Annotated in this window: 61 protein-coding genes (1 of these 61 only partly in view); 23 read left to right on the forward strand and 38 right to left on the reverse strand. The window is 69.1% G+C overall.

Annotated elements, in window-relative coordinates; translation table 11 throughout:
• The 4 genes in view from HYZ11_17075 to HYZ11_17090 are tightly spaced (at most 42 nt apart) and all read right to left on the reverse strand, a layout consistent with a single transcriptional unit that may run on beyond the window.
• A protein-coding gene (locus HYZ11_17075) for a cyclic nucleotide-binding domain-containing protein (protein MBI3129324.1) crosses the window boundary here: on the reverse strand, positions 1–169 show its beginning. The gene continues 314 nt to the left of window position 1, outside the view; the window shows 169 of its 483 coding nt (coding positions 1–169); it begins with the start codon at positions 167–169; its stop codon lies beyond the left edge, outside the window.
• Between the two features lie 19 nt (positions 170–188).
• Positions 189–713: a cob(I)yrinic acid a,c-diamide adenosyltransferase gene (locus HYZ11_17080; protein MBI3129325.1), complete on the reverse strand. Its 525-nt coding sequence runs from the start codon at positions 711–713 to the stop codon at positions 189–191.
• Positions 714–755: 42 nt separating this feature from the next.
• Complete coding sequence (locus HYZ11_17085; protein MBI3129326.1) at positions 756–1,817, reverse strand: tartrate dehydrogenase; 1,062 nt, start codon at positions 1,815–1,817, stop codon at positions 756–758.
• A 34-nt stretch (positions 1,818–1,851) separates the two neighbouring features.
• A complete protein-coding gene (locus tag HYZ11_17090) occupies positions 1,852–3,423 on the reverse strand; it encodes a fused MFS/spermidine synthase (protein MBI3129327.1) in 1,572 nt (523 codons plus the stop codon).
• Between the two features lie 234 nt (positions 3,424–3,657).
• Between HYZ11_17090 and HYZ11_17095 the strand changes: the two genes are divergently transcribed.
• From HYZ11_17095 to HYZ11_17125, 7 genes are all read left to right on the forward strand, one after another.
• Positions 3,658–5,247 (forward strand): ABC transporter substrate-binding protein, encoded by a 1,590-nt coding sequence (locus tag HYZ11_17095; GenBank protein ID MBI3129328.1) that lies wholly within the window; start codon positions 3,658–3,660, stop codon positions 5,245–5,247.
• A 157-nt stretch (positions 5,248–5,404) separates the two neighbouring features.
• Complete coding sequence (locus HYZ11_17100) at positions 5,405–6,097, forward strand: 3-oxoacid CoA-transferase subunit A (GenBank protein ID MBI3129329.1); 693 nt, start codon at positions 5,405–5,407, stop codon at positions 6,095–6,097.
• Complete coding sequence (locus HYZ11_17105) at positions 6,075–6,770, forward strand: 3-oxoacid CoA-transferase subunit B (protein ID MBI3129330.1); 696 nt, start codon at positions 6,075–6,077, stop codon at positions 6,768–6,770. The genes HYZ11_17100 and HYZ11_17105 overlap by 23 nt, the downstream gene beginning before the upstream one ends.
• Positions 6,767–7,993 (forward strand): FIST C-terminal domain-containing protein, encoded by a 1,227-nt coding sequence (locus HYZ11_17110; GenBank protein ID MBI3129331.1) that lies wholly within the window; start codon positions 6,767–6,769, stop codon positions 7,991–7,993. The genes HYZ11_17105 and HYZ11_17110 overlap by 4 nt, the downstream gene beginning before the upstream one ends.
• 207 nt (positions 7,994–8,200) lie before the next feature.
• Positions 8,201–8,629, forward strand: a complete 429-nt coding sequence (locus tag HYZ11_17115) for a hypothetical protein (protein MBI3129332.1) — start codon at positions 8,201–8,203, stop codon at positions 8,627–8,629.
• Positions 8,630–8,659: 30 nt separating this feature from the next.
• A complete protein-coding gene (locus HYZ11_17120) occupies positions 8,660–9,229 on the forward strand; it encodes an RNA polymerase sigma factor (protein ID MBI3129333.1) in 570 nt (189 codons plus the stop codon).
• A 149-nt stretch (positions 9,230–9,378) separates the two neighbouring features.
• Positions 9,379–9,642 carry a carboxymuconolactone decarboxylase family protein gene (locus HYZ11_17125; GenBank protein ID MBI3129334.1) on the forward strand — a complete coding sequence of 88 codons (264 nt, stop codon included), beginning with the start codon at positions 9,379–9,381 and terminating at the stop codon, positions 9,640–9,642.
• Positions 9,643–9,899: 257 nt separating this feature from the next.
• Here HYZ11_17125 and HYZ11_17130 read toward each other — a convergent pair whose 3' ends face one another.
• Positions 9,900–10,283: a VOC family protein gene (locus tag HYZ11_17130; GenBank protein ID MBI3129335.1), complete on the reverse strand. Its 384-nt coding sequence runs from the start codon at positions 10,281–10,283 to the stop codon at positions 9,900–9,902.
• Between the two features lie 60 nt (positions 10,284–10,343).
• Entirely contained in the window at positions 10,344–11,585 is a 1,242-nt protein-coding gene (gene bioF / locus HYZ11_17135; protein ID MBI3129336.1) for an 8-amino-7-oxononanoate synthase, read from the reverse strand.
• Between the two features lie 321 nt (positions 11,586–11,906).
• On the opposite strand from bioF, the gene HYZ11_17140 reads away from it, so the two are divergent.
• Positions 11,907–13,088, forward strand: coding sequence for a cation:proton antiporter (locus HYZ11_17140; protein ID MBI3129337.1), 1,182 nt, complete (start codon positions 11,907–11,909; stop codon positions 13,086–13,088).
• Between the two features lie 116 nt (positions 13,089–13,204).
• On the opposite strand, the gene HYZ11_17145 is transcribed toward HYZ11_17140, so the two are convergent.
• On the reverse strand, positions 13,205–13,417 hold the full coding sequence (locus tag HYZ11_17145; GenBank protein ID MBI3129338.1) for a hypothetical protein: 213 nt from the start codon (positions 13,415–13,417) through the stop codon (positions 13,205–13,207).
• Between the two features lie 354 nt (positions 13,418–13,771).
• Between HYZ11_17145 and HYZ11_17150 the strand changes: the two genes are divergently transcribed.
• Positions 13,772–13,915, forward strand: coding sequence for a hypothetical protein (locus tag HYZ11_17150; GenBank protein MBI3129339.1), 144 nt, complete (start codon positions 13,772–13,774; stop codon positions 13,913–13,915).
• Between the two features lie 66 nt (positions 13,916–13,981).
• Here the strand turns inward: HYZ11_17150 and HYZ11_17155 are convergent, their stop codons facing one another.
• The 7 genes from HYZ11_17155 to HYZ11_17185 form a co-directional block, all read right to left on the reverse strand.
• Positions 13,982–14,284: a type II toxin-antitoxin system RelE/ParE family toxin gene (locus tag HYZ11_17155; GenBank protein ID MBI3129340.1), complete on the reverse strand. Its 303-nt coding sequence runs from the start codon at positions 14,282–14,284 to the stop codon at positions 13,982–13,984.
• Complete coding sequence (locus HYZ11_17160) at positions 14,281–14,523, reverse strand: addiction module protein (GenBank protein ID MBI3129341.1); 243 nt, start codon at positions 14,521–14,523, stop codon at positions 14,281–14,283. The genes HYZ11_17155 and HYZ11_17160 overlap by 4 nt, the downstream gene beginning before the upstream one ends.
• Positions 14,524–14,642: 119 nt before the next feature.
• Positions 14,643–15,296, reverse strand: a complete 654-nt coding sequence (locus HYZ11_17165; GenBank protein ID MBI3129342.1) for an MgtC/SapB family protein — start codon at positions 15,294–15,296, stop codon at positions 14,643–14,645.
• Between the two features lie 2 nt (positions 15,297–15,298).
• Entirely contained in the window at positions 15,299–15,904 is a 606-nt protein-coding gene (locus HYZ11_17170) for a DNA-binding protein (protein MBI3129343.1), read from the reverse strand.
• Between the two features lie 122 nt (positions 15,905–16,026).
• The gene (locus HYZ11_17175; GenBank protein ID MBI3129344.1) at positions 16,027–17,340 is read right to left on the reverse strand and encodes an amidohydrolase family protein; all 1,314 of its coding nucleotides are present in this window, start codon (positions 17,338–17,340) and stop codon (positions 16,027–16,029) included.
• A gap of 34 nt (positions 17,341–17,374) precedes the next feature.
• The gene (mqnC, locus tag HYZ11_17180) at positions 17,375–18,454 is read right to left on the reverse strand and encodes a dehypoxanthine futalosine cyclase (protein ID MBI3129345.1); all 1,080 of its coding nucleotides are present in this window, start codon (positions 18,452–18,454) and stop codon (positions 17,375–17,377) included.
• Positions 18,455–18,551: 97 nt separating this feature from the next.
• Positions 18,552–19,331 (reverse strand): hypothetical protein, encoded by a 780-nt coding sequence (locus tag HYZ11_17185; protein ID MBI3129346.1) that lies wholly within the window; start codon positions 19,329–19,331, stop codon positions 18,552–18,554.
• Between the two features lie 194 nt (positions 19,332–19,525).
• Between HYZ11_17185 and HYZ11_17190 the strand changes: the two genes are divergently transcribed.
• Entirely contained in the window at positions 19,526–21,916 is a 2,391-nt protein-coding gene (locus tag HYZ11_17190; GenBank protein MBI3129347.1) for a molybdopterin-dependent oxidoreductase, read from the forward strand.
• A 12-nt stretch (positions 21,917–21,928) separates the two neighbouring features.
• On the opposite strand, the gene HYZ11_17195 is transcribed toward HYZ11_17190, so the two are convergent.
• The 4 genes from HYZ11_17195 to HYZ11_17210 form a co-directional block, all read right to left on the reverse strand.
• Entirely contained in the window at positions 21,929–22,666 is a 738-nt protein-coding gene (locus tag HYZ11_17195; protein ID MBI3129348.1) for a hypothetical protein, read from the reverse strand.
• A gap of 165 nt (positions 22,667–22,831) precedes the next feature.
• A complete protein-coding gene (locus HYZ11_17200) occupies positions 22,832–23,665 on the reverse strand; it encodes a carbohydrate ABC transporter permease (protein ID MBI3129349.1) in 834 nt (277 codons plus the stop codon).
• Positions 23,662–24,621 (reverse strand): sugar ABC transporter permease, encoded by a 960-nt coding sequence (locus HYZ11_17205; GenBank protein MBI3129350.1) that lies wholly within the window; start codon positions 24,619–24,621, stop codon positions 23,662–23,664. Before HYZ11_17205 ends, HYZ11_17200 begins: the two co-directional genes overlap by 4 nt.
• A 13-nt stretch (positions 24,622–24,634) precedes the next feature.
• Positions 24,635–25,915, reverse strand: a complete 1,281-nt coding sequence (locus tag HYZ11_17210) for an extracellular solute-binding protein (protein MBI3129351.1) — start codon at positions 25,913–25,915, stop codon at positions 24,635–24,637.
• A gap of 373 nt (positions 25,916–26,288) precedes the next feature.
• On the opposite strand from HYZ11_17210, the gene ugpC reads away from it, so the two are divergent.
• A complete protein-coding gene (gene ugpC, locus HYZ11_17215) occupies positions 26,289–27,386 on the forward strand; it encodes a sn-glycerol-3-phosphate ABC transporter ATP-binding protein UgpC (protein MBI3129352.1) in 1,098 nt (365 codons plus the stop codon).
• A gap of 162 nt (positions 27,387–27,548) precedes the next feature.
• Here ugpC and gatA read toward each other — a convergent pair whose 3' ends face one another.
• From gatA to HYZ11_17245, 6 genes are all read right to left on the reverse strand, one after another.
• Positions 27,549–29,828 (reverse strand): Asp-tRNA(Asn)/Glu-tRNA(Gln) amidotransferase subunit GatA, encoded by a 2,280-nt coding sequence (gatA, locus tag HYZ11_17220; GenBank protein MBI3129353.1) that lies wholly within the window; start codon positions 29,826–29,828, stop codon positions 27,549–27,551.
• A 25-nt stretch (positions 29,829–29,853) separates the two neighbouring features.
• The gene (gene mqnE / locus HYZ11_17225) at positions 29,854–30,978 is read right to left on the reverse strand and encodes an aminofutalosine synthase MqnE (GenBank protein MBI3129354.1); all 1,125 of its coding nucleotides are present in this window, start codon (positions 30,976–30,978) and stop codon (positions 29,854–29,856) included.
• Between the two features lie 96 nt (positions 30,979–31,074).
• Entirely contained in the window at positions 31,075–31,350 is a 276-nt protein-coding gene (locus tag HYZ11_17230) for a hypothetical protein (protein MBI3129355.1), read from the reverse strand.
• The gene (locus HYZ11_17235; protein ID MBI3129356.1) at positions 31,347–31,496 is read right to left on the reverse strand and encodes a hypothetical protein; all 150 of its coding nucleotides are present in this window, start codon (positions 31,494–31,496) and stop codon (positions 31,347–31,349) included. Before HYZ11_17235 ends, HYZ11_17230 begins: the two co-directional genes overlap by 4 nt.
• The gene (locus tag HYZ11_17240; protein ID MBI3129357.1) at positions 31,493–32,323 is read right to left on the reverse strand and encodes a hypothetical protein; all 831 of its coding nucleotides are present in this window, start codon (positions 32,321–32,323) and stop codon (positions 31,493–31,495) included. The genes HYZ11_17235 and HYZ11_17240 overlap by 4 nt, the downstream gene beginning before the upstream one ends.
• Positions 32,324–32,441: 118 nt before the next feature.
• Positions 32,442–33,515 (reverse strand): MBL fold metallo-hydrolase, encoded by a 1,074-nt coding sequence (locus tag HYZ11_17245; protein ID MBI3129358.1) that lies wholly within the window; start codon positions 33,513–33,515, stop codon positions 32,442–32,444.
• A gap of 175 nt (positions 33,516–33,690) precedes the next feature.
• Here HYZ11_17245 and HYZ11_17250 point away from each other — a divergent pair, with 175 nt between their 5' ends.
• Positions 33,691–34,842: a DUF1207 domain-containing protein gene (locus tag HYZ11_17250; protein MBI3129359.1), complete on the forward strand. Its 1,152-nt coding sequence runs from the start codon at positions 33,691–33,693 to the stop codon at positions 34,840–34,842.
• A 189-nt stretch (positions 34,843–35,031) separates the two neighbouring features.
• On the opposite strand, the gene HYZ11_17255 is transcribed toward HYZ11_17250, so the two are convergent.
• From HYZ11_17255 to HYZ11_17290, 8 genes are all read right to left on the reverse strand, one after another.
• Positions 35,032–36,075, reverse strand: coding sequence for an NADP-dependent oxidoreductase (locus HYZ11_17255; GenBank protein ID MBI3129360.1), 1,044 nt, complete (start codon positions 36,073–36,075; stop codon positions 35,032–35,034).
• Between the two features lie 11 nt (positions 36,076–36,086).
• On the reverse strand, positions 36,087–36,515 hold the full coding sequence (locus HYZ11_17260; protein MBI3129361.1) for a PIN domain-containing protein: 429 nt from the start codon (positions 36,513–36,515) through the stop codon (positions 36,087–36,089).
• Positions 36,516–36,530: 15 nt separating this feature from the next.
• Complete coding sequence (locus HYZ11_17265) at positions 36,531–36,902, reverse strand: hypothetical protein (protein MBI3129362.1); 372 nt, start codon at positions 36,900–36,902, stop codon at positions 36,531–36,533.
• Positions 36,902–37,657: a TIGR04255 family protein gene (locus HYZ11_17270; protein MBI3129363.1), complete on the reverse strand. Its 756-nt coding sequence runs from the start codon at positions 37,655–37,657 to the stop codon at positions 36,902–36,904. The genes HYZ11_17265 and HYZ11_17270 overlap by 1 nt, the downstream gene beginning before the upstream one ends.
• A gap of 98 nt (positions 37,658–37,755) precedes the next feature.
• Positions 37,756–38,538 (reverse strand): SDR family oxidoreductase, encoded by a 783-nt coding sequence (locus HYZ11_17275; protein MBI3129364.1) that lies wholly within the window; start codon positions 38,536–38,538, stop codon positions 37,756–37,758.
• A 488-nt stretch (positions 38,539–39,026) separates the two neighbouring features.
• Positions 39,027–39,821, reverse strand: a complete 795-nt coding sequence (gene znuB, locus HYZ11_17280) for a zinc ABC transporter permease subunit ZnuB (protein MBI3129365.1) — start codon at positions 39,819–39,821, stop codon at positions 39,027–39,029.
• Between the two features lie 334 nt (positions 39,822–40,155).
• The gene (locus HYZ11_17285) at positions 40,156–41,022 is read right to left on the reverse strand and encodes a metal ABC transporter ATP-binding protein (GenBank protein ID MBI3129366.1); all 867 of its coding nucleotides are present in this window, start codon (positions 41,020–41,022) and stop codon (positions 40,156–40,158) included.
• Entirely contained in the window at positions 41,012–41,521 is a 510-nt protein-coding gene (locus tag HYZ11_17290) for a transcriptional repressor (GenBank protein ID MBI3129367.1), read from the reverse strand. The genes HYZ11_17285 and HYZ11_17290 overlap by 11 nt, the downstream gene beginning before the upstream one ends.
• Before the next feature lie 88 nt (positions 41,522–41,609).
• Here HYZ11_17290 and HYZ11_17295 point away from each other — a divergent pair, with 88 nt between their 5' ends.
• The 5 genes from HYZ11_17295 (at position 41,610) to HYZ11_17315 (ending at position 45,570) form a co-directional block, all read left to right on the forward strand.
• Complete coding sequence (locus HYZ11_17295; protein ID MBI3129368.1) at positions 41,610–42,614, forward strand: zinc ABC transporter substrate-binding protein; 1,005 nt, start codon at positions 41,610–41,612, stop codon at positions 42,612–42,614.
• A gap of 120 nt (positions 42,615–42,734) precedes the next feature.
• The gene (locus tag HYZ11_17300; protein MBI3129369.1) at positions 42,735–43,328 is read left to right on the forward strand and encodes a DUF1007 family protein; all 594 of its coding nucleotides are present in this window, start codon (positions 42,735–42,737) and stop codon (positions 43,326–43,328) included.
• Positions 43,325–44,290, forward strand: coding sequence for a hypothetical protein (locus HYZ11_17305; protein ID MBI3129370.1), 966 nt, complete (start codon positions 43,325–43,327; stop codon positions 44,288–44,290). The genes HYZ11_17300 and HYZ11_17305 overlap by 4 nt, the downstream gene beginning before the upstream one ends.
• A gap of 107 nt (positions 44,291–44,397) precedes the next feature.
• On the forward strand, positions 44,398–44,832 hold the full coding sequence (locus tag HYZ11_17310) for a VOC family protein (protein ID MBI3129371.1): 435 nt from the start codon (positions 44,398–44,400) through the stop codon (positions 44,830–44,832).
• Positions 44,833–44,955: 123 nt separating this feature from the next.
• A complete protein-coding gene (locus HYZ11_17315) occupies positions 44,956–45,570 on the forward strand; it encodes a DedA family protein (protein MBI3129372.1) in 615 nt (204 codons plus the stop codon).
• Here HYZ11_17315 and HYZ11_17320 read toward each other — a convergent pair.
• Genes HYZ11_17320 through HYZ11_17340 form a run of 5 tightly spaced genes read right to left on the reverse strand, consistent with a single transcriptional unit; the run spans position 45,567 to position 48,922 of the window.
• Entirely contained in the window at positions 45,567–46,514 is a 948-nt protein-coding gene (locus tag HYZ11_17320) for a homoserine kinase (GenBank protein MBI3129373.1), read from the reverse strand. The genes HYZ11_17315 and HYZ11_17320 overlap by 4 nt on opposite strands.
• A 25-nt stretch (positions 46,515–46,539) precedes the next feature.
• Positions 46,540–47,118 carry a nicotinamidase gene (locus HYZ11_17325; GenBank protein MBI3129374.1) on the reverse strand — a complete coding sequence of 193 codons (579 nt, stop codon included), beginning with the start codon at positions 47,116–47,118 and terminating at the stop codon, positions 46,540–46,542.
• Positions 47,119–47,137: 19 nt separating this feature from the next.
• Entirely contained in the window at positions 47,138–47,599 is a 462-nt protein-coding gene (locus tag HYZ11_17330) for a low molecular weight protein arginine phosphatase (protein ID MBI3129375.1), read from the reverse strand.
• Positions 47,596–48,429 (reverse strand): bifunctional nuclease family protein, encoded by an 834-nt coding sequence (locus HYZ11_17335; GenBank protein ID MBI3129376.1) that lies wholly within the window; start codon positions 48,427–48,429, stop codon positions 47,596–47,598. Before HYZ11_17335 ends, HYZ11_17330 begins: the two co-directional genes overlap by 4 nt.
• 37 nt (positions 48,430–48,466) lie before the next feature.
• Positions 48,467–48,922 (reverse strand): hypothetical protein, encoded by a 456-nt coding sequence (locus HYZ11_17340; GenBank protein MBI3129377.1) that lies wholly within the window; start codon positions 48,920–48,922, stop codon positions 48,467–48,469.
• 241 nt (positions 48,923–49,163) lie between these two features.
• On the opposite strand from HYZ11_17340, the gene HYZ11_17345 reads away from it, so the two are divergent.
• The 3 genes from HYZ11_17345 to HYZ11_17355 all read left to right on the forward strand — a co-directional run bounded on the left by HYZ11_17345 (position 49,164) and on the right by HYZ11_17355 (position 51,221).
• Positions 49,164–49,535, forward strand: coding sequence for a hypothetical protein (locus HYZ11_17345; GenBank protein MBI3129378.1), 372 nt, complete (start codon positions 49,164–49,166; stop codon positions 49,533–49,535).
• 9 nt (positions 49,536–49,544) lie between these two features.
• On the forward strand, positions 49,545–50,384 hold the full coding sequence (locus HYZ11_17350; protein MBI3129379.1) for an HDOD domain-containing protein: 840 nt from the start codon (positions 49,545–49,547) through the stop codon (positions 50,382–50,384).
• Positions 50,385–50,450: 66 nt separating this feature from the next.
• Entirely contained in the window at positions 50,451–51,221 is a 771-nt protein-coding gene (locus HYZ11_17355; protein ID MBI3129380.1) for an MBL fold metallo-hydrolase, read from the forward strand.
• A 156-nt stretch (positions 51,222–51,377) separates the two neighbouring features.
• Here HYZ11_17355 and HYZ11_17360 read toward each other — a convergent pair whose 3' ends face one another.
• A complete protein-coding gene (locus tag HYZ11_17360; protein MBI3129381.1) occupies positions 51,378–51,695 on the reverse strand; it encodes an antibiotic biosynthesis monooxygenase in 318 nt (105 codons plus the stop codon).
• A gap of 82 nt (positions 51,696–51,777) precedes the next feature.
• On the opposite strand from HYZ11_17360, the gene HYZ11_17365 reads away from it, so the two are divergent.
• The 3 genes from HYZ11_17365 to HYZ11_17375 all read left to right on the forward strand — a co-directional run bounded on the left by HYZ11_17365 (position 51,778) and on the right by HYZ11_17375 (position 53,859).
• Positions 51,778–52,191: a YjbQ family protein gene (locus HYZ11_17365; GenBank protein MBI3129382.1), complete on the forward strand. Its 414-nt coding sequence runs from the start codon at positions 51,778–51,780 to the stop codon at positions 52,189–52,191.
• Positions 52,192–52,283: 92 nt separating this feature from the next.
• On the forward strand, positions 52,284–52,637 hold the full coding sequence (locus HYZ11_17370) for a cupin domain-containing protein (GenBank protein ID MBI3129383.1): 354 nt from the start codon (positions 52,284–52,286) through the stop codon (positions 52,635–52,637).
• Positions 52,638–52,647: 10 nt separating this feature from the next.
• Positions 52,648–53,859, forward strand: a complete 1,212-nt coding sequence (locus tag HYZ11_17375) for an MFS transporter (protein MBI3129384.1) — start codon at positions 52,648–52,650, stop codon at positions 53,857–53,859.
• Positions 53,860–54,015: the final 156 nt, after the last annotated feature.

Below are 54,015 nucleotides of genomic sequence, written 5' to 3' on the forward strand. Positions count from 1 at the left end.
CCTTCTCGAACGCCACTTGCTTGCACAGCCGGAGGAAGGCGGCGATCTCCTCTCCGGTCATTTCGGAAAAAAAGTGATAGTTCATTTGGAGCTTCTGGACGAGGTGGCGCTGGACGTCCGTCAGTTCGTGGGGCTGCATGTCCCAATGCCCGGGAACGCCCATGCCCATCCAACCCTCCGCCGAAACGCTAACTCGGCACCTCCACCCCCCGGTCCACCGCCCGCGCCATCAGGAACAGGAGGTCCGAGAGCCGGTTGAGGTAGATGAGGAGGTCCGGGTTCTCGAGGTAGCCCTCGTCCCGCAGGCGCACCGCCCAGCGCTCGGCGCGGCGGAGGATGGTGAGGCCCAGGTCCAGCGCGGCCCCGCCCGCGGATTCCCCCGAGATGTACCAGTCCGTGAGCTTGATCGCCTCCTCGTAGCGGGCGATCTCGGCCTCCGCCCAGGCCACGAGGGCGGGCCCCACCCGCTCCTTCAGGCGGGGCGCCTTGCCCCGCTGGGTGGCGAGCTCGCTGCTGGCCACAAAAAGGTCCTTCTGGATCTTGAGGATGGCGGGCTTGAGCCACTCGGGGGCGAGGGCGCGCCCGAGGCCGAGCGCCGCCTGGGCCTCGTAGACGGCGCCGTAGGCCTCGACCTGGGGGTGGTACTTGGGGACGCGGTCGGCGAACCAGAGGTCGGTGTTGCCGTCGTCGCCGCGCTTGGTGACGAGGGACATGGGCGGGTTCCTCCTGGGCGGCCCCCGCGGGCGCCGGAGCGCCTACAGCCGCCGGATGATGTCGGCGGTGGCCTCCTTGGTGGTGGCCGTGCCGCCGAGGTCCCGGGTGCGGTTGCCCTGGGCCAGGTGGCCGCGCACGGCCCGCTCGAGGCGCCGGGCGGCGCGCTCCTCGCCGAGGTAGTCCAGCATCAGCCCGGCCGAGAGGACGGCCGCGACGGGGTTGGCGATGCCCTTCCCCATGATGTCGGGGGCGGAGCCGTGGACGGGCTCGAACATGCCGGGGGCGGTGCGGGCGGGGTTGGTGTTGGCGCTGGCGGCGACGCCCAGGCCCCCCACGATGGCCGCGCCCAGGTCGGTGAGGATGTCGGCGAAGAGGTTGGTCGAGACCACCACGTCGAAGCGGCCGGGGCGGCGGACGAACTCCAGCGCGGCGGCGTCCACGAGGTACTTGGCGGTCTTCACCTTCTTGTAGCGCGGGCGCGCGGCCACCTCGGCGAACACCTCGTCCCAGAGCACCAGGGTGTGGCCCTGGGCGTTGGACTTGGTGACGTTGGTGACGTGCTTCCCGCGCTTGAGGGAGGCCTCGAAGGCGGCGGCGATGATGCGCTCGCAGCCCCGCCGGGTGAACAGCGCCACCTGGGCGGCCACCTCCCCGGGGAAGCCCTGGTAGTGGCGGCCGCCGATGGGGCTGTACTCGCCCTCGGTGTTCTCGCGGAAGAAGAGCATGTCGATGTCGCCCGGGCCGCAGCCCTTGAGGGGGGACTCGAGCCCCTCGTAGAGGACGATGGGCCGGGCGTTGATGTAGAGGTCGAAACCCCGGCGGATGGGCAGGAGGAGCTGGTTCAGGGTGATGTGGTCGGGGATGTCGGGCCGGCCCACGGCGCCGAGCAGGATGGCGTCGAAGGGGCGGAGGCGCTCGAGATAGTCCTCCGGGCACATGCGGCCCTTGGCGTGGTAGTAGTCGCTCCCCCACGGGAAGGACGCGAAGCCGAACGAGAGCCCCCGCTCGCTCCGGGCGAGCGAGCGCAGGACGCGCACCGCCTCGCCCACGACCTCGGGCCCGATTCCGTCTCCGGGTACCAGCGCGATCCGATGCTTGGCCATGCCACCTCCGAGGATGCCCGCCGGGGGGCGGGGATCAGAAACCCTGCGACACCAGGTACTCCACCGGATTGTAGTCGTCGGTGAGGACGGGCCCGTAGGCGCCCGGCAGGGGAGGCGCCACCCGCGAGCCCGCGATGAAGGCGAGCTGCGGATCGGCCTCGAGCCGGCCCATGAGGGAGAGGAAGCGGCCTTCCTCCCGGTCGCGGAAGGCGAAGAAGAGCACGTTCTGCGCCGCGCCGGGCAGGGCCGGATCGGTGCTGAACACCCAGACGTCCGGGAAGACCGAGGCGAGGGTGCGGTAGACCGATGCGTAGAGCACCCCGCCGGGGCCGGAGCGGTGGGCGATGAGATTCATCAGGAAGGCGCCGCCCGGCGCCAGCTTGCCCCGCACCTCCTCGAAGAACTCCCGGGTCACCAGATGGGGCGGGATGTTCCTGAGCCCCCGGTAGGCGTCTCCCACGATGAAGTCCCATTGGCCGCCGGTCTCGCGCAGCACGCGCCGGCCGTCCCCCGGGAGGACGCGGACCTTGGGATAACGGTCCAGGTGGAAGAACCTGCGCCCCGCCTGGATCACGTCGGGGTCGAGCTCGGCCACGGTGATGTCGACTGCGGGGCGCGAGAGATGGAGGGCCTTGGGCATGGTGAACCCCCCGCCCCCCAGGAAGAAGGCGCTCCGCATCTCCGGCAGCGCGACCCTCCCCAGGGCGAGGAACCGGGAATAGCGGAAGTGCAGGGCGCGGTCGTCGCCCGCCACCATCGCGGCCTCCGGCTGGGAGTCGAGGTAGAGCTCGAACACCTGGCGCCCGCCGTCCTCCCAGTTCTGGATGCGGATGGTGTGGTACATGTTCTCCTGGAAGTGGATGGTCTGCGGCAGCCTGCCGGGCGGCCGCCCCGCCCAGGCGGCTCCGGCCGCGAGGCAGACGGCGGCCAGCAGGGCGGCTCCCTGCACCGCCTTGAGGCCCGGGCCGGCGCCGTGCCCGCGGGTCAGCCAGAGCCCGGCCCCTCCCGCCAGGGCCAGGGCCACCGAAGTCGCCAGAAAGATCGAGTTCAGCCCAAAGGCCGGGATGAAGAAGAAGCCGGTGGCGAAGGTGCCCGCGATGCTCCCCACCGTGGACCAGGTGAAGAGATCCCCCGTCACCGTGCCGATGAGGCGCTCGTCGCTCGCCTTGAGCTTGACGGCGTAGGGGGTGAGGATGGCCAGGATGAAGCTCGGGGCCACGAAGAGGAGGATGCCCGCGAAGATGGGGCCCGAGCGCAGGCTCAGCCCCCGCTCGAGGACGGGCATGAGGACCGCCCGCAGGAAGGGCACCAGCGCCACCAGGGCCGCGCCGATGATCATGAGGAGGAAGAACATGCGGAACGAGGGGGCGCGGTCGGCCAGGCGCCCCCCGGCCGAGTAGCCCAGGCTCAGGGCGGCGAGGATGATGCCGATCATGCTCGTCCAGGTGAAGAGCGTGTTGCCGAAATGGGGGGCCAGCACCCGGCCCGCCGCGATCTCAAGAATGAGGATGGAGCCTCCCGAGAGGAACACGCAGATGTAGAGATACCATGTTTCCCATCCGGCCGCCGCGTCCTCGCGGGCCGCGGCGGGCGCTCGCCTGGCCATTCGGACCTCCCCGGGTAAGAGACGCCCCTCACTCTAGGTCAGCGCAACCGGGGGGGCAACCGCCGCGGCGCGGCGGGCGGGTTTCGTTGACCCCCTCCCGGCCATCTCCTATACTCACCCCAATTCAAGACCCAAGAGACGGGTCCGCGCCGGAATCGGTTCCGGGAGGACCCACGCCTTATGAGGGGCGGCCGCCACGCGGAGGCCCCGGGAAATCCTGTCATGGAGGGAATCATGCGACGGATCTTTTTCTCCATAGCCGTATGCGCCGTACTCGTGTCGGCCCTGGGCGCCCCGCCCCGCGCCGGAGCCGCCAAGAAGGGGGGGACGCTCCGCATCGCCATGGAGGGAAACATCCCCCACATGGACGGGACCGTGGTGCTCGGCCTGCCGATCAAGTTCTACCGCGAGATCTCAGGCTCGAGCCTCGTCATGGTCAACGAGAAGTACGAGATCGTGGGCGACCTGGCCCACAAGTGGGAGTTCTCGGACGAAGGGCGGGTTATCACCTTCCATCTGAGGCCCGGGGCGAAGTTCCACGACGGCACCCCGCTCGACGCCGAGGCCGTGAAGTGGAACTTCGACCTCATCAACGGCCGGCTCGAGACGGACTGGATGAAGGAGGAGAAGAAGAAGAACCCCAAGTTCAAGTTCAACTCGAGCTATAACCTCTATCTTTACCAGGTGAAGAAGGTGGAGGTGGTGGACAAGCACACCGTGCGGCTCCACCAGCAGGACCTGGGCAAGGGCATGACGCTCCCCGCCCTCGCCGGCTACTTCACCCGCATAACCTTCGTTTCGCCCACGGCCTACAACCGCGACTACGACAAGTTCAAGCGGCTGCCGGTCTACAGCGGGCCCTTCAAGATCACCGAGTACAAACACAACCAGCTCGTGGTGATGGAGCGGTTCAAGGACTATTACATCAAGGATCGCCCCCATCTCGACCGCATCGAGATCTACTACATGCCGGACGCCAACCAGCGCCTGAACGCCCTGCGCGCCGGCCAGATCGACATGATCTTCAGCGTGCCCCTCTCCCTGGTGGCCACCCTCGAGAAGACCCCCGGCGTGAAGCTCCACACCGGCCGGACGGCGACCACCATGGGGATCCCCATCAACAACCAGCGCGGCCCCTTCAAGGACGTCCGCGTGCGCAAGGCGCTCGGCTGCCACGGCATCGACCGCGCCCTCATCGTGCGCACCGCCCTCCGCGGGCTGTCTGAGCCGTGGGCCTCCTTCTCCGGCCCGGGCGCCCGGGACGCCATCGACCTGACGGCGGAGTGCCGCTTCGACCCGGCGAAGGTCAAGTCCCTCCTCGCCGAGGCGGGCTACGGCCCCCAGAAACCCTTCAAGTTCCAGATGCCCATCATCAACTCCGACCCCACCTACGCCGAGATCGCCCAGATCATGAAGACCACCTACGGACAGATGGGGATCCAGATGGACATCCAGGTCCTCGATCGGGCCACGTGGGTGAACCTCTTCGTCCTGCGGCGGGTGGCCGACATGACCATCCAGGACACTTTGCCCACCTTCGACTTCAACTCGGCCAGCCACACCTTCTACTCCAAGACCTTCCTCGACTACTACATGATGAAGGACCCGAAGGTGGACGCCATGGTCGAGGAATGGCGCTCCACCATCGATCCGAAGAAGCAGATCGAGATCAGCCACCGCCTCCAGCGCTACATCGTGGATCAGGGCTACTACCCCTCGGTGGCGGGCTCCCCCTTCATCCAGGCGACCCGGGACTACGTGAAGGACTTCGCCTTCCGCAACAAGATCATCTTCACCCTCAGGGACACCTGGCTGGACAAATAGGAAGGCCTACGGCATCACGCCCCCACCCCCTTGGCAAGGGGGGTGGGGGCGTGAATTTTCCCCGCGATGGCCCCGCCGGCCGCGCCCCGCGCCCGCCTGGATTTTTCGGCTCCGATCCCGCATAAATCCCGGAGGAGCCCCCTTCGAGGAGCCCGCCGTGCCCGCGCCCCCAAAGGTTTACTCCTCCTCCGCCGAGGCCGTGGCGGACATCCCCGACGGCGCCGTCATCCTCCTCGGCGGCTTCGGCGGGGTGGGCGTGCCCGAGAACCTCCTCGCCGCCATGGCGGACCACCCGGCGCGTGAGCTGACCGTCGTCTCGAACCACGCCGGGTTCGGGGAGCGGGGCCTGGGCCGCCTCCTGCGCCAGGGCAAGGTGCGCAAGATGATCTGCACCTACGCCTTCCACAAGAGCGCCTTCATCTTCCGGGAGCTCTACATGGCCGGGAAAATCGAGCTCGAGCAAATCCCCCAAGGCACCCTGGCCGAGCGCCTCAGGGCCGCCGGGGCGGGCATCCCCGCCTTCTACACCCCCACGGGCGCGGGCACGCTCGCCGCCGAGGGGAAGGAAATCCGCTCCTTCAACGGCCGCGAGGCCCTGCTGGAGTACGCCCTGCCCGGGGACTTCGCCCTCATCAAGGCCCACACGGCCGACCGGCTGGGGAACCTCGTCTACCGGGGAACGGCCGGGAACTTCAACCCCGTCATGGCGGCGGCGGCGCGGGTGGCCATCGCCGAGGTGGAGCGCATCGTGGAGACGGGAGGCATCCCGCCCGAGCAGGTCCACACGCCCTCCGTGTACGTGGGCCGCGTCGTCCGGGGAGAGAACCTTGACTTTCGCTCGGAGGCTTGAGGCGGCCGCGCTCGGCCCGGACGATATCGCCCGCCGCGTGGCGCGCGAGGTGCCGGACGGCGCGGTGGTGAACCTGGGGATCGGCATCCCCACCCGGGTGGCGAACTTCGTCCCCCCGGAGCGGGGCATCCTCTTCATGGCCGAGAACGGCATCCTGGGCGTGGGGCCCCGGCCGCCCAAGGGCCGGGAGGACCGCGACCTCGTGAACGCCTCACGAGAGCCCATCACCGCGCTGCCGGGCGCGGCCATCTTCGGCCACGCGGACTCCTTCGCCATGATCCGGGGCGGCCACGTGGACATCGCCGTGCTGGGCGCGCTCCAGGTTTCGGCCGGGGGCGACCTCGCCAACTGGACGGTGCCGGGCGCGGGCAAGGGCGGCATCGGCGGCGCGATGGACCTCGCCACCGGCGCGCGCGCCGTCTACGCCATCATGACCCACCTCACCAAGGAGGGGGAGCTGAAGCTCCTGGAGGAGTGCACCTATCCCCTCACCGCGCGCCGGGTGGTGACCAAGCTCTTCACCGACATCGCCTTCATCGAGTTCACGCCCGAGGGGCCCCTCCTCCGGGAAGTGGCGCAGGGCCTCACCGCCGAGGACGTGCAGCGGGCCAGCGCGCCCCGGCTGCGCGTCGCCGAGCCCCTCGGGGCGCTGGCGCGGGAGGAGGGGCCGTGATCCGCGCCGGCGCCGGGCTCTCGGACCTCGCCGCCTCGGGCGAGGCCGTCCGGCGGGCGGTGGCGGAGGCGGCCGGGGAGGCGCGGCTGGACCGGGCGGACCTGCTCTTCCTCTTCGTGACGTCGGATCACCTGCCCCAGTTCCCCGAGGTGGCGCGCGCGGCGGCCCAGGCCTCGGGCGGGGCTCGCATAGTGGGCTGCACCGGCTACGGCGTCCTCACCTCCGAGGGAGAGATCGAGGGCGGCCCCGGCGTCGCCGCCCTCGCCCTGGGCGGGGACGGCGTCGCGGCCGCGCCCTTCCTCTCGGAGGGGCTGAGCGCCGCCCCGCGCGAGTGCGGCCGGGCCATCGGCCGGCAGGCGCGCGGGACGCTGGGCGCGAAGCTGGAGGAGGGCTCGCCGCCCCTGGTCATCCTCCTCCCGGACACCTACAACCTCCGCCCGCGCGAGCTCTTCGAGGGCATCCACGAGGGGCTGGGCCGGCGCGCCGTCATCGTGGGAGGCGGGGCGTCGGAGAACGGCTCGCTCGGCCGCACCTTCCAGTTCCTGGACGGCCGGGTGCACAACAACGCCGTGGCGGGCGCCGTCCTGGCGGGCGGGCAGGCGCGCTTCATCGGCATCTCCCAGGCCTACCAGCCGGTGGGCGACCCCTGGCTGGTGACCCGGGCGAAGGACAACCTCATCTTCGAGATCTCGGGCCGGCCCGCCTTCGAGGTCTTCGCCGAGGCGGCCGGCCCCGAGCTGATGGAGAACCTGCGCGCCGCCGCCTCCCAGGTCTTCGTCGGGATCCCCGGGGACCCGGACCAGGTCTCCCTCGACCACGGCAACTACATCGTGCGGCCCATCGTGGGGGTGGAGCCGGCCAAGGGCATCCTCGCCCTGGCCGAGCCCATCCCCGTGGGCCAGGCGATCACCTTCGCCCGGCGGGACGGCGGGCGCGCCCTGGACGACTTCGAGGCCATGCTCCAGAAAGGGGTGGACCGCTTCGGGCGGGGGAACTTCGACGACGCGGCCGCCTTCGGCCTCTACTTCAACTGCGCCGGGCGGGGCAGCGCCCTCTACGGCTCGCGCGGGGTGGACGCCGCCGCCATCCGCCGGGCGATGTTCGGCCTGCCGGTGGCGGGCTTCTTCACCGGGGCCGAGATCGGCCCGATCGGGGGCCACGACCACCTGCACCAGTTCTCGGGCGTGCTGGTGCTCCTGGGCGAGAACCCGGGGGTGAGATAGGGTAAAAGGAAGGGATGCGAGACGAAGAATTTCCCTCTCCCCTTGGGAGAGGGGAGGGTGAGGGTGCCTTGCCCGTCCGCTTCCCTCACCCCAGCCCTCTCCCGGAGGGAGAGGGAGCGCCCCGCAGGGGCGGCGGCGGAACGCCCCTGCTTATGCATCCGGCGCCGCATCACATTATCCACGATGGGTCATTCACCGGGAGACCTCATGGGCTACAGCACCGGCAACATCATCGTGACGACCGTGCACGTCCTCTCGGCCATCCTCGCGGTCGGGGGCGTGGCCTTCCTGCGCTTCGTGGCGCTGCCCTTCGCCGAGGGGCTGCCCGGGCAGGAGCGCGCCCGCTTCCAGGAGACCCTGCGCAGGCGCTTCACCCCGATCCTGCACGGCTCCTTCACCCTGCTTCTCCTGACCGGCATCCACCACATCACCCGCATCATCCGCTCGGGGCTGGCTTTTTCGCCGGAGCTCATCGCGAAAATTGTCCTCGCCCTCGCCATCATCTTCATCGGGGTGGCCCTCACCCTGCCCTCGGGCATGGAGGGGATGAAGGCCCGGCGCAAGCAGTGGCTCAGCGTGAACCTCGCCCTCGCGCTGATCGTGGTCTTCCTCGGAATCCTGGTGACGCACCGGTAGGGCGCGAAGATGGAAGATGGGGAGCTCGGCGTGGCCATCCGCGAGAACGGCGGGAGAATCCGCGCCTACATCGCGCGGATGATCGGCGCGGACGATGAGGCGGACGACCTCCTCCAGGAAACCTTCGCCCGCGCCCTGGCGGCGAAGGATTCGTTCCAGGGCGAATCGAAGATCTCGACCTGGCTCTACTCCATCGCGACCCACGCCTGCCTGGATTACCTGAAGAGCGCGCGGCGCCGCCGGGTCGATCTCGTCCCCCCCGAGACGCTCATCCGGGTGACGGCGGACGAGGAGGAATCCCCCCACCTCTCCGCCGCCCTCCTCATCGACCAAGCCCGGATGGGCGAGTGCGTCCGGGGCCTCATCGGCGAGCTTCCCCCGGACCAGCGCATGGCGCTCCTCCTGCACGACATCGAGGGAATGAACCTCGCGGGCCTCGCGGATGCTCTCGGCTGTACCGCCGCAACGGCCAAGGTACGGATTCACCGGGCCCGGAAGAGGCTTCGCGCCGTCCTCGAAGAAAACTGCGCCTTCGGCTGCGACGGCCGGGGCGTCTTCGTCTGCGAGCCCAAATCTCCGGATAAAAAACCTCTCGCCTGAGCCGGCCCTCCGACTTTCTTACCCTCCGGTGTAACCCATCCTCCCCCTGCCTCGTCTCAGGGAGCGAGGGGGAGCGTTCCCCCAACCGCCCTCCGGGCGGAAGCGAAACCGCCACCGGCAAGGTGGCTCAATTCAGCGGGAGGAAGACGATGGATACTCGGACGGAGGAATTGGTCGCTATCGGCGCGGCGGTCACGGCGAACTGCGTGCCCTGCCTGCGGCACCACCTCGGGAAGGCCCGGGAAGCGGGAGCGGAGGAGCCGGAGATCCGCTCCGCCGTGCGCGTCGGGCGCTTGGTCCGAAAAGGCGCCGCGAGCGCCTGGGACAAGGAGGCGGCGGCGCTCCTGGGGCCGGCCGAGGCGGCCGCCCCCGCCAGCCAGGGAGAAAACGCCAAAGGCTGCGGCTGCTCCTGAGCATCGGCAAAGGGACAGGCTCGGGACAGGCTCACGCCCGAGCCTGTCCCTTTGCATGAACCTGCGCGAAATTGGCGCGATTTGCGGTAAACGGCTTTCCTCCTCCCGGGCCTATATTGTCACCCGGCGGCGCCGGGCCGCGAGGGGCGGCGCGCCCGGAGGAGGCGTCCCACGGACAAGGGAGGGGCGGAAATCACGGGGAGTTTGGCCGGATTTCCGGCGTTTTCCGGGAAATTACGGGGAATTCCGCCTTTTTTTTACGGCTTCGCGTCCTGCCACACCCCGAGCGGAGTGCCCTCGGGGTCGGCGATCATGGCGTAGAAGCCGACTTCCCCGACCGGGGTCTTTCCCATGAGCACCCGCCCGCCCCCCGCCTCGACCCGCCGGAGGGTCTCCTCCAGGGAACCCACGCTGATGGAGATGTGGACGCCGCCCGGCCCCTGGGGGCTGGGGCGGTAGAAGCCGCCGTTGATGCCGCCCGGGACGGTGGGGAGGCCGCGCGCGTCGGTCGGGACGGTGGAAATGAGGTGGTAGTCCATCCCCGGCACTTCGTCGATTCGCCAGCCGAAGGCGCCCTCGTAGAAGGGCTTGAGGCGGGCCATGTCCCTCGCCGGGAGCTGGAAGTGGTGAACCGGGTCCATCGAAGGCCTCCAGGGCGGAAAAGAACGGCTGGACGGAAGGCGATTCTCCCATCCGGCCATCTACAAACCGGTGGGAGCGACCTGTAGTTTTTTCACCCCCTCCTCCAGGGCGTCCAGGGCTTGATCGATCTGCCTCTCGGTGTGGGTGGCCATGAGGGTGGCCCGCAGGCGGCTCGTGCCCTCGGGGACGGTGGGGGGCCGGATGGCGAGGAGGAAGACCCCCGCCCGGAGCATGTGCTCGGCCAGCTCGACCGCCTTCCGCGCCTCCCCCACCACGACGGGGAAGATGGGGACTTCCACCCCTTCGGACGGATCGGGCGCGGCGAAGCCGATGCGGCGAAGCCCCGCGCGGAAGCGGGCGCAGAGGGCCTTGAGGCGGGCGCGGCGGCGGGCGCCCTCCTCCCCGAGCGAGAGCTGGAGCGCGGCCCGGGCGGCGGCCACGGCGGGGGGCGGGAGCGCGGTCGAGTAGATGTAGGGCCGGGCGCGGTTCACGAGGTAGTCCACGGTCTCCCCGTCCGCCGCGGCGAAGGCGCCGTAGGAGGCGAGGGCCTTGCCGAGGGTGCCCATCGCGACGCCGACCCTGCGCTGGAGGCCGAAGTGGGCGGCGGCGCCCCGCCCCTCGGGGCCCAGGACGCCGGTGGCGTGAGCCTCGTCCACGATGAGGAGCGCCCCGTGGGCTTTGGCCAGCTCGGCGAGGGCAGGCAAGGGCGCGAGGTCGCCGTCCATGCTGAAGACCCCGTCCACGGCGATGATCTTCCGGCGCGCGCCGCGCGCCTCCCGGAGCGCCCTCTCCAGGGCGTCCATGTCGTTGTGGGGGAAGACCCGCGTCCCGGCCCGGCTGAGGCGGCAGCCGTCGATGATGCTCGCGTGGTTCAGGGCGTCGCTGAAAACGGCGTCCCCCGGCCCCGCCAGGGCGGAGAGGAGGCCCAGGTTCGCCAGGAAGCCCGAGCCGAAGAGCAGCGCCGCTTCCTTCTCCTTCAGGGCGGCGAGGGCGGCGGCGAGCGCGGCGTGGGGCTCCATGTGGCCCGAGATGAGTGGGCTCGCGGCGGCCGAGGCGCCCCAGCGCCGGGCGGCGTCGGCGGCCGCCTGGACGAGGGCCGGGTGGTCGGCCAGCCCGAGGTAGTTGTTGCTGGCGAGGAGGATGACCTCCCGCCCCTCGTGGCGCACGACGGGGCCCTGCCGGCCGTCCACCGCGCGGAGGCTGCGGCGGTGGCCCCGGGCGGAGAGGGCTTCCAGCTCCTCCCGGAGGGAGGCGCGCCAGCCGGGCTCGGGGGGGAACGGGAGGGAGCCGGTCTCGCTCATGCCACCCATTGTAGAAGGGGGGCGAAGGGGCGGAAAGGGGGGCCCCTTGATCGGCCGGGGAAGCGGGATGGGTAGCGGCGGCGGCGCGGCATGGAAATCCGGAATTGGCGGAAAACGCTTGCAAATCAAAGGAACGTTGCTATGATGCCGGACTCCAAAGGGGATGGAGTCCCCCTTATAATCGCCCCGTCCGGGCTGATGACTCCTGTCGCCAGAGAGAAGCTGCGGCAGGGGTCGAAAGTCAGGTGCCGGCTGCCCCGCCGCAAGGCGGGTTTTTTGTTTCGGGCGCTCAGCCCCTTCGCGAAAAAAGGAAATCGCCCCATGCAGGAAATGTTCACCATCTCGGCAATCTGGCTCGCCCTGGCCGTGATCTCCGCCATCCTCGCCAGCCACGTGCGCATTTCGATGGCGCTGGTGGAAATCTGCGTCGGCGTCGCCGCGGCGGCGGTGGCCGAGCGGCTCTGGGGCGCCGGCGCCCTGGCGGCCGACCTCGATTGGCTGAAGTACATCGCGTCGGCCGGGGCGGTTCTGCTGACGTTCCTGGCGGGCGCGGAGCTCGATCCTTCCACGCTGAAGGTCAAATTGAAGGAAGTGTCCGTCGTCGGCCTGGTCGGTTTTCTCGCTCCTTTCCTGGGCTGCGCGGCCGTGGCCAAGTACGCCCTGGGATGGAGCACTCCGTCGAGCTGGCTCGCCGGGGTGGCCCTCTCGACGACCTCGATGGCTGTCGTCTACGCGGTGATGCTGGAAACCGGCTTCAACAAGACGGAGTTCGGCAAGGGAATCTTGGGGGCTTGCTTCATCAACGACCTGGGGACCGTCATCGCCCTTGGGCTCTTGTTCGCTCCGTTCACGCACCGCACTGTCATATTCATCGCGGCCAGCGTCGTTACCATCGCCCTTCTGCCTTTTCTCACATCGAAGCTCACCGAGCTGTACGGGAACAAGACCGCCGCCATCCGCACCAAATGGATACTTCTGGTTCTCTTCGGCCTGGGGGCTCTGGCGCTATGGGCGGGCAGCGAGGCGGTTCTTCCGGCCTACATCGCGGGCATGGTGCTGGCCGGAAGCGTCGGCCGCGACGCCTTCTTCATCCGGCGCCTGCGCACCCTGACCATCGGCTTCCTCACGCCGTTCTACTTTATCCGGGCGGGCTCGCTGGTTTCCCTGACGGCGCTGTCCTCCGCGCCGTTCATCTTCGCGGCTCTCTTGACGGGCAAGGTCCTCTCCAAGATCTTCGGCCTCTACCCCATCATCGGGATTTTCCGCCGGGACGGAAAAGAGCGCTGGTACTACACCCTCTTGATGTCCACCGGCCTGACTTTCGGGACGATTTCCGCCCTCTTCGGCCTGGCGCATGGGATCGTTTCCCAGGAGCAGTACTCGTATCTGGTGGCCGTGGTCATCGCGAGCGCCGTGATTCCCACGATGATCGCCAACTTCGCCTTCATGCCGCGCCATCTGCTCCCAGAAACGCCGGCCATGGCGGAAGAGACATCGCACTAGGGGAGATGGTGCCCGAGGGCATGGCGACGCTGGAGCGGGTGCGCATCCTCTTCTACCGGACCCACCGGGGGGACGGGGACTAGCCTCTCTTCGGAGGCCATCGCCCGGGCGGCTCATCAGGCGAGGTCGCGCTTCTCCGCGTCCTGCTCGAGCTCCCAGAGGGGCCGGGGCATCTCGTTCTCCCAGGGCGAGGGCATGGGGCGCTCGAGCTCCTCGGCCAGGTCGTCCTTCAGCTCGGGCTTCTTCCGGTAGGTCTCCGGCCCGATGCGCCGGAGCCAGCGGCGGGCGGCGTGGTTCTTGGGGTCGAAGTCCCTCGGGAAGTAGAACATGGCGCTTCCTCCCGGCCCGGATGCCCGCTAGGCGGAGGGGCTGCGCGTCCCGTCGAAGGACGCGGCGGGTCAGGCCGTCACTCTTTATGTACGGCAGGACGAGCGGGAGCTTCAGTGACGGGCGACACGGAACGCCTATTTCTCAGTTTGACGCGGTTCGCCGCGCTGGCCGGAAAGGGCCGCGCCTCCTATACTCTTCGGCCCACGCCCCGCTCACGAGGAGATCACCCGATGGCCGACCGCGCCGACTTCCGCTCCTACTACCGCGCCGCGAACGCTGTGAGCCTGCTCACCGATCGGGAGAAAACCCTTATAGGGCTTTCCGTCGCCATCGTGCGCAACTGCCAGCCCTGAGTGGACCGCCGCCTGGCGGACGCCGGGAAGGCGGGCATCGGGGAGGACGTGCTGGATGCGGCGTTCGATCTGGTCGCCGCCGTCATGGGCGGCATCGCCCAGAGCATGAACCAGCGCTATAAGGAGGCCCGGAAAAAAGAGTAGCTCGAAGCAAAGAGAGAGGTGAGCCCGCCGCGGAGGGCTCGCAGGAGAATTCGCCGTGAACTTACGCTATTGCCGCGCGGCTCGCCCGCGCCAGTATCCCGGGCGGCGGTGATGGTGGGCTGCCGCGACGAAGTATATGCGGTCGTCCCGGACGCGGCAAATGATGTTGCAGGGAAAAGCGGAAATGCGCCGTTTTCGAAACCCGCCCGCGAGCGGCGAACCTGCTTCGGGATCAGCGGAGATCCTCTCCGCCGCCCCTTCCACCGCCTCGAGGAACCGGAGGCCGAGCCCCTCGAGGTGCGCCTCATAGAAACCCCTCGCTTCCCTTATTTCCTCCCGGGCTTCCGGGTGGAAAATCGTTTCCTTCACGGCCGCTCGCGCTTGGCCCGCAACTCGGCGAAGACCTCCTGAGCGGGAATTCCCTGCGCGACGCCCTCCCGCAGTTCTTGAAAGCGCCGCTCCGCCTCGGCGAGCCAGAGCTTTTCAATCTCTTCCGGAGATTCCGCGGCCTCCTCCAAGCTGTCCAACAGGCGCACCGCCAGCCGGGCACGGTCCCCGGCGGGCAAACCCATGGCCTCTTTCTCGATATCCGGAAAGGAATGCGCCATATTGCCCCTCCTCTTGCATGAAAATAGCATGAGCGCCCGCATTCGGCGAATGCTTGAAAATCAGGGGCGCTCATTCCCTTGCGCCTATCGCCAGGCCATCGGGATTTTCTGGCAGAAACCTATCTGAGGTCCGCCCGGACGACGAAGTCCTGCCGGGTGAGGGACTCAATCAGGCGGCCCGGGTCGAAGTCCCGGGGGACGGACATCTCGATCTGCAGGTGGACCACCCCGGTCTCGGGGTGCTTGCGGACCTCCATGCTGCGGGCGTTGCACCGCTGCTTGGAGAGAAGATCCTCGATCTGCTGCACCACCTCCTCGTTCTCCTGGCGGACCTGGATCTCCAGCCGCCGGAACCGCATGCGGACGATGAAGCGCCGCTCCACAGATTTCAGCACGGTCAGGGAGACGAGCAGGATGGCCGTCGCGGCGGCGGCCTCGATGTGGAGCCGGGCGCCGACGGCGAGGCCGATGCCCGCGCTGGTCCAGATGCTGGCGGCCGTGGTGATCCCCCGGACGGAGGCCCCCATCCGCAGGATGGCCCCGGCTCCCAGGAAGCCGATGCCGCTCACCACCTGGGCGGCGATGCGCCCCGGGTCGTACCCCTCGCCCGCGACCCGGGCGGACACCACCATGATCAGGGCCGAGCCCAGGCAGAGGATGATGTGGGTGCGGAGGCCCGCCGGCTGGTTGTTGCGCTCGCGCTCGAGGCCGATCAGCGCCCCGAGGAAAGCCGCCTCCAGGAGGAGGAGAACGGTCTCGAGCTGCGGGCCCAACGCTATTTCACGCCCGAGGGCTTCGGACGCGCCTTCCGCTTCTGGATCTCCTGCTTCACCTGCTCGGGCGACTTTCCGTTCAGCGGGATGCCGTACACCTCGCCCACGCGGGTGTGCTGATCCATCAGGCGCATGAAGGCCAAGCCGGTGACCTCGGCCAGGACCATCTCGCAGGTGCTGAAGATGGTGCAGCCCTCGACGAGGTGCCCGCCGAAGCAGGTGGCCTCCGGGCGCCCGAGCGAGATGGTGACGTGGGCGTGGAGGTAGGGATCGCCGCTCTCCGTCTGGGTGATGTTGCCGCTCATCTGGAGGAGCTCGAGGGGGCCGTTCACGGGCGTGAAGATGCGGCAATCGTCCGTGATCGGGAAGGGGTCGGGGAACTTCCAGACGTTGCGCAGGACGGCCTTCTGGAGGCTCGCCGCGGCGCTCATGATCACGCCCGCCTTCACGCCCTTCTCCCGGCAGATCTTGAGGGTCGTCCCGTAGAGATCGTCGCCGGGGGCCATCCGGATGCAGAGGACCCGCCCGACGCCGCCCTCGGCCACGTCGTAGCGGGGCTTGCGGGTCTTCCAGTCGGTGTTGTCGAAGATCGCCGCCTTCTTGGCCATTCCCGCTCTTCTCCTCTGGAGTCGGTTTTTTCTTCTCGGCCCCAGCGGCATGACAACCCCCGCAGGAGGCGTCTCAATCTGAGCATTGTAATGCCGAACGCCCGGCCTGCAAATCGCCCCGGCTATCCCGCCGCGAAGCGCGCCTCGCCCCCCGTCACTGTGCAGACAATCCGGATCTCCGGATGAAAGAGGGCCTCCGCCGAGAGCGCGACCCCTGGGGGGGGCTCCGCCACGGCGAAGTCGGCGGCCCCCCCCTCTCGGAGCTGCCCCGCCCCCTCCCCCGCCAGGCCCAGCGCCTCCGCCCCGGCCAGGGTGCAGAGCCGGAGGAGCTCCTCCGGCCCGAATCCCGCGTTCCGCAGGGCGGCCGCCTCCGCCAGCAGGGAGCCAGAAGGGTTGCTGGCCCGGCTGTCGGTGCCGAGGCAGAGCCCGAGGCCGGCCCGGCGCATCCCGGCGGCGTCGGCGAAGGGATGGCCGAAGAAGCGGGCCGAGCCGGGGCACAGGCACACCCTCACTCCCGCGCGCCGCAGCCGCTCCCACTCGGCGGGGCTGGTCTGGTTGCAGTGGACGGCCAGGCGGAGGCCATCGAGGGCGCCCGCCCGGTCCAGGTACTTCACCGGGGAGCATCCGGGCGGATGGAAGCGTTCGGCGGGGCTCCCCAATTCACTGTGCATGCGGGCAAAATCCCCTCCTCCCTCCCGGAGGAAGCGCGCCTCCTCCGGGCTCTCGGCCAGGTGGGTGGCCGCCGGGCGGCCGCTCGCCCGGCAGGCCTCGAGGACCGCCCGGTAGAGCTCCGGCGAGGTGGTGTAGGGGGCATGGGGGCTCAGCCCCGCCGCCGGCTGGCCCGGCAGGCCCGGCAGCACCCCCCGGTAGGCGTGGGCGCCCCCCAGGGATGCCAGCTTCCGCGCCAGGATCTCCTCCGCTTGGACGCCGTCCAGGCCGAGCACCTCGTGGAAGACGACCCCCCGCAGGCCCGCGTCCGCGATGGCGGTGGGGCTCTCGCCCGAGGCGGTCACGTCCCCCACGCAGGTCACGCCCGCCGCGAGGGTGCCCGCCGCGCCCATCTTCGCCGAGGCGAGGAAGAGAGAGGAGGACCAGGCGCGCGTCTCGCGGACCAGGGCCACGATCCAGTCCGCCATCGGGGCGGGGGAAAGCCGGAGCCCCGCCAGCTCGAGGTGGGTGTGGGCGTCCACGAGGCCAGGGATGAGGATGGCGCGCCCGAAGTCGTGCCGGAAAGGCTTGGGGACGCAGGGGAGGAGTTCCTCCGCCGGTCCCAGGGCGGCGACGCGTCCGGCGTCCGTCAGGAGCGCGCCCCGGCGGATGGGCGGGGCGCCCACGGGGAGCACCAGATCGGCCGCCCAGACGGCGGCCGCGCCCGTCAGGGCGGGGAGGCTGGATCGGCCCTCCAAGGAGCCGTTCGCGCCGTTCGAGCCCTTCATGCGGGCCCCCGGGGATCTCCGGCGGCTGGGGAGATCAAATCAGCTCGTAGAAGAAGTTGCGGCGGCGGGGCTCGAACCCCGCGGCGCGGGCCATGCGGTGGAGGTCGGTCTCGTTCATGCAGTAGACCGTGCCGGCGGCGCTCACGACGTTCTCCTCGAGCATGGTGGAGCCCATGTCGTTCGCCCCGTAGTGGAGGGAGAGCTCCCCCACCTTCTTCCCCTGGGTTACCCAGGAGGACTGCACGTTGTCGAAGTTGTCCAGGTAGAGCCGGCTGATGGCCAGCATGCGGAGGTACTCGCTGCTGCCCACCGTCGGCGCCCGCAGGGTGGCCGAGCCGTCGTTCTGGAAGGTCCAGCAGATGAAGGCGGTGAAACCCCCCGTCTCGTCCTGGAGCCGGCGGAGGCGGTCGAGGTGCTCGATGCGCTCCTCGGGCGTCTCGACGTGGCCGAACATCATGGTGGCGGTGGAGCGCACCCCCAGCCGGTGCGCCGCGCGCATGACGGCGAGCCATCCATCGGCGTCCACCTTGAGGCGGGCGATCTTGCGCCGCACCCGGTCCACCAGGATCTCGCCCCCTCCGCCCGGGATGGAGTCGAGGCCCGCCTCCCGGAGGCGGGAGATGACGATCTCGTAGGGCATGTCCTCGAGCTTCGAGATGTGGTGGATCTCGGGGGGGCTCAGGGCGTGCAGGTGGAGGCCGGAGAACTCGGACTTCATCCAGCGGAAGAGGTCCTCGTACCAGCCGATGCGCAGATCGGGGTGATGGCCGCCCTGGAGGAGGACCTGCCTTCCCCCGGCGGCGTAGAGGGCCCGGAGCTTCTCCCGGATCTGGTCCCGGGTGAGGACGTAGGACTCGGGGTGCTCCCCCGGCGGCCGGTAGAAGGCGCAGAAGGTGCAGTAGACGTCACAGACGTTGGTGTAGTTGATGTTGCGGTCGACGCAGTAGGTGACGAAGCCCTCGGGGTGCTTGCGGGCCCGCACCTCGTCGGCCCCCGCCCCCAGGGCCGTCAAATCATTTCCCTCGAGGAGGGCCAGCCCCTCCTCGTAGGAGAGGCGCTCCCCGGCGGCGGCTTTCTCGATGGCGCCGTAGAAGGCGGAGGTGGCGGTGGGCATGGGACCAGTCCTCGGTGCGCAGGCCCGGCGATCCGAAGCCGGGGGGAAAATGAATTTTAAAGGATAAGAGCCGCGCCCCGCCACGACGCCCGGCGAATCAAGGGGAGGCGGCTGGGACCCGGCCGGCCAGCGCCTCCTCCCGCTCCACGTCGAGCAGGCGGGTCTTCCGCTTCAGGAAGAGCACCGAGAGATAGAACGCCAGGGCCGAGAGGAACAAGGCGGCCCACATGGGCTCGAGAACAAGCCTCCCCTCCTCGATGAAGTCGCTGACGATCTCCAGGAGGGTCATGATGGCGGCGAGACCGAAAATCCGCTTGTACTCCCGCCGCACCGCCTTGCGCCAGGAGAAGGGAACGTCCGGCTTCACCCATCCCGAGAGCCGGGGGACGATGAGGGGAGCGCGCTCCGTCCAGCGCAGGTACTCCTCCCCGAACTGGCCGGCCAGGAATTCCTCCTCGCCGAGGATGAGCCGCTCGTAGTAGAGCCAGAAGGCGAAGATGAAGATCGCCGCCACCGGCAACGACATGGGGAACAAGAACACCCCCAGCGCCAGCAGGAAATTGCCGAGGTAGAGGGGGTTGCGGCAGAGGGAATACATGCCAGTGGTCTTCAGGCTTCCCTCCCAGAGGCGGGCGGTGCTCTCGCCCACGTACGAGGACCCCTTGGGGGAGTAGCCCATGACCAGGAAGCGGATGAGCAGGCCCGTCCCAGAGACAACCAGGCACAAAATCTCCCAGAGCATGTCGTAAAACTCGGAACCGCCGGGGTAGTGGTAGTTCCAGAAGCCCATCACCATGACCGGGGTCATCAGCAGGGGCAGATAGCCCCTCCAGCGGTACATCCGGGCGCCCTGGCGGGCGAGCTCCGTCCGCAGCATGCCTTCAAACCTCCCCGCGGCCTCAGCCTTCCACGACAGAAGTGCAAAACCAGCGCGGGATTATGACGCTTTCCCTTCCCTTCCGCCAGTTTCCGTCCCTCGGGCCCAGGCCGTTGACAGAAAACGCAAATAGAAGACATATTTGTCCTATTAGAGAGCGCATTCCCATCGGCCAGGACCGGAGGGGGCGGGAGATGGAGGAGCCAGGCGGCGCTTACCGGATCGTGAAGTCGGGCTGCTTCCTCTGCCACGGCGGGTGCGGGATCATCGTCCACGTCCGGGGGGGCCGGGCCATCCGGGTGGAGGGGGACCCGGATCATCCCAACAGCCGGGGCTACTTGTGCGTGAAGGGCCAGGCCGGGATCGAGCTCCTCTACCACAAGGAGCGCCTCCTCCACCCCCTGAGGCGGGCCGGGGCGCGCGGCGAGGGAAAGTGGGAGCGCATCTCCTGGGACGAGGCCCTCGACACCTGCGCGGCGGAGCTCCAGAAGGTCATCGACCGGCACGGCCCGCTCGCCGTCACCGGCGGGGACGGCACCAAGGCGGACGAGGTGGCCTGGATCGTCGATCTCTTCCTCCTCAACCTGGGCAGCACCAACCGCACCGGGCCGGGCCGCGCCCAGTGCATGCTCCCCCGCCGGGCCGCCTCGAACGCCACCTTCGGGAACTACTACTCCCCCGACTACGAGGGCGACCCCAAGCTCATCGTGCTCTGGGGCGACCAGCCCGAGATCACGAATCACAACTCCATCCTCGGCTACAAGATGATCGAGAAAAGCCGGCAAGGGGCCAAGCTCATCGTCATCGACCCCCGCCGCACCGCCGCCGCCCGGCGGGCGGACATCTGGCTTCCCATCCGCCCCGGGACCGACGCGGCCCTCGCCCTCAGCATGATGCACGTCATGATCGAGGAGAACCTCTACGACCGCGAGTTCGTCGAGAAGTGGACGAACGCGCCCCTCCTGGTGGATGTGCAGAGCGGCGACCTCCTCCGCGGCGCGGGAGGCGGTTATCTGGCCTGGGACAAGGAGAAGCTCCTCGCCGTGCCGGGCGATTTGCCGGGCGCCCAGCCCGCCCTGTGCGGCGCCTTCGACGTCGGGGGCCGGGTCTGCAAGACCGTGTGGCAGCTCCTGAAGGAGCGCTGCGCCGAGTACACGCCCCCCAAGGCCGCCGCCATCACCTGGCTCGATCCCGGCGACATCGTCCGGGCTGCCCGGCTCTACGCGGCGACCAAGCCGGCCGCGCTCGCGTGGGGCGTCGGGCTCGACATGTGCGTCAACGCCCACCAGAACGGCCGGGCCTGCACCCTCCTCGAATGCCTCACCGGCAACGTGGACGTCCCGGGCGGCAACATGCACCCTGTTCCCTCGCACAAGGGCTGCCGCACCTTCACCGACGCCTTCGGCGAGACCCTCCCCCGGGAGGCCTACGTCAAACAGCTCGGCGCGGAGCGCTTCCGGCTCTGCGCGGGGCCCACCACCATGCGCTACGCGAACAACCCGGCCGTCCTCAAGGCCATCCTGACCGGGGAGCCCTACCCGGTCCGCGCCTGGGTGGCCGTCGGCGGCAACCCCCTCCTCACCTGGAGCAACGCCAAGGAGGTCTACCGCGCCCTGATGAAGCTCGACTTCTTCATGGGGGTGGACCTCTTCATGAACCCCTCGCTCCAGCTCGCGGACATCGTGCTCCCGGCGCCCACGCACTTCGAGAAGGAGCGCCTGATGGAGACGCACGGGTACGGGCCCTTCGGCAACGTGCGCTGCGTGAGGGCGGTGGAGCCCCTGGGCGAGGTGCGGGACGAGTTCGAGGTGTGCGGGGACATCCTCCGGCGGATGGGCATGGACCGGAACTGGCCCTGGCGCACCGTGGTGGACTTCTACGACGAGCGGCTGCGCGAGGCGGGGATGACCTGGCGCGAGGCGGTGGAGGCGGGCGGCGCCTTCGACCGCGTCGCCTACCGCAAGCACGAGACCGGGCACTACCGCCAGGGAGGGGGCTTCCCCACCGCGACCGGGAAGGCCGAGCTCTGGAGCACCGTCTGGCGCCGGAACGGCTACGACCCGCTCCCGGACTACACCGAGGTGCCCGAGAGCCCCTACAGCGACCCCGGGCTCATGGAAAAATATCCCTTCGTCGTCATCACGGGAGGCCGGCTGCCCGGCTACTTCCACTCCCAGCAGCGCCAGGTCGAGACGCTCCGCCGCCTCCACCCCGACCCCCAGACTCAGATTCACCCGGAGGCGGCGGCCCGGCTCGGGATCCGGAACGGCGACTGGGTGTGCGTCGAGTCCCCGCGCGGCCGGTGCGTCCAGCGCGCCCGGCTCTTCGCCGGCATGGATCCGCGCCTCGTCCACGTCGAGCACGGCTGGTGGTTCCCCGAGGAGGAGGGGGCCGTGCCCCACCTCTACGGGGCCTTCCGCTCGAACGCGAACACCCTCACCCCGAACGCCGACCCCTTCCTCGACCCCGCCTTCGGGGGCTACACCCTGCGCGGCTTCGCGGGCCGGGTCTACAAGGTGAGCGAGGAGGAGGCCCAGCGCATCGGCTGGGAGGAGGCCCTCGAGGCGCGGATGGGGGTTTCCTGAGCGGGAAGAGGCCTACCGGCCCGGCACGTGCAAGAGGCGGGTTCCTTTCTTTAGGAACATGCAGGCCAGATAGAAGGCCAGGCTGAACCCGAAGAACGCCCTCCATTCCGGCTCGAACGTGAAGCGCCCCTCCAGAATGGTGTCGCCGACAACCTCGAAGGCCGTCATGATGGCGGCTACGGCGAAGAAGCTCGTGTATTCGCGCCGCAGGATGGTGCGCCACGAGAAGGAAAGCGCCGGCCTCCGCCAAGCCCGGAAGCGCGGGACGATGGCCGGCGTGCGGTCCGCCCACCTAAGGTAGCTCTCGCCGAACTTCCCGTGGAGGAATTCCTCCTCCCGCATGATGATCCGCTCGTAATAGAGAAAGAACGTGAGCACATAGAGGGTTTGGACCACGAAGGAGTGCAGGAACAGAAGCACCCCAAAACCCATCAGGAAGTTTCCGAGATAGAGGGGATTGCGGCAAAGGGAGTACATGCCGGCCGTGTTAAGCTCCGCGGCTTTCTGCCCGCTGGTGATGCGGCCGGAGGTCCCCCGCGGGGCGTACCCCGCCACGAGCCCCCGGACCGCCAATCCACAGAACGCGATGGCGAAACACATTCCCTCAAGGATTTCGTCCAGGAGGGGCGAATCCAGCGGAAAGCGAAACGACAGGAGGTCCGCCGCGACGGGAGGCACCAGCAGGAGAGGAATGTAGCTCCTCCACCGGAATAGCCAGTCCCCCTGGCGCGCCAAGCTATCCCGGAGCAATCTCGGACTCCTCATGGCGGCATCTCTGCCCATCGCCCGGAAACGGATTATACGTCCGATCTCCTCATTCCCTGGATTTTTCGCGCTGGCGCTCAGAACCAAAACGGAGCCATCCCCGGGCCGGGCCCGGAGAACCGCGTCCGGGGCGGCATTCGGGGCGGCCCCCTACTCCTTCAGGCCGCTCAGGGCGATGCCGCGCACGAAGGCGCGCTGGAAGAGCAGGAAGACGAGCGCGGTGGGGATCATGCCTATCACCGCCGCCGCCATGATCTCGTGGTAGGCGGCCGAGTCGATGCCCTCCATCTGGGCGAGGCCCAGGGGGAAGGTCTTGAGGGTGTCCCGGGCGGCCACGATGAAGGGCCACAGGAACTGGTCCCAGTTGTCGCGGAAGGTGAGCAGCGCCAGCGCGCCCAGCGCCGGCTTGCAGTTGGGCAGGATGATGCGCCAGAAGATGCCGAACTCGCCGCAGCCGTCGAGGCGGGCGGCCTCGATGAGGGACTCCGGCAGGTCCTTGATGTACTGGCGCATGAGGAAGATGCCGAAGGCGTCCACCGCCAGGGGGACGATGAGCCCGCCGTAGTTGTTCACCAGGCCGAACTGGCGCGCCACGAGGTAGGTGGGGACCAGGATGATCTCGAGCGGCAGCATCATGGTGCTCAGGATGAGGCGGAAGCTCGCCTCCCGGTAGGGGAAGCGGAACTTCGCCAGGCCGTAGCCCGCCATGCTGCAGAAGACGAGGTTGCCCGCCATCACCGCCAGGGCCACCACCGCGCTGTTGTAAAAGTAGGTGCCGAAGGCCCCGTGGGAGAGAGCGTTCGGGTAGTTCTGCCACTGGGGCACCTCCGGCAGCCATGCGACCGGGAGATTGAAGACCTCGCTCCCGGTCTTGAGGGAGGAGCTGAACATCCAGAAGTAGGGCAGGAGCATGAGCCCGACCCCCGCCACCGTCAGGAGGGTCAGGAGCTTTCCGCCCCAGCGCAGCGCCGCCTTCTTGCTCATTCCACTCCCCCCCGGCGCAGGAGCCTGAGCTGGATGAGCGTCAGGCCGAAGACGAAGGCGAAGAGCACCATCGAGGCGGCGGCGGCCTCCCCCATCCGGTAGTAGGCGAACCCGGTGTCGTAGATGAAGTAGGGCAGCACCCGGGTGGTGCCGTTGGGGCCGCCCTCGGTCATCACCAGGGGGTTCAGGAAGACCTTCACCGCCGAGAGGAGGGACATCACCATCACGAAGAGGATGGTGGGCATGAGGAGCGGGAGGGTCACGTGGATGAAGCGCTGGAAGGGCCCCGCGCCGTCGATGGAGGCGGCCTCGTAGTACTCCTTGGGGATGGACTGGAGCCCGGCGAGGTAGATGACCCCGAAGAGCGGGATGCCGCGCCAGACGCCGATGGCGATGAGGGCGGGCAGCGCCGTCTCCTCGGTGGAGAGCCAGTTGACGCGGCCGATCCCGATGTAGCCGAGCAGGGTGTTCACGAGGCCGAGCGGGTTGTACATAAACTTCCACACCATGGCCACCACGATCTGGGACATCGCGATCGGGAAGAAATAGGCCAGGCGGATGAGGGAGCGGCCGGGCATCTGGCGGTTCAGCAGGAGGGCCAGGCCCAGCGCGAGGAACCACTCGGGGATGGAGACCCCGAACATGTACTTGGCCGAGACCCAGAAGGACTGGTGGAAGAGGGGGTTCTCCCAGATGGCCCGGTAGTTCTCCAGTCCCGCGAAGGTGGGCGGGCTCATGAGGTCGTACCGGAAAAAGCTCAGCCGGGCCGCCTCGAGCATCGGGTAAAGCTTGAAGGTGACGAGGTGCAGCAGGGCGGGCAGCACGAACAGGAAACCCGCCCACCGGAGGCGGGTCCGGAGGGTGAGCCTGCCCTCCCAGACCCGCCCCCGACGGAGCCGATCGAGCCATTCGCCTCTCGGCCGGGCCGGTGCGGCCTGCGCCGGTGAATCCGCCATCCGGAGGCTCCGCCTAGTTCCTGGCCAGCGCCCGGTCGATGTCCGTGCAGGCCTGGTCCAGGGACTTCTTCGGGTCCTCTTTCTTCAGCACCACGCGCTCCATCGCCCGGTGCATGGCGTCCGAGATCTCGATGAAGTGGGGCGAGCGCGTGACGAAGACGCCCGTCCTGATGTCGCCGACGAAGACGTCGAGGTAGCGGGTCTTCCGGGCCTCCTCCATCCCGGGCAGCTCGAGGAAGTTCGCGCTCGGGAAGGGATAGGAGGTCTTGTCGTACCACTGCTTGGGGTTGGTCATGACGTGCTTGATCAGGTCGTGCACCGCCTTCTGCTTCGCCTCGGAGATGTGGGGATTGATGGCGAGGGCGAAGCCGTACACGATGCTGACGGGCTTCTGGGGGTTCACCTGAGGGAAGGGCACCACCTTGATGTGCTCCATCACCTTGGGGCCGAACTGCGCCACGCTGCCCGCGTGGGTGATGAACATCGAGACCCGGCCCTTGGGCACGTCGTCGGCCGGGAGCGCGTTCGTGCCGACGCTCACGGTGGGGTCGGAGATCTTGTACTTGTGCGCGTACATGGAGCGCACCTGCATGGCCTTGACGCCCGCCGCGCTGTTGGCCGTGCACTTCTTGCCGGCGGCGTCCAGGATGCTCCCGCCGTGCTGGCGGATGAGGGCCTCCATGTACCACATGGTCCAGGCCGAGGAGTGCATGGCGAAGTCGAAGGCCTCGCGGGTGATGGTGCTGCCCTGGCGCTTCACGAGCTTCGGGCCGACCTTGGCGATGTCCTCCCACGTCCTTGGGTAGTCCTTGTCGGCGTCGAGCCCCGCCTCCTTGAAGTGGTTCTTGTTGATGTAGAGGCTGAAGACGGAGGCGATGGGCGGCACGGCGTAGAGCTTGCCCTCGTGGATGTAGCCGTCGAGCGAGCCCGGCAGGAAGGCCTTCTTCATGTCCTCCAGGTCCTTGTAGCCCAGCCACTCCGGCCGGACGGGGGCGAGGACCTTCTTCGTCGTGAAGCTCGGGAGGAGCGTGTCGATGACCGTGAACATGTCGGCCGCGGACTTGGTGGAGAGCGCCGCGGAGAGCTTCTTGAAGTAGGGGGTCATCGCGAAGAACTCGTACTGCACTTGGCGGCCGGGGTTCTTCTTGTTCCACTCCGCCACCAGCTCCTTGGAGTAGTTGTTGTGGGGCGGGTTGCTGTGCTCCCACCAGGTGATGCTCTGCGCCTGGGCCGGGCCCGCGGCCAGCGCGAGCGCCGCCGCCGAGAACAGGCATGCCGTGAGGAACCGCCGCATGGACTTTCCTCCTCCTCCTGGACCAACCGGACCGAACGGCCCATCCCCCTGCTGCGGATGGGGCCGCGAAAGCACGTCGCCCGCGAAAGGGCCGCCGCCGGCGTGCGCCCCCGCACGCGGTTGATGACTGGGATGTGTGTGACGCGACGGGCGCATTATAGCGGTTCCGCGGCGCCCGGCAAGTTTCGGCCGCATTTCCGCGAGGCCTCATTTGCGCGATGCGCCGGTAATGTGGACGGCGGACCGGCATGTGAGACAAAGGACGGCTTCCTCTTCTTTCTCCGGCGCCTCCCTCCTCCCTTGAACAACCGCGAAAAGTTGTCTAGGTTGTGCCGGTTCACGAATTTTTCGGGCGGAGGGCGAGGAGGCCCCGGTGGGCGAGCTGGTCCTGGAAAGCTTGGGCAAGAAGTACGGCGAGGTGACCGCCGTCAAGGACGTGAGCCTCAGCATCCACGACGGCGAGTTCGTGGTGTTCCTGGGGCCCTCGGGCTGCGGGAAGACCACCACCCTGCGCATGATCGCCGGCCTCGAGGAGATCACGAGCGGCAGCATCCACCTCGACGGCCGCCGCCTGAACGACATCCTCCCCGGCGAGCGCGACATCGCCATGGTCTTCCAGAACTACGCCCTCTACCCCCACATGACCGTGTTCAAGAACATGGCCTTCGGCCTGAAGATGCGGAAGGTCCCCAAGGGGGAGATCGGCGAGCGCGTGGCGCGCGCGGCGGACATCCTCGGCATCCAGCACTTGCTCCACCGCTACCCGCGCCAGCTCTCGGGCGGCCAGCGCCAGCGCGTGGCCGTGGGCCGGGCCATCGTGCGCGACCCCAGGGTCTTCCTCTTCGACGAGCCCCTCTCGAACCTCGACGCCAAGCTGCGCGTCCAGACCCGGGTCGAGCTCCTGAAGCTCCACCGCCAGCTCTCGGCCACCTCGGTCTACGTGACCCACGACCAGGTGGAGGCCATGACGATGGGGGACCGCATCGTCGTCATGCTCGACGGCAGCGTCCAGCAGGTGGGCCCGCCGATGGAGGTCTACCAGAACCCGGCCAACGTCTTCGTCGCGGGCTTCATCGGGAGCCCCGCGATGAACTTCCTGCCGGTGCGGGTGGCGCCGGAGGGAGGGGGGGACGGCCTCTGGCTGGAGGGGAAGGGCTTCCGGCTCCCCGCGCCCCCGGGGCGGGAGGCCCGGCTCGCGGCCCTGCGCGGCAAGGACCTCACCCTGGGCGTGCGCCCCGAGGACCTGCTCCTGCGCCCGGCGGGCCCCGAGGGGAACGTCCTGCGCGCCACGATCGAGATCGTCGAGGCGGTGGGCTCGGACATCTTCCTCGACCTGAACCTCGCGGGCCAGACCTTCACCGCCCGCGTCGAGGCCACCGCCGACGTGAAGGCGGGCCAGGAGGTCATCCTCCACCCCAACCCCGGCCGGGTCCACCTGTTCGACCCGGAGAGCGGGAAGAACCTGGGCTGATTCGTTTCATTGGCAGCGAACGCGTTGGCTTGTCATTCTGAGCGACCGCAGGGAGCGAAGAATCTCGGTTTTCATCCCACAAACAACAAAGCAACTGCCGAACCGAGATGCTTCGCTTCGCTCAGCATGACAACCATCGGATGTTCAGCAAATTCTCATCCCCTACTCGCACCCCGGCCACTTCGTCCGCAGCTCCGGCGTCGCCCCCTCGTAGGCGTGGGCGATGGAGAGGAGGCGCGCCTCGCTCCACTCCGGGCCCGCGATCTGCAGCGAGAGCGGGAGGCCCTCCCCGCTGAAGCCCATGGGCACGGCCAGGGCCGGGACGCCGGCCAGGTTGAAGCCGCTCTGGAAGGGCCGGTGGATCCAGGTGGCCTCCACCTCCTTCCCGTTCAGGCGCGCCTTGAGGTTCGAGATGGGCGCGGCCGCCACGGGCATGGTCGGCAGGATGAGCGCGTCCACCCCCTTGAAGAAGGCGGCCACCTCGCGGCGCAGGAGCTCCCGCTCCCGCATGGCGCGCACGTACTCGTCCGTGGTGATCTTGAGGGACCACTCGATGCGCTCGCGCACGTCCCGGCCGTAGCCCTCCGGGTTCTTGGCGTAGAAGGGCCGGTGGAACTCGCCATACTCGGGGCCCGAGATGGGCCGGAAGGCGTCCTGCATGCGCTTGCCGTGGGCGAAGGGCACCGTCTCGACCCGGGCGCCCAGCCCCTCGAAGACCCGGACCGCCTCGTTGAAGGCGCGCTCCACCTCGGCGTCCAGCTCGGCCCCCGCGTAGAAGCCGGGGCTGAGCGCGATCCGAAGCCCCCGCACCCCGCGATCGAGGTCCGCCGCGTAGTCCGGCACGGGGGCGTCGCGCGAGGCCGGGTCGCGCGGGTCGTAGCCCGCCAGGGCCTGGAGCATGAGGGCGGCGTCGCGCGCCGAGCGCGCCATGGGGCCCACGTGGTCGAAGGTCATGGCGTTCGGGCATACCCCGGTGAGGCTCACCCGGCCGTGGGTGGGCTTCAAGCCCACCACCCCGCACAGGGCGGCCGGCTGGCGGATGGAGCCGCCCGTGTCCGATCCCAGCGCGAGGGGGACGAGCCCCGCCGCGAGGGCGCCGGCCGAGCCCCCGCTCGATCCCCCGGTGATGCGGTCGAGCTTCCAGGGGTTGTGCGCGGGGCCGTAATGCGGGTTCACGGTGGTGGGCGCCGAGGCGAACTCGTGGGTGTGGGCCTTGCCGATCAGGACGGCGCCCGCGAGCCGCATGCGGACGATGCAGTCCGCGTCCGCCGCGGGCACGTTGTCGCGGAAGAAGCTCGAGCCGTGGGTGGTGCGGACCCCGGCCGTGTCGATGATGTCCTTGGCCGCGTAGGGGAGGCCGTGAAGGGGCCCCCGCCAGCGCCCGGCCGCGATCTCGCGCTCGGCGCGCCGCGCCTCCTCCAGGGCGCTCTCCCCGGTGACGGTCAAGAAGGCGTTGAGCCTGGGATTCAGGGCCTCGATGCGGCGCAGGTGCGCCTCCGCCACCTCGACGGGCGAGACCTCGCGCCTCCGGATGCGGAGGGAGAGCTCGTGGGCACTCAGCTGGCAGAGCGGTTCGTTCATCGTCTTTTCTCCTTCCTTCCGCGCCGGGGGCGCAGGGACCGCCTGTACCCAATGGGGGCGGGAGGCCACGCTGTCCAGGAGCGTCCTCGGCTCCCAGCCCGGGGGCGCCAAGCCGTCCTCCACCAGGAACTGGTAGTAGAGCCGGAGGCCTTCCTCCTCCTCGGGCCCGATGTCGTAGCGGATGCTCTCGGTGAGGTAGCGCCGGGCCCGCTCCGGGGAGAGGAAGGGGTGCGTCCCCGCCGCCTGGGCGAGGATCTCCTCCATCCGGGCGAGGCCGTCCGCCTTGGCCTCCTGAAGGAGCCTGACCTCCTCCGGCCCGCCCGCCCCCGGCCGGAACATCCAGAGCGCGTAGACGAAGGGCTTGCGGGTGAAGGCCGTCCACTCGTCCCCGAGGTCGAGGACGTAGAGCTCCCCCGGCGGCTCGCGCAGGGCGTTGTCCCCGATCAAGAGGAAGGCGTCGACCGACGGGTCCTCGCGCGGGGGCCTGAGGGGGTCCACCGGCACAAACTCGGGCTCCGCCCCCCAGCGGCGCTTGAGGAGGACGCGCGCCAGGTTCGAGCCCGCGAGGGACCACGAGTCCAGCCCCACCCGCCGGAGGGCGTCCGCGGGCTTGCGGCAGTAGAGCTGGATGCTCTCGACCGGCCCCCGGCTGGCGATGCCCACGCCTGGGACATAGCGGGAGCCGGGCGCGTGGAAGAGCGCGAAGGAGGAGACGAGGGCGCCCTCCAGGCTCCCCTCGCGGAGCATCTCGTTCAGCATCGAGGGCGGATGGACGGAGAGCGACACGTCCTCCCGGCCCTCGAGGGCGAGGGTCAAGGGCCTGGTGTTGAGGTAGGGAACGTCGCCGAGCCGGAGGGTCATTTCCAGCGCCCCGGGGGCGGCCCCGTCAGGCGAGAACCGCCCATCGGTCTCCTTCGCGGACCACCTCGCGGTAGAGCGTGTCCCGCTCCACGGGCTCGCGGCCCGCCTCTCGTATGAGGCGGCGGATGTCTTCCACGCCCAGGCGCTGCGGCGTCTGGGCGCCGGCCATGTGGTAGATCTTCTCCTGCACCACCGTGCCGTCGATGTCGTCCACCCCGTAGCCCTGGCTGATCTGGGCGATGGCCACGCCGACCATGATCCAGTACGCCTTGATGTGCGGGATGTTGTCGAGGAGGAGACGCGCGGCGGCGTAGTTCCGGAGGTCCGCCAGGCCTCCCGCGGCGGGCACCTCGGCCATCTGGGTGTTGTCGGGGTGGAAGGAGAGCGGGATGAAGGCGGTGAAGCCGCCCGTCTCGTCCTGGAGGGCGCGCAGCCTCAGCATGTGATCCACCCGGTCGGCGTCCGTTTCCACATGGCCATAGAGCATGGTGCAGGTGCTCCTGAGGCCCATGCCGTGCGCGATGCGGTGGACCTCGAGCCAGTCCTCGGCCGGCTGCTTGCCCTTGCAGATCCTGGAGCGGGTGGGCTCGGCGAAGATCTCGGCCCCGCCCCCGGTGAGGGAGCCCAGGCCCGCCTCGACGAGGGCCCGGAGGGTCTCCTCGACGCTCAGCCCGGCGATGCGGTCGGCCAGCCAGCGGACCTCGGTGGCGGTGAAGCACTTGAGGTGGAGCTGGGGGTGGATGCGCTTGATGCCCCGGATCATCTCCAGGTAGTACTCGAACGGGAGGTCAGGGTGGAGCCCGCCGACCATGTGGAACTCGGTGCGGCCCCGGCCCAGCTCCTCGGCCATCCTGAAGATCTCGTCCAGGGAGTACTCGTAGGCGTCCTTCTGGCCCTCCTTCTTGCCGAACGCGCAGAACTTGCACGCCTTCCAGAGGACGCAGATGTTCGAGTAGTTGATGTGGCTGTTGACGTTGTAGTAGGTGCGGTCCCCGTGCAGGCGCTCGCGGGCGAGGTTGGCCATGAAGCCCACGGCGTTGATGTCGGGCGCGGCGTAGAGGCGCAGGCCGTCCTCGAAGGAGAGGCGCTCGCCCGCCTCCACCTTCCCGAAGATGTCCGCCAGCCCTCCCCGGCGCAGCCGCCGGACCATGAAAGTATCGGCCACCATCATTTCGCCCCGGATTGTCCGAATATCCGCCTCGTCCAGGCCCGAGTGTGATCCGGCCGGAGGCGGCGTGTCAACGGATCACGGCCCCGGGAAGGCCTCGGGCGGCTTGCCGGGGCCCGGCCCCTTGCGGTCCTTGCGGCGGCGGCGCGGGCCCGGGCGCCAGAGGCCCTCGCGCTGGCCCAGGTCCTCCTCGTCCTTCTTGGGCTCGTCCCGGTAGGCGGGCCCTTTCTCGAAGGCCATCCGGCCGAAGATGTTGCGCAGCGCCCCGAGGCCCGGGGCCTCCTTGCGCTCCTTGCGTTCTTTCTCCCGGTCCTCGCCGGGAGGCGTCTTCTCGTCCTTGGGATTCCCGGTCATGGGCTCTCCCCCGGCGGCGCGGCCTCGACGGCCCGGATGAGGGCGGGGTCCTCGGGCGTCACCCGGGTTGGGAACCACCCCCGCGGCTCGCCGTCCGGGCCGATCAGGTATTTGTGGAAGTTCCAGCGGGGCGCGGCCCGCCTCACTTCTCCTCCCCGAGGAGCGGCTGGGAGGGGTCCTCGTACTCCGGGCCGAACACGTTGATCAGGGCGGGGGACATGAGCCGGAATTCGGGCGATACGGAGGCGACCTCGCTCAGGCGGCCGAAGACGTAGATGTCCTTGTCGGCGGAGAGCTCCAGCACGGTGGGCGAGATCCACTTCCCGGTGAACGAGGCCCCGGCCTTCCCGCTCCGGATGGAGATGTCCTTGTAGCGCCCCCTCAGCCGCTCGGCGTCGGCCGGGGCGTACTCCATCGAGACGGCGAAGCCCGTCACCCGCACCCCGTTCGACTGGGCCATGATGGTCTCCCGGTCCAGGTCCTTCCGCAGGAGGCTGCCGGCGGGAACTTCCTTGAGCCTCCCGCCGAAGGCACCCTCCGCCAGGCGGTCCACCGCCCACCCCCGCACCCGCACGGTCACCCTGTCCGTCTTGTCGAGGGCGGCCTCGAACTCGGTATCCATCGGCTGGAGCGGGTTCATCAGGAGCTGGGTCGGGAAGAGCCGCACCAGGGTGAAGCGCCCCTCCTTGCAGGGCGCCGCCTGGGCCGCCTCGACGGGCGCCGGACCCGAGCCCTTGGCCTCGGCCGAGGACCACCGCAGGCGGTAGGTGCCCACGTTGGTGCGGCGCCAGATGGAGCCCGGCCCGGCCTGATCCGAGGGCCCGTAGAACACGCCGCCCTCCAGGACCTCGCCCGCCCCGCAGCGGATGAGCACCTCCTGCCAGGACGCCTTGGCCTGCTGGTACCGGCACCCCGAAACCGCGAGCAACAGCGCGAGAACCGCCACGGCCGAAACCGACCTGCCCTTTCGCATGGAGACCATCCTCATCTGGGTTCGCATGGACAAAGGGCCGCCGCGCGCACGCGGCTTCAGCGGACGGCCACCGGAGAGCGCATCATAGCATCTTGGTCGCGGGGAATCCCCCCGTCCCCTACCCCACCTGCCACCGCTCCCCGATGGCCATGATCTTGATGTTGTCCATCGAGCCCCCGCGCTCTTGGACCGCGCGGGCGAGGGCCTGGGGGGGATCGCCGATGGGCTCGTCGGTCAGGTCGAAGACGCCCCAGTGCATGGGGATCATCCAGCGGGCCCTGAGGTCGAGGAAGGCCTCGTAGCCCTCGGCGGGGTTCATGTGGGGGTAGCGCATCATCCAGCGGGGCTCGTAGGCCCCGATGCTGAGCATGGCGGCGTCGATGGAGCCGAACCGGCGCGCGAACTCGGCGAAGCCCTGGAAGTAGCCGCTGTCCCCGGAGAAGAAGTAGCGCCGCTCGCCCGAGTCCAGCATCCAGGCGCACCAGAGGGTGGCGTCGCGGCCCTGGCCGATGCGGTTCGACCAGTGCTGGGCGGGGAGGCAGGTGAGGGTCCAGCGGCCGTGGCGGGCGCTCTGCCACCAGTCGAGCTCGGTCACCCGCCGGGGGCCGTGCGAGCGGACGTACTCCCCCAGCCCCATCGGGACGTACCAGGCCACGCTCCGCGGCAGCCGCTCCAGGGTGAAGGTGTCGAGGTGGTCGTAGTGGTTGTGGGAGAGGACGGCGAGGGCGCCGCCGGGGATCTTCCCGAGGGGCACGCCGGGGGCGTGGTGCCTCCCGTAGAGGAGGGAGCGGGGGCCGAAGTGGGGGTCGGTCAGGAGGGTGTCGGGGCCGTCCTTGATGACGAAGGTACAGTGGCCCACCGAGGTGATGGAGGCGGAGGACTCGGGCCGGGCGAGGTAGTCTCCCGGGTTCTCCACCACGGGCACCGGCGGGGGCGTGCGGCGCGCCTCGGCGAACTCGTTGCGGTAGAGGAGCTTCCACTTGAGGAGGTTGACCCGGCTGTGGCGGGAGGGCCACCAGGGGTTGAACCACGCCCCCGGCCCCCCGTGGGGCCAGTAGAGCGCCTCGGGCTCCCGGGAGAGGAGCCCCACCGCCCGGGGGGCGTCCGGCTCGGGGGGCGTCAGCCCCAGGTTCAGGCGGGCGCAGCCGCTCCCGATGCCGGCCGCGGCGAGGGCGAAGAGTCCCGCTCGCATGAGAAAGTTCCGCCTCCTCATCCGGTCCTCCTGATCCTCCAGCCTAGCCATTCCAATGGCGCCCCGCCACCGGGGGTTTCCCCACGCCTCCGCGCCCGGATCGGTGATAGAATTCCGCTTCGCCCCGGAGCCGCGGGCCCCGGGCTCCGCCTTCGCGCGCCGCCGGGAACCGCGCATGTCCTCCGCCGCCTGGACTCTCCGGCCGCTCATCGCCGCGGCTCTCCTCTGCCTCTCCCTCGCGGCCTCCCCCGCCCGGGCGCAGATCCCCGGGACGGCGCCCTCGCCCGAGCGCCCCCCGGAGGACTACATCCGCGGCTACGCCGCCGCCGTGCTCGAGCGCGAGTTCGGCATCCGGGACGCCCGGATCGGCCTCAAGGAGGGCGCGATCACCATCCGGGTGCGTCCCCTCCCGCCCGAGGAGCGGAGCCGCCTCCTCCGGGCCCTGCGCTCCCTGCCGGGGGTCGAGCGGGCCGAGGTGGTGGAGGAGCACGCCGCCCCGCTCCCGCCCCTGGACGCCCCCGAGACGGCCCGGCACGAGTTCCTCCCGCGGAGCGACCTCTTCGCCCCCCTCATCGCCGACCCGCGCTGGCCGCACTTCTCGCTGGGCTACCAGTTCTACTTCAACGACCAGGCCTTCCAGAACGTCTTCGCCCCGAGCTTCGGCGAGACCATCCCCTTCTACCGCCTGCCCACCCCGGCCGGGCCGGTGCAGTTCGGGGTGCACGCGGCCGTCTTCCCCATCTTCGACCTGGACGCGGACTCCTTCGATCTGATCAACGCGGACTACTGGGTGGCCGGGGCGGCGGAGTACAAGCGGGGGCCATACTCGGCCCTCTTCCGGATTTTCCACCAGAGCTCCCACCTGGGGGACGAGTTCCTGCTGCGGACGCGCCGGGACGAGATCAACCGCGTCAACCTGAGCTACGAGGCGGCGGGCCTGCTGCTCTCGCGGGAGTTCTTCGAGAGGGCGCTGCGGCTCTACGCCGGGGCGGAGTACATCTTCCACCGCGATCCCCGGCGCCTGAAGCCCTGGACGCTCCAGTACGGCGCCGAGCTCTACAGCCCCGTCACCTACTTCGGCGGCTGGCTCCGCCCCGTGGCCGGGCTGGACATCAAGAACGCCCAGGAGGCCGGCTGGGACGCCAACCTCTCCCTCCGCGCCGGGGTGCAGGTCGAGCCGCCCCGCGAGCCGTCCGAGGTGCTGTCCGGCCTGCGGGAGCGGCGCATCCAGTTCATGCTCGAGTTCTTCACCGGCCGCTCCCCGAACGGCCAGTTCTACGACGAGACCTTCAAGTATCTGGGCGTGGGGATGCATTTGTATTTCTAGGCGAGGAAATCGACGCGGCCCGACATGCGGGCAATGAATGGAAAATCCGTAGGGGCGGGTTTGAAACCCGCCCCGGCGGAAAAAGCATAAGAAAAAGAGGTCATTCTGAGCGACCGAAGGGAGCGAAGAATCTACGTGTGCGGCCGCTGACGAAGATTCCTCGCGGGGCTCGGAAAGACAAGCTCCCCCTCACCCCACCGGCAGGACGAGCTTCCCCTGGACGTGGCCCTCCTCGAGCATGAGGTGCGCGCGCCCGATGTTCCGGGCGTTGAGCGGCCCCACCTCGGTGACCATCGGGGGCTTGAGGGCGCCCGTCTCCAGCCACTCGCGGATGTGGGCCAGGCTCTTCTGGTACTGGCCGAAGTAAGCGCGGCCGCCCCCGCGCACCGGGGTGCGCAGGAAGACGGCGTGGAAGGAGCACGACTTCCAGAAGATCCCCTCGGGCTGGGTGGTGAAGAACTGGGGGATGGGGTTGTCCGGGTCCGAGGCGATGGAGCAGACGTGGCCCCAGTAGTCCACCACCCGCATGCACACCCGCTTCATGTCCCGCCCCACGAGGTCCACCGCCACCTTGACGCGCCGGCCCCCGTTCGCCGCCTGCACCTTGGCGGCGGCCTCCTCGACCGACAAGCCGCTGTAGCGGACGATGTGCCGGTCCTCGAGGCCCAACTTCTCGCGCAGGTAGGCCGCGCTCTTCTCGCCGCCCGCAGTGGCGAGGACGGGCGCGGCCCCCAGGATGCGGAGCATCTGCACCGCCATGGTGCCCACCCCGCCCGAGGCCCCGGCCACGAAGGCGGATTCCCCCCGCTCGAAGCGCGCCTTCATCACCACCGCCTCGTAGGCCGTGAGGGCGGTCAGGGGCACCGCCGCCGCCTCGGCGAAGGAGAGCCTCCGGGGCTTGGGCGCCACGAACTCCTGGGGGACGCAGGCCAGCTCGGCGTAGCCGTTCCCCCCGTCGTCCCCGAAGCGGGGGAGGTAGGCCATCACCTCGTCCCCGGCCTTGAAGGCGCCCGCGCCCTTGCCGGCGCCGTCCACCACCCCCGCCACGTCCCGCCCGAGGATGAGAGGGGTCTTCCCCTCGTTCCCGCCCCGGCGGGCCTTGAAGTCGGTCGGGTTCACCGAGGCCGCCTTGACCCGGATGCGCACCTCCCCCTCCCCGGGCGAGGGATCGGGCCACTCCATGTCCGCCAGGTTCTCCACCCCGCCGAATTCCTTCAGCACCACCGCGCGCATGGGACTATCCCTCACCACGCATTCCAAGGCTGCACAGGTACTCCGATGGCTTCGAAATGCCTGATGTTTTGCGTCACCACCGTTGCTTCAAGGCTAATCGCAAGAGCACCTAGCAAAACGTCAAAGTCAATCCTGTCTTCCTTGGACAAGGGATGACCACGCCTCCGCAAGTCCGCCCAAATTTCCGCACCCCGCCGCCAGTCTGCCCAGGATAGTTCTTGCACTCCCAAGACTTGAGCGAAATCCTCCAGGAATTGCACTTCTTCTGTCGCGTCTATGTGTAACAGACCTCGGAGGGTTTCATACAGAGCAGGGGCAGAAACATAAACGTCCTCGCCTCTCTCAAGTGCAGCTTGGAGACGCTCCTTCGCTTGACGAACAACTTGATCCTTCTTTTCGACTAGTTCACTAAGCGCCGAGGTATCAAGCAGAAACGGCATAAGGCGGCTCTACACCTATTCCCGAAAAGACAATGAACGACCTTCCGCGATAACCTGTCTGAACTTTTCCCATTTTTCTTCCGGAACCCGGCTGGGTTTCGAGAACCATTGTTCCAAGAGTTCGATGGCCTTTAGATTTTTCGGAGGAATGGCACGGGCCGTTACACTGATCTCCTCTTCCTCCCGTCCGTGTTTTGGAAAAAAAGGCTCATACCCTGCCGCATACGCGCTTGGTACCCGAGGCGGAAGAACAAATGCCTCCACGACGGCACTCTCACCGACGCTCACCGCGCTTGCGGAGCATGTGTTAAACTCTGGCGCGTCATATGGAAGATCGGACAAATGACGGCGGGGTATTTGCCCAGGCAACTCAAGAACCACAGGCATTACGATTCCTCCACGCCGAAACGCTCACGCAATTTATTGCCAATGATTGACTCATAAACCTCGATAATTCTCGAGTGCGCTTCTTCAAGAACTATCCCAACGTTTTTCTCTGCGGGTGATTCCATCCGATTGAAGGCAATGTGATCCAAATCTACGATATTGGCAATCTGTCCTTTTTCCGCAGGCTCTGTATGCGTTGCAACGGTCAGATGAAGCCGCGTCTCCATATAGGGAGACAGTTCTACTCGAACTAGAAATGGACCTGGCTCCTGATATACCCCGCCGGGCAAGTAAGACGACTTCGCGAAAAACCGGTCAAATTTAAATTCCGCTTCGGGCAAGACAATGCGGTTAATATATCGTAGCCCGGTGCGCACAATCGCTTTCGGTTGAATCACCGAAATGTAGTCTTTGAGTCTTGCCAAAATGAGCGGCTTGAATTTTTTCCACCCTGGATATTTGGGAAGAAGGTTGACGGCTAATAGGTTCTTGGAGATTTGTACTAATGCGGTTTTATCCTTGCGATGGAATCGCATTCGGATTCCGACCTCTCGGAACTGCTGGTCAATCCTCCCAGGTTTAGTCTGGAAACCCATTTCCAACCCGTGAAGCTCTTTCGCCTCCGGAAATTCGTCTTTGATCCTCTCGTGGAAAAGCCCAAAAAAAGTGGCATTCCATTTAAGGCCCTCCTCGAAGTGAATTTCGCAGAGGGCCTCGGCGATGGGAGGATTCTTATAGCGCTTCTCTGTGCTCATGAGTCCTCGCTTAAGAGCCAAGCTAGTTCTCGCCTTATCTTCTCACTCCCTGAATAGAATACTGGCCAAAACAAACAAGAGCAACAACTGCTCCCCCCTCACACCATCCACGCCCCGCCGGCGAGCATGAGGCCCTGGCCGGTGACGTTGCGGCTCTCGTCGCTGGCGAGGTAGACCGCCATGTGGCCCACGTCGTCGGGGGTCTGCTCCCGGCCGAGGGGGACGGCCGACTTCACGAAGGCGTCGAACACCTCGCGGGGCGCCTTGTCGCTGTCCAGCCCCATGATCACCCCGTGGCCCTTCTCCCAGAGGTCGGTCCACAGCAGGCCCGGGTTGATGGCGTTCACGTTCACGCCGTGCTTCGCCATCTCCTTGGCGAGGCTCATGGTGAAGCTCATGCAGGCGGCCTTCGAAGCGCAGTAGTGGGGCACGTTCTCGTTCGCCCGGCGCGCCGCCATGGAGGCGATGTTGATGATCTTGCCGTAGCGCCGCTCCCGCATGTGGGGGGCGACGGCCCGGCACATCAAGAAGACGCCCACCGTGTTCACGGCGAAGACCTCGTTCCACTCTTCCAGCGTGAGCCGGTCGATGGGGTTCCCCATCAGCCTCGAGGCCCGCCCGTGGCAGTTCACCAGGATGTCCACGCGGCCCAGGCGGCCGAGGGCGGTTTTCACGGCGCGCGCGACGTCCGCCTCCTTCGTGACGTCCACCCCGATGGCGAAGGCGTCCTTCCCCCCGTCGGCCACCCCGCGCTTGGCCACCTCCTCGGTCACGTCCATGACGCAGACCCGGGCGCCCTCCCGGGCGAACGCCCGGATGATTCCCCGCCCGATGCCCCCTCCGCCCCCCGTCACGATGGCCGTCTTGTCCTTCAAGCGCATGGATGAGCCCCCCGGGAAGACATGGATGATCGCTTCGAGGGGCGAATCTTAAGCCCCGGGGGCGGGGGCGTCCACGGCGGGGCGGGCATAGCGGCGGGATGAATGTAGAGGCGAACCTCGCGTTCGCCCCCGCGGACCAGTTCCCCCGCCCGTCATTTCCGCGCCTGAGCATGAAGGTGCGCGAAATTGCGCGAAATTGCGGTAGCGGGCGGCGCGGCCGGAGGGGGTATGTTGGATTGGGGGCGCGGGTCCGGTTTTCCCCCCTCTCCCTTTGGGAGAGGGGGAATTCCAAACCGGGCACATGGGTGGCAGGCGATTCTGGATGGCCGGTAAGGCCCGTCGCGGATAGTCGCGGATATTGAGGGGTATTGAGGGATAAAGCCCATGTTTTCACCCGGGAGGAGAAAGCGGGGGCGGGACGTGAGTAACGGCTAGTAACGCTTATTGAGGGATAAAGAGGGGATAAAGCCCCGTTTTTCCCGCTGGTCTTACCGCGCCCGGAGGGGGGCGAGGGCGCTCAGGGCGAAGAGGAGGGCGGCGGCGAGCACCACCGAGGGCCCGGCCGGGGTGTCCCACCGCAGGGAGGCGGCCAGGCCCCCCGCCACCGCCAAGAGCCCGAGCAGGCTGGCGAGCAGGGCCATCTGCTCGGGGGTGCGGGCCAGCCGCCTCGCCGCCGCCGCGGGGATGATGAGGAGGGAGGTGATGAGGAGCACCCCCACGATCTTCATGGCGATGGCCACCGCGAGGGCGATGAGCCCCATGAAGAGGAACCGCACGCGCAGGGCGGGCACCCCCTCGGCCTGGGCCAGCTCCTCGTGGACGGTCAGGGCCAGGAGATCCCGCCAGAGCCAGGCGAGGCCGGCGAGCACCACCGCCCCGCCTCCCCAGATCCAGGCGAGGTCTCCGGGGGTCACGGCGAGGATGTCGCCGAAGAGGTAGCCCATGAGATCGGCCCGAAGGCGCTCCATCAGGCTCACCGCCACCAGGCCCGCCGCGAGGGCGGTGTGGGCGAGGATGCCCAGCGCCGTGTCCGAGGCCAGGCCGTCCGGGCGCTGGAGGAGGACCAGGAGGAGCGCGAGGACGAGGCACACCGCCAGGCTCCCCACCCTGAGGTCCAGCCCCAGCAGGAAGCCCAGCGCCACCCCCAGCAGCGCGCTGTGGGCGAGGGCGTCGCCGAAGTAGGCCATCCGCCGCCACACCACGAAGCAGCCGAGCGGCCCCGCCACCAGGGCCGCCGCCGCCCCGCCCAGGAGCCCGCGCAGGAGGAAGTCCTCGGTCCACATGCTAATGGGAAGCCCTCCCCGCGCCCGCCGCCCGGGAAAGAAACGTGATTTTCCCCTCTCCCCCCGGGAGAGGGGCGGAGAGCCCCCAGCGGCGCAACGCTGGGGGCGAGCCGGGGTGAGGGGCATCCCAAGCGGCTCGCCGCTCGGGGACCCCGGGGTGAGGGAAGATTCCGGCGGGCACAGCATTTTCCCTCACCCCCGTCCCCTCTCCCTCCTCCCGAGCCGGCGGGCCGGTTCGGGGACCCGGAACGACGGAGAGAGGGGTGACGCGGAACACGCCGGAGCCGGTTTTCTGAATTACTTGGACCCCCTTCATCGCTGGCGGTTCCACATGCTAGTGCCCGCCCCCCCCGTGATGGTGCCCGTGGAGCCCGTGATGGCCGCGGGGCGGCTGCGGCCGATCCTCCACGCCGGTGGGCTCCCGGGCGGGGCCGTTCGGGCGCAGGGGGACCACCTCCCCCTCGGGGCCGTGCCGGTGGTCGTGGGCGTGGGTGTAGACGGCGAGGTTCCGCGCCGCCTGGGGGCCGAAGAGGGCGAGGTACTCCGGGTGGGCGCTCACGTCCTCGGGCCGGCCGTGGCAGCAGATGTGGCGGTTGAGGCACACCACGCGATCCGTCGAGGCCATCACCACGTGGAGGTCGTGGGAGACCATGAGGATGCCGCACCCCCGCTCGCCGCGGATGCGGGAGATGAGGCCGTACATCTCGAGCTGGCCCGTCACGTCCACGTTCTGGACGGGCTCGTCGAGCACGAGGAGGTGGGGGCCGCGCAGGAGCGCCCGGGCGAGCAGCACGCGCTGCATCTCGCCCCCCGAGAGGGCGTGGACGGAGCGGTCCATGAGGTACGCGGCGCCCGTCTCATCGAGGGCGCGGGAGGCCTCTCTCTCCGGGACGGGGCGGGGGAGGCTCAGAAGGCGCCGCACGGTGAGGGGAAGGATGGGGTCCACCGCGACGCGCTGGGGGAGGTAGCCGACCACCAGCCCCGGCTTGCGGCGCACCGAGCCCTCCGCCGGGGGGAGGAGGCCCAGCAGGGCGCGGATGAGGGTGGTCTTCCCCGCTCCGTTGGGGCCGATGAGGGAGACGACCTCCCCCGGGTGCACGGCCAGATCGATGCGATGGAGGATGGACTGCCCGCCGAGGCGGACCCCCACCCCCCGGGCCTCGACCAGGGGCTCATCGCGGGGCCGGGCCTCAGCGCGCATCGGCTTGCGCCTTCTCGCGGCAGGCGGGGCAGCGTCCCTGCACCTCGATGACCGGGGTCTCCACCTCGAAGCCCGCCCGGGCCGCCGCCTCCCCGATGGCCCCCTCGATGCGCGGCTCGTCCATCTCGGCGACGGCGCCGCATCCCCGGCAGATGAGGAACTGGGCCATGTGGGGGTTGTCCGGGACGCCGCAGCCCACGAAGGCGTTCACGCTGCTCAGGCGGTGGACGAAGCCCTGCGCGATCAGGAAGTCGAGGGCGCGGTACACCGTGGCCGGGGCACCGCCGCGCCGGCCCCCGGGATCCATCCGGGCGAGGATGTCGTACGCCCCGACGGGGGCGTGGCTCCCCCAGACGAGCTCCAGGACGCGCCGGCGGATGGCGGTGAGCCGGGCCCCCCGCCGGGCGCAGAGCTCCGAGGCGCGCTCCAGGGCGTCGGCCACGCAGGCGGCGTGGTCGTGCCCGCTTTCGGGAAACTGCACCTGGGATTCGCCAGCCATTTCTCCCCTCTTGCTAATCCAAAATGATATGTTATATCATTAGTGACTGAACTGCTACGTTATCTTATCACCATTTGGAGGACTTTCCATGCGCATCCGCCCGCCCGCCTGGCTCGGGGCCGCCTGCCTGAGCCTTTTTTTCCATCCGGCCGCCGCCCCGGCGGCGCCCCGGGTGGTCGTCACCATCAGCCCCATCCACTCCCTCGCCGCCTCGGTGATGGAGGGGGCGGCCTCCCCCCGCCTCCTGATCCCGGGGACGGCCTCGCCGCACAACTACACCCTCAAGCCCTCGGACGCCCAGGCGCTCGCCCAGGCCCAGCTCATCATCTGGGTGGGGGAAGAGATCGAGCCCATCCTGGAGAAGCCCCTCAAGGCCCTGGGGAAGAAGGCGCGCGTGCTGGAACTCTCCAAGGCTCCGGGGATCACCCTCCTGGACGCGCGCGAGGGCGGGGTCTGGGAGGGGCACGGGCACGAGGAAAAGGAAAAGGGCCACGCCCAGGACGAAACGAAGCGCGGCCACGACGAGCAGGAGAAGAAAGAAGCCGGAAAGAAGGAGGAGCGACACGAGGAAAAAGACATGCACATCTGGCTGAGCCCGGCCAACGCCAAGCGGATCGCCCGCGCCATGGCCCAAGCCCTCGGTGAGATCGATCCCGGCAACGCCCCCGCCTACCGCGCCAACGCGGAGAGGCTCGCGGCGGGGATCGACGCCCTCGACGCCGAGCTGCGGGAACAGTTGAAGCCCGTCCGGGGCAAGCCCTACATCGTCTTCCACGACGCCTACCAGTACTTCGAGCGGCACTACGGCCTCTCCCCCGCGGGCTCGATCTCGGCCTCCTCGGCCCACGCGCCGGGGGCCAAGCGGCTCTACGAGATCCGCAAGAAGATCGTCGAGTCGAAGGCCGGCTGCGTCTTCCGGGAGCCCCAGTTCCCCTCCCGGCTGGTGGAGACGGTGGTGAGCGGCACCCCGGCCAAGATCGGGGTGCTCGACCCGGACGGCGGGGCCACGATTCCTCCGGGGCCGGGGGCTTACTTCCGGCTCATGCGCAACCTGGCCGGCTCCCTGCGCGCCTGCCTTCTTTCGGAGAACTAGGAGCTGAAAGGGATTTCCGGCCCGGCGGAGGCGCGCTATAATCGGGGCGGTTCCACCTGTCCGTGTTCAATGGGACGCCGCGCCGCCGCAGGGTTCGACCCGCTCATGACGCTCCGCTGCTTGCGCCTTCTGCTGCTCGCCGCCGCCCTCGTGGCGTGGCCGCCCTCGCCCGCCCTGCCCCATCCCCACGTCTGGATCACGAACGGCACCACCTTCCTCTTCCAGGACGGGAAGCTCGCCGGGGTGCGGCTTGAGTGGGCCTTCGACGAGCTCTTCAGCGACACCCTGGTGCGCGAGTTCGACGAGAACAAGAACGGCAAGCTCGACCCGGCCGAGGTCCAGCAGATCCAGAAGGAAACCTTCCCCTACCTCCAGAAGTTCCACTTCTTCGCCCACATCATGCTTGGCCAGAAGAAGGCGCCCGTGACCGAGGTGCACGAGTTCTCGGCCGAGGCCCGCAAGGACGGCGTGCGCTACCGCCTGACGGTGCGGCTCCCGGAGCCGGTGGACCCCCGGAAGACCCCCGTGACGGTCAACGTCTTCGACGAGACCTACTACGTGGACTTCATCCACGAGAAGAAGGACCCGGTGCGCATCGAGGGGGCCCCGGCCGGGACGTGCACCTACCGGATGGGGAGGAGCATCCTCTCCGTCGTCTCGGGCTGGAACATGATGGTCCCCACCCCGATCCATCTGGAATGCCCCGCGCGATGACGCGGCTCCGGCGGGGGGCAATCCTCGCCCTCCTCGCCCTTCTCCTCGCCCTGCCGGGCGCGGCCGGGGCGGCCAACCCCTTCGGCCGCCCGGCGCAGCCTCCCCCGGCGGGGGCTCCCGCGCCCGGGGGCCAAGCTCCCGCGCCCGAGCGGAGCATGGCTCCCTCGGGCTTCTTCGCGCCGGTGACCTACTTCATGCTGAGCCTCCAGCGCGAGATGACGCGGAGCATCTCCCGCCAGCTTCGGGCCATCCGCGACGGGGAGCCGGGCGGGGCGCTCTTCTTCGCGGCCGTCATGGGTCTCCTCTACGGCTCGCTCCACACCCTGGGGCCCGGGCACGGGAAGTTCGTCGTGATGACCTACTTCCTCTCGCGCGACGCCAAGCCCTGGCGCGGCTTCCTGATGGGGGGCCAGATCGCGCTCTTCCACGTGCTCTCGGCCATCGCGCTCCTCTGGATGGTGGACCTCGTCGCCCGGAAGGCCTTCGGCATGCCCGCCGGGGAGATACGGGCCGTCCAGCAGGCGAGCTACGCCTCCATCGCCCTGATCGGACTCTACATGGCGGGCCGCGCCCTCCGCTCCCTCATGCGGAACGGGGAGGGACATCGCCACGATGGGCACGATCACGGCCACGAGCATGGGCACTCCCACAGCCTGGGGCAGGAGGGCCTCCTCTCCCTCTTCGTGGGCCTCGTCCCCTGCACGGGGGCGATCCTGGTGATGCTCTACGCGCTCGCGAACAACATCGTGCTGGCCGGCATCGTGGTGGTCGCGGCCATCGGAGCCGGGATGGCCCTCACCATGGCGGGGATCGGCCTCCTCGGGATGGTGGCGAGGAGCCTCGTCCTCTCGCGCCTGGAGGGAAGCCCCGGGCGCGGCCGCTGGGCGGCGGGGGCCGTCCAGCTCGCGGGCGGCGCGGCCATCACCGCCATCGGCGCGGCCTATTTCCTCTCCTCCCTCTGAGATACCCCCCCGATTTCTTGTCCCCGGCGGAGAGCCGGTGGTATTCTCTGTCTCGCGCCGGCGCGGCCCGGAGGCGGGCTGCCGGGACTCCCTGAATGGAGAGACACATGCCCCTCATCAAGATGACGAAAGGCTCCATCGACATCGGCATCGTCGTGAAGGACCTGGACCGGGCGGCCAAGTTCTACGGGGAGGTCCTGGGCTTCCCCCAGGTGCGGGAGCTGGAAGTCTCCAAGGAGAAGGCGGCTCAGGCGGGCTGCGCCTCGGGCCGCTTCCGCTTCAAGGCCTTCCAGGCCGGCGAGGTGCAGCTCAAGCTGGCCCAGGCGGACGCGAACCCCGCCCCGGGCGGCGGGAAGGTGGACGGCGCCACGGGCTACCGCTACATCACCTTCATGGTGGAGAGCGTCGGGGAAACCCTCAAGAGCCTCCAGGCCGCGGGGGTCAAGCCCGCGGGCGAGATCACCGAGGTCGTGCCGGGGCGCTTCATCCTCTTCTTCCAGGACCCGGACGGCAACATGCTGGAGTGCGTGGGGCCGAAGTAGGCCCTTCCTCCATGGCGAAGCCCAGAACGCAGCCGCCGCCCGCCGCCGAACCGGCCGCACCTCCCCGGCCCCGCGCCCATGCCGCCCGGGAGGCCCTCACCGCCGCCCGCCCGGGTACTTGGCATGTTTGAGATCGTTCAAGGCTATTTGGCCGAGTTCACCTACGCGGGGATATTCCTCGTCCTCTTCCTGTGCGGCCTGGGCCTGCCCGTCCCCGAGGATGTCCCGATCATCGTCTCGGGCTACCTCTCTTACCTGGGAACCATCCAGCCCTTGCCCGCGCTGGGGGTGAACCTGGCCGGAATCCTCCTCGGCGACATGATGATCTACTCCTTCGGCTACTGGATGGGCCCCCGCGCCCTGCGGCTCCGGCTGATCCGGCACGTGATGACGCCCGAGCGCGCGGGCAAGGTGAACCGCTTCTTCCAGAAGCACGGGAAGAAGGCCGTCTTCTTCGGCCGCTTCGTCGCCGGGCTCCGGGCGCCGCTCTTCCTCGCGGCGGGCGTCGCCCGGGTCCCCCCCCGTACCTTCGTCCTCATGGACGGCGCGGCCGCCATGATCAGCGTGCCGGTGCTCTTCTTCCTCGCCTTCTACTTCGGGGAGAAGCTGGACGCCCTGCGGGAGTTCCTGGGCAGCACGAAGCGGCTGGTCGCGGTCCTGCTGACGGTGGGGTTCGCGGTCTGGCTCGCGCGCGGCTACCTGATACGGCGCCGGCGCGCGAAGGATCTTCCGGCCTAGCCCTTCCGCAGGAGCCGCGGAGCCCCTTCGGCCATGGCGATGTCCGCGGCGTGGGCGCCGCGGGGGTCCATGCGGAGGACGTGCATCCGGCACCCGATCCCGCGGGCCAGGTAGACCTCCCGCATGGCGTTCCCGACGCGGCCGGGGTTGTGCGCGCAGATGGCGAGCACGCACGGGCCCGCCCCGCTGATGCAGACCCCCAGCGCCCCCGCCTTGCGCGCCGCGGCGAAGACCTCCTCCAGCGGGCCCATGAGCCCGGCGCGGTAGGGCTGGTGGAGGCGGTCCTCCATGGCGTCTCGGAAGAGATCGTCCCGCCCGGTGGCGAAGGCGGCGAGGAGCATGCTCACCCGCTGCACGTTGAAGATGGCGTCGGCCAGGGGGATCTGGCGGGGGAGCTTCTGGCGGGCGGCCTTCGTGCTCACCTCGAACGAGGGCACCACGATCACCCACAGGTAGCGGTCCACCACGGGGGCCCGGGTGTAGACGGCGCGGCCCGCGGTGTCGATGGCCGAGATGCAGAATCCTCCCAGCAGGGCGGGCACCACGTTATCCGGGTGGCCCTCCATCTCGACGGCGAGCTGGACCAGGCCGTCCATGGTGAGCGGCCCGCCGAGCATGAGGTTCGCGCCCACCAGCCCCCCGACCAGGGCGGCGGAGCTGCTCCCCAGCCCGCGCGCCAGGGGGATGTGGTTGCGCTGCTTCATCCAGAGGCCGCGGAAGGGGCGCCCGGCCCGCTCGTAGACCCGCTTCACCGCCTCGACGCAGATGTTGGACTCATCCCGGGGGATGGTGTTCTTCCCCTCGCCCTCCACCTGGATCGAGATGCCCCAGGGCAGCTCGTCCAGCTCGACCCGGTTGTAGAGCCGCAGCGCCACGCCCAGGGCGTCGAAGCCGGGGCCGAGGTTCGTGGTGCTCGCGGGGACCTGGACTCGGACCAGCGCCAAAGGGGTCTCTCCTCGCCCGGGACGATCAGGCCGCGACGCCGGCCGAGCGGGCCACGGCGCAGCCCGCCTCGCGCATCTCGTCCAGGGCGCGAGCGCCGTCGCCCGGCTGGACGTCCACCGCGCGGACGGCGTCCTCCAGGACGATCACCTCGAAGCCCGCCTTGCGGCCGTCCAGGGCGGTGTTGAGGACACAGTAGTCCGTCGCCAGCCCGCACACGAAGAGGCGCCGAACCCCTCGCCGCCGCAGCTCATCGCGGAGGGCGGTGCCCTGGAAGCCGGAGTAGGCCTCCTCGCCGGAGCGGTCCCCCTTCGACACCACGAGGTCCGCCTTCGCGGCGTCCATCCCGGGGTGGAACTCCGCGCCGGGCGTCCCCTGCACGCAGTGCGGGGGCCAGATGCCCCCCCGCGCCCGGAACGACACGTGATCCGGGGGGTGCCAGTCCCGGGTGGCCACCCGGAACCACCCCGGCGCGGCCAGGAGGCGGTTCACGGGCTCCACCACGCGGTCCCCCTCGGGCACGGCCAGCGCCCCGCCGGGGCAGAAGTCCACCTGCAGATCCACGACGATCAGGGCGTCCGAGGGACTCACGGGGATACGGGGCACCGCGCGCCCTCCCCTTGGATCAGCGGCCGTTGCGAAGCGAGGCGAGGAAGCCCTGGATCGCCTGGGTCAGCTCGCCGAAATACTGGCGGTAGAAGAAGGCCGACTGCCCCTGGGGGTCCTTCAGGGAGTCCCCGGGCTTGCCGCCGGGGCGGAAGGCGGCCAGCTCGGCCACCTTGGGGAGAGCGTCCGGGAAGTTCATCTCGATGAAGTCCCGGTGCTCGGGCCCCATGATGACGATGCGGTCCGCCCACGCCACGAGGTCGGGGGTGAGGGGGCGGGAGCGGTGCCGGCTCAGGTCCACACCGGCGATCTCGGCCACCTTGATGGCCTCCGCCGGGCAGCCGCTACCCGCCATGGCGTGGGTGCCCGCGGACTGGAGCTGCACGTCCTTGCGCCCCTCCCGCGAGAGGAACTTCCGCAGGAGAGCCTCGGCCATCGGGGAGCGGTTGAGGTTCCCCGTGCACACGAACAGGATCTTCATTGCGGCGAGGCTCCCCCGGAAGGATCGAACTCGATCCGGATGTTCACGTCCTCTCCGCGCTCCGCCCCGCGGCGCACGGCCAGGATGAGCGAGCCATTGCTCTCCCGGAATATCTCCTCGAACCTTTCCGGAGTGGTCACTGGCTTGCCGGCCGCCTGGAGGATGACGTCCCCGCGCCGCAGGCCGGCCCGGGCCGCGGGCGCGTCCTCCCGCACCTGAGCGACCAGCAGCCCCTCCGGCTTTCCCCCGCCGAAGAACTTGGCCAGGGCCGGGGTCATTGGCTGGAGCACCAGCCCGAGCCGCTCCTGGTGGCTCTCCCGGCGCCCCTCTCCCAGGGGGACCGCCGACTCGAGCACCTCGCGCTTGGCGAAGATGGGCGCCTTCATCCGCAGCGCCAGCGCGATGGCATCCGAGGGGCGGCTATCCATCGAGAAGCTGCGCCCGGGCCCCTTGATATCGACCAGGGCGAAGTAGGTGCCGCCCTTCAGCTCGGTGATCACCACGCGGGCCACCTCGCCCTTGAGCGCCCCGAGGAGGGTCCGCATCAGGTCGTGCGTCAGCGGCCGGGGCGGGGCCACCTTGTTCAGCTCAAGCAGGATGGCGTGGGCCTCGGCGGGCCCAACCCAGATGGGCAGCACCTTGCCGGCCTTCTTGTCCTCCAGGAGGACGACGGGCTGCTGGGTGCGCGGGTCCATCACCACGGCCCGCACCTGGAGCTCCTGGAGCGGCGCCGCCTCCTCGGCCGCCCGCGACCGCGCGGCGTGCACCGCGAAGGCGAGGAAGGGCACCAGGGCGGCGGCGGCCAACCGGCTCACGCGAGGCGAGGCCATCGTTCTTCCCCCGAGGCGGCCTGCAAGGTGTTCTTGCCTAGCGCTTTTCGGCTGTCGCCGGACGGAACACGCACTCCGGGATCTGGAGATCGACCCGCTGCCCCGGCTTTTCCTCCACCTTCATGTCGAAAACGCCGTCGCAATCGCTGTCCATCAGGGTGATGTCGAAGGGGTACTTCCCGTCCACGTCCATGTTGATCGCGAAGACGACGCCGTTGATGGAGATCGTCTCGAACTGGAACCCCCACTCGTCCACGTACTGCTTGAAGAGGGTCTCCTCGCCGGGGACGTGCCTCGTGATGTCGCGCCTCACCCAGCCCAGGAACTTGGAGCGGGCGATGACGGGGGCGTCGAAGCCCTCGGCCCGGCGCTCGATGGCCTCCCCGCCCGCGTTCGGCCCGCCTGGCGCCGACTGGCCGCGGGCGGCAGGCGAGGCCGGCGCGAGGAGCGCCAGCCCGCCCAGCAGCAGTGACAAGAACCGGAGCTTGCGCATGCGGGAAACCCCCGACGGTTCGGCGGCGGCCACGGAGCCTCATTGTGCGGCCCCAAAGGTAGCACCGGGAAAAGGGCCAATCAAGACGCCGCTCTCCCGGCCCCGGCCCGCGCCGCGCCTCCTTGACAGGCCACGCGCCCTGAGCCACTTTTCCCTTCCCGGGCCCCCGCGCGCAGGACCCCCCCCGGAGACGGCCCTTCGGCGGGGGCCGCGGCCCGCCATCCCAGGAGATGCGCCCCCCATGCAGCGGATCAAGCTCACCCAGGCGGCGCCGGGGATGGTGGCGGCCCGGCCCATCGAGGCGCCGAACGGGCAGGTGCTGTGCGCCAAGGGGACGGTGCTGTCCGAGGCCATCATCGCCCGGCTGCAGAAGATGGACCTCACGCATGTCGCCGTCGAGGGCCATCCCGTCGACGATGGCCAGGCGCCCCAGACGCTCGAGGCGGAGCTGGCCGAGCTCGACCGCCGCTTCGAGCGCGCGATGGACAACCGGCTGATGGCGGCGCTCAAGGCGGCGGTCCAGAAGCACATCCGCAGGCGCTACGCGCGCATGGCGGGCGAGGCCCCCGCCCCTGGAGGCGGCGGGGCCGGAAGCCCCCCCGCCGGCGCCTAGGAGCCTCCCGTGCCCGTCGACCTCGCTTCCTTCCGGCGCAAGATCGAGAACCTCGACAACCTGCCCACCCTGCCCGGCGTGGTGGAGAAGCTCTCGGCCATGGTGGAGAGCTCCACCATCAGCACGGCCCAGGTGGGGGGCATGATCCAGGCCGACCAGGTGCTCTCGGCCAAGGTCCTTCGCCTGGTCAATTCCGCCTTCTTCGGCTTCCCCGGGAAGATCGGCACCGTCACCCACGCCCTCGTGCTCCTCGGCTTCAACGCGGTGAAGGGCCTGGTGCTGACCGCGTCGGTCTTCGACATCATGGCGGGGGAGATGCTGGGCCTATGGAAGCACTCGCTGGGCGTCTCGGTCGCCTCGGGCCTCATCGCCCGGCGGCTGGGGCTCAAGGACCCGGAGGAGGTGCAGGTGGCCGGGCTGGTGCACGACATCGGCAAGGTCGTCCTCAAGGTGGAGAGCCCCGAATACTTCGAGGAGATCAACCAGAAGGTGGCGGAGGGGGGCCTCTCCTTCATCGAGGCGGAGCGCGAGGTGCTGGGCTTCGACCACACAAAGATCGCCGAGTGGCTCTGCGATAAGTGGAACCTCCCGGCCTCGCTCCGGGCGCCCATCGTCTTCCACCACCGGCCGATGGTGGCGCACGAGGCCATCGACGCGACCGCCGCCGTCCACATGGCGGACGTGCTGGTGCGCGCCGTGGGCTTCGGGAGCGGAGGGGATCAGACCGTCGCCATCCTCGACCGCGAGGCGGTGAAGAAGCTCGGCCTCTCCCTCACCGCCGTGGAGGAGATTCTCGACGAGATGGACGAGGAACTGGTGAAGGCCGAGGATCTCATCCCCACCGACTGAGGCGCCCTCCGCCCTCTTCCGAAAGGACGCCATGAACGGCCCCGCGGGTTCCGGCAGGAGAGCGGCATGAGCGGCCTCGCCCTCACCGTCCTGGGCTCGGGGGACGCCTTCTCGACCGCGGGGCGCCCCTACAGCAGCTATCTCCTGGAACCCCTGGAGGAGCGGGAGGGCGAGGCGCGGGCCGTCCTCCTCGACTGCGGGCCGACCACCGTCCCCATGCTCATGGGCATGGGCTTCGACATGTCGCGGCTCGGCCTCGTCCTCCTGAGCCACTTGCACGGAGACCACGCCCTCGGGATGCCCATGGTGTTCCTGGACGCCCAGTTCCGCACCAAGCGGCGCAGCCCCCTCGTGGTCGCCGGCCCCCCCGGGACCGAGGCCAAGTGCGAGGCCCTCTTCCGCCTCGCCTACACCGAGACGGCCACGCTCATGGAGCGCCGCTTCGAGGTGGAGTACCGGGAGCTCCCCGAAGGCCGGGAGAGCGAGGCGCTGGGGCTCCGGATCACCCCCCGGAAGGTGGTGCACCAGGTCCGCGAGATTCCATATGGCTACCGCATCTCCTGGCGGGATAGCACCCTCGCCTGGACGGGGGACACCCAGTGGTGCGAGGCCATCCCCGATCTCGCGCGGGGGGCGGACCTCCTCGTCGCCGAGTGCTTCACGGCGGGCTTCCAGCTCAAGTTCCACACCTCGATCGAGGACCTGGAGCGGAACCGGGACCGCCTCGGGGCGCGCCGCGTCCTCCTCACCCACCTGGGGGAGAGCGTGCTGCGCCGCATGGCCGGGGGGAAGCTCCCCTTCGAGGCGGCGATGGAGGGGCAAAGGATCGAGATTTGAGGGGATGTGTAGGGGCGTATCGCAATACGCCCCTACGGAAGAAAGAGAAGATGGGTTTGAATCTGTAGGGGCGCACGGCCGTGCGCCCCTACAGCCCACGGATGCGGTGTTCATCCGCAGGGGCGGGTTTGAAACCCGCCCCTGCGGACATGACGGTCAGCGATTCCGCTCCCTCCCCTGCGAGAGCACCACCTCGTAGAAGGAGAGCTTCGAGGGGCCGTCGAAGAGGTCCTTGGGCGTCTGGCCCGCCCGGGCGTGGACCTTGTGGAAGGCCTCGCTGCCGACCCACGCCTCGAAGGCTTCCTTGCTCTCCCAGAGGGTGTGGCTGATGTACTCCCCGTCGGGGCCCCGGAGGAAGTGGAAGGCCACGAAGCCCGGCACCTCGCCGAGGTAGGATTCCCGGGTGCGCCAGATCTCCTCGAACTCGGCCTCCCGGCCCTTTTTGATCTGAAAGCGGTTCATCGTAATGTACATGGCGAGCCTCCGCGGAGTGAGGTTCCGCCGCATTATGGTCCGCCGCGGGGGGCGCCGGTCAATCCTGCCGGGGAGAAAGCGGATGAAGGCCCACACCGGCTACCTCGCCTTCGAGACGAAGCGCCGCATCGAGTTCATCAACATCACCCGGGAGGTCGAGGCCGTCGTGCGCGAGTCCGGGGTGCGGGAGGGGCTCGTGCTGGTCAACCCCATGCACATCACCGCCTCGGTCTACGTCAACGACGCCGAGCCCGGCCTGATCGAGGACTACCAGGAGTGGCTCAAGACGCTCGTGGACACGGCCAAGGACTACCGCCACAACCGGACCGGGGAGGACAACGCCTACGCCCACCTCATGCGCACCGTCATGGGCCGCGAGGCCGTGGTGGCGATCACCGGGGGTAAGCTCGACTTCGGCCCCTGGGAGCAGATCTACTACGCCGAGTTCGACGGCCGGCGCAAGAAAAGGGTGCTCGTGAAGGTGCTGGGGGAATGATGACCCGGCATCGGTGCGTGGACTTGTAGGGGCGCACGGCCGTGCGCCCCTACAAGGCAGGTTGTAAACCCATTCCCGAAAGGAGGCCCCTCATGCCCGCGACCAGCCGCCGCGCCCGCCTCATCCGCCCCGACGAGCTCGCCTCCGAGGGCATGGCCGGGGGCGCCAGCCACAAGCCCATCGTCACCAAGGGGAAGGACGGCACCGACATCTCCGTCTACTACTCCCTCATCAAGCCCGGCCAGACCCACGACTGGCACCACCACGAGGAGGACGAGGTCATCTTCGTCGTCCAGGGCGAGGGCCGCTACGACCTCGAGGACGGCGCCATCCCCTACAAGCCGGGCCAGTTCATCTTCATGCCCAAGGGCACCCGCCACTGCAACGTCTGCACCGGAAAGGAGGACGTGCGCCTCGTCGCCATCTTCCAGCCCGGGAGGGAGTAGGGGAGGTTCCGTGCCGCCGTCCGCCGGGGAGGGGACCGAGGGGGCGACCCTCCGGGAGGGCTGGCTCCAGATCGCCTGCTGCTTCCTCGCCGTCTTCAGTGCCTACATCGTCGCCTTCATGCTCGGCCCCATCATCGTCCCGATGGGGCGCGACCTGGGCGCCTCCGTCCCGGCGATGGGCCAGGCGGCGGCCCTCATGTTCGTGAGCTGGGGGATCGGGGCCCCCCTCATCGGGCCCCTCTCCGACCGCTTCGGGCGCAAGCCCGTCATCCTCGCCGGCCTGGCCGGGCTCGCCCTCACCTGCGCCGCCACCGCCTCGATCCAGAGCTACGCCGGGCTCCTCCTCTGCCGCCTCGCGACGGGGGTCTTCGGGGGCTGCGTCCCCCCCACCTGCGTCGCCTCGATCGGGGACCGCTTCTCCGCCAAGGCGCGGGGGAACGCCATGGCCCTCTCGGGGGCGGGCATCTCGGCGGGCCTCCTGGCCGGCATCCCCTTCCTCGCCTGGGTGGCGGACCGGGCCGGCTGGCGCCTCTCCTTCCTACTCGCGGGAGGGGCCGCCCTCGCCGCCCTGGCCCTCGCGGCCTGGGCCTTCCCCTCCCCCCGGCGCCCGGCCCGCGCCGAAACCTACCTCGGCAGCTTCGGCTGGGCGCGCGAGCCCGCCGCCTGGCACCTCATCGCCGGGAACGTCCTGGAGCGCGTGATCGTCACCCTCTTCCTCACCTACGTCTCGGTCCTCTTCCTGAGGCGCTACGGCCTCTCCCTCGCCTCGGTGGCCGGGCTCATCTCAATTATGTCCGTGGGGAACGCCATCGGGGGCCTGGCGGGAGGCCCCCTCGCCGCCTGGAGATACCGAATCCAGGCCGTGCGCGCCCTGGCGCTCTTGCAGGGAGGCCTCATCGCCCTCCAGTTCTCGCTCCTCCCGCCGCTCGCCCTCTCCGCCGCGGCGGGCTTCCTCTACAGCTTCGCGGGCCAGATGAGCCGGCCCGCCGTGATGGATGGCCTGCTCGCCCTCGCCCCCCGCTCGAAGGGCTCCGTCATCGGGGGCTACGCCATGAGCAACCAGCTCGGCCACATGCTGGGCGCCGCCCTGGGCGGGGCCGTCATCGCCTGGGCGGACGTCGAGGGCCTCGGCTGGCTCGGCCTCGCCTCGGGCATCGCCAGCGCGCACATGTACGGGAAGCTGCTCCGGCCAAGGGCGGAGAGGATGGGGGAGGTGGATTGAGGGGGGATGTTCCGGCGGATCAACCATGCAGGCATGGTGAGCCGTTCCACCGTCCCGCGCCCATCCGCCATCCATACCGCTTCCAAGTTGACTTACACCGCCCAAAATGGCCTAGTTAGTGTGCGGATGGAGGAGGAGCAAGCAGATGAAGATCAA

The sequence above is a fragment of the Candidatus Tectomicrobia bacterium genome (genome assembly GCA_016192135.1).
In the GTDB taxonomy this organism is placed as follows: domain Bacteria; phylum UBA8248; class UBA8248; order UBA8248; family UBA8248; genus 2-12-FULL-69-37.

Coding starts and splice junctions, on each gene's coding strand:
- HYZ11_17115 (MBI3129332.1), top strand. CDS start 8,201: ATGGGCTACAGCACCGGCAACATCATCGTGACGACCGTGCACGTCCTC.
- HYZ11_17140 (MBI3129337.1), top strand. CDS start 11,907: ATGCAGGAAATGTTCACCATCTCGGCAATCTGGCTCGCCCTGGCCGTG.
- HYZ11_17260 (MBI3129361.1), bottom strand. CDS start 36,515: ATGCCGTTTCTGCTTGATACCTCGGCGCTTAGTGAACTAGTCGAAAAG.
- HYZ11_17295 (MBI3129368.1), top strand. CDS start 41,610: ATGCGCATCCGCCCGCCCGCCTGGCTCGGGGCCGCCTGCCTGAGCCTT.
- HYZ11_17360 (MBI3129381.1), bottom strand. CDS start 51,695: ATGTACATTACGATGAACCGCTTTCAGATCAAAAAGGGCCGGGAGGCC.
- HYZ11_17130 (MBI3129335.1), bottom strand. CDS start 10,283: ATGGACCCGGTTCACCACTTCCAGCTCCCGGCGAGGGACATGGCCCGC.
- znuB (MBI3129365.1), bottom strand. CDS start 39,821: ATGTGGACCGAGGACTTCCTCCTGCGCGGGCTCCTGGGCGGGGCGGCG.
- HYZ11_17370 (MBI3129383.1), top strand. CDS start 52,284: ATGCCCGCGACCAGCCGCCGCGCCCGCCTCATCCGCCCCGACGAGCTC.
- HYZ11_17125 (MBI3129334.1), top strand. CDS start 9,379: ATGGATACTCGGACGGAGGAATTGGTCGCTATCGGCGCGGCGGTCACG.
- HYZ11_17330 (MBI3129375.1), bottom strand. CDS start 47,599: ATGAAGATCCTGTTCGTGTGCACGGGGAACCTCAACCGCTCCCCGATG.
- HYZ11_17090 (MBI3129327.1), bottom strand. CDS start 3,423: ATGGCCAGGCGAGCGCCCGCCGCGGCCCGCGAGGACGCGGCGGCCGGA.
- HYZ11_17185 (MBI3129346.1), bottom strand. CDS start 19,331: ATGCTGCGGACGGAGCTCGCCCGCCAGGGCGCCCGGATGTACCGCTGG.
- HYZ11_17345 (MBI3129378.1), top strand. CDS start 49,164: ATGCAGCGGATCAAGCTCACCCAGGCGGCGCCGGGGATGGTGGCGGCC.
- HYZ11_17085 (MBI3129326.1), bottom strand. CDS start 1,817: ATGGCCAAGCATCGGATCGCGCTGGTACCCGGAGACGGAATCGGGCCC.
- HYZ11_17265 (MBI3129362.1), bottom strand. CDS start 36,902: ATGCCTGTGGTTCTTGAGTTGCCTGGGCAAATACCCCGCCGTCATTTG.
- HYZ11_17365 (MBI3129382.1), top strand. CDS start 51,778: ATGAAGGCCCACACCGGCTACCTCGCCTTCGAGACGAAGCGCCGCATC.
- HYZ11_17335 (MBI3129376.1), bottom strand. CDS start 48,429: ATGGCCTCGCCTCGCGTGAGCCGGTTGGCCGCCGCCGCCCTGGTGCCC.
- mqnC (MBI3129345.1), bottom strand. CDS start 18,454: ATGCCCACCGCCACCTCCGCCTTCTACGGCGCCATCGAGAAAGCCGCC.
- HYZ11_17305 (MBI3129370.1), top strand. CDS start 43,325: ATGACGCGGCTCCGGCGGGGGGCAATCCTCGCCCTCCTCGCCCTTCTC.
- HYZ11_17240 (MBI3129357.1), bottom strand. CDS start 32,323: ATGCGAAAGGGCAGGTCGGTTTCGGCCGTGGCGGTTCTCGCGCTGTTG.
- HYZ11_17315 (MBI3129372.1), top strand. CDS start 44,956: ATGTTTGAGATCGTTCAAGGCTATTTGGCCGAGTTCACCTACGCGGGG.
- HYZ11_17160 (MBI3129341.1), bottom strand. CDS start 14,523: ATGGCGCATTCCTTTCCGGATATCGAGAAAGAGGCCATGGGTTTGCCC.
- HYZ11_17175 (MBI3129344.1), bottom strand. CDS start 17,340: ATGAAGGGCTCGAACGGCGCGAACGGCTCCTTGGAGGGCCGATCCAGC.
- HYZ11_17355 (MBI3129380.1), top strand. CDS start 50,451: ATGAGCGGCCTCGCCCTCACCGTCCTGGGCTCGGGGGACGCCTTCTCG.
- HYZ11_17230 (MBI3129355.1), bottom strand. CDS start 31,350: ATGACCGGGAATCCCAAGGACGAGAAGACGCCTCCCGGCGAGGACCGG.
- HYZ11_17255 (MBI3129360.1), bottom strand. CDS start 36,075: ATGCGCGCGGTGGTGCTGAAGGAATTCGGCGGGGTGGAGAACCTGGCG.
- HYZ11_17205 (MBI3129350.1), bottom strand. CDS start 24,621: ATGGCGGATTCACCGGCGCAGGCCGCACCGGCCCGGCCGAGAGGCGAA.
- HYZ11_17290 (MBI3129367.1), bottom strand. CDS start 41,521: ATGGCTGGCGAATCCCAGGTGCAGTTTCCCGAAAGCGGGCACGACCAC.
- bioF (MBI3129336.1), bottom strand. CDS start 11,585: ATGAGCGAGACCGGCTCCCTCCCGTTCCCCCCCGAGCCCGGCTGGCGC.
- HYZ11_17250 (MBI3129359.1), top strand. CDS start 33,691: ATGTCCTCCGCCGCCTGGACTCTCCGGCCGCTCATCGCCGCGGCTCTC.
- HYZ11_17310 (MBI3129371.1), top strand. CDS start 44,398: ATGCCCCTCATCAAGATGACGAAAGGCTCCATCGACATCGGCATCGTC.
- HYZ11_17095 (MBI3129328.1), top strand. CDS start 3,658: ATGCGACGGATCTTTTTCTCCATAGCCGTATGCGCCGTACTCGTGTCG.
- HYZ11_17145 (MBI3129338.1), bottom strand. CDS start 13,417: ATGTTCTACTTCCCGAGGGACTTCGACCCCAAGAACCACGCCGCCCGC.
- HYZ11_17245 (MBI3129358.1), bottom strand. CDS start 33,515: ATGCGAGCGGGACTCTTCGCCCTCGCCGCGGCCGGCATCGGGAGCGGC.
- HYZ11_17200 (MBI3129349.1), bottom strand. CDS start 23,665: ATGAGCAAGAAGGCGGCGCTGCGCTGGGGCGGAAAGCTCCTGACCCTC.
- HYZ11_17270 (MBI3129363.1), bottom strand. CDS start 37,657: ATGAGCACAGAGAAGCGCTATAAGAATCCTCCCATCGCCGAGGCCCTC.
- HYZ11_17190 (MBI3129347.1), top strand. CDS start 19,526: ATGGAGGAGCCAGGCGGCGCTTACCGGATCGTGAAGTCGGGCTGCTTC.
- HYZ11_17340 (MBI3129377.1), bottom strand. CDS start 48,922: ATGCGCAAGCTCCGGTTCTTGTCACTGCTGCTGGGCGGGCTGGCGCTC.
- HYZ11_17170 (MBI3129343.1), bottom strand. CDS start 15,904: ATGGCCAAGAAGGCGGCGATCTTCGACAACACCGACTGGAAGACCCGC.
- HYZ11_17275 (MBI3129364.1), bottom strand. CDS start 38,538: ATGCGCTTGAAGGACAAGACGGCCATCGTGACGGGGGGCGGAGGGGGC.
- gatA (MBI3129353.1), bottom strand. CDS start 29,828: ATGACCCTCCGGCTCGGCGACGTTCCCTACCTCAACACCAGGCCCTTG.
- HYZ11_17080 (MBI3129325.1), bottom strand. CDS start 713: ATGTCCCTCGTCACCAAGCGCGGCGACGACGGCAACACCGACCTCTGG.
- HYZ11_17285 (MBI3129366.1), bottom strand. CDS start 41,022: ATGCGCGCTGAGGCCCGGCCCCGCGATGAGCCCCTGGTCGAGGCCCGG.
- mqnE (MBI3129354.1), bottom strand. CDS start 30,978: ATGGTCCGGCGGCTGCGCCGGGGAGGGCTGGCGGACATCTTCGGGAAG.
- HYZ11_17210 (MBI3129351.1), bottom strand. CDS start 25,915: ATGCGGCGGTTCCTCACGGCATGCCTGTTCTCGGCGGCGGCGCTCGCG.